The sequence below is a fragment of the Methylobacterium sp. 1030 genome, assembly GCF_040544715.1.
GTDB lineage: Bacteria > Pseudomonadota > Alphaproteobacteria > Rhizobiales > Beijerinckiaceae > Methylobacterium.
Genome location: NZ_JBEPKM010000001.1, coordinates 329,694 through 387,364, shown reverse-complemented (window position 1 = coordinate 387,364; position 57,671 = coordinate 329,694). Strand labels below are relative to the sequence as shown.

General features: G+C 71.2%; 46 protein-coding genes and 1 pseudogene (2 of these 47 cut by a window edge). 24 read left to right on the top strand and 23 right to left on the bottom strand.

The genetic code is table 11. From position 1 onward, the window contains the following. Positions 1-643 carry the 5' portion of an efflux RND transporter periplasmic adaptor subunit gene (locus tag ABIC30_RS01865; RefSeq protein WP_354453753.1) on the bottom strand. The gene continues 572 nt to the left of window position 1, outside the view, so 643 of the gene's 1,215 nt are visible here — the first part of the coding sequence; the start codon lies at positions 641-643; its stop codon lies off the left edge, out of view. Positions 644-818: 175 nt separating this feature from the next. Further along, positions 819-1,016 (bottom strand): polyhydroxyalkanoate synthesis regulator DNA-binding domain-containing protein, encoded by a 198-nt coding sequence (locus ABIC30_RS01860; protein ID WP_056526371.1) that lies wholly within the window; start codon positions 1,014-1,016, stop codon positions 819-821. A gap of 246 nt (positions 1,017-1,262) precedes the next feature. Here ABIC30_RS01860 and ABIC30_RS01855 point away from each other — a divergent pair, with 246 nt between their 5' ends. Beyond that, complete coding sequence (locus ABIC30_RS01855; RefSeq protein WP_020091096.1) at positions 1,263-1,940, top strand: response regulator transcription factor; 678 nt, start codon at positions 1,263-1,265, stop codon at positions 1,938-1,940. Then, positions 1,933-3,351 (top strand): HAMP domain-containing sensor histidine kinase, encoded by a 1,419-nt coding sequence (locus ABIC30_RS01850; protein ID WP_354453751.1) that lies wholly within the window; start codon positions 1,933-1,935, stop codon positions 3,349-3,351. The genes ABIC30_RS01855 and ABIC30_RS01850 overlap by 8 nt, the downstream gene beginning before the upstream one ends. Before the next feature lie 516 nt (positions 3,352-3,867). On the opposite strand, the gene ABIC30_RS01845 is transcribed toward ABIC30_RS01850, so the two are convergent. Continuing rightward, positions 3,868-5,484, bottom strand: coding sequence for an FAD-dependent oxidoreductase (locus ABIC30_RS01845; protein ID WP_354453749.1), 1,617 nt, complete (start codon positions 5,482-5,484; stop codon positions 3,868-3,870). Between the two features lie 127 nt (positions 5,485-5,611). Between ABIC30_RS01845 and ABIC30_RS01840 the strand changes: the two are divergent. Beyond that, positions 5,612-6,046, top strand: a pseudogene (locus ABIC30_RS01840) (transposase family protein); the annotation flags it as partial. Between the two features lie 460 nt (positions 6,047-6,506). Here the strand turns inward: ABIC30_RS01840 and ABIC30_RS01835 are convergent. Continuing rightward, positions 6,507-6,680: a hypothetical protein gene (locus ABIC30_RS01835; protein ID WP_165923179.1), complete on the bottom strand. Its 174-nt coding sequence runs from the start codon at positions 6,678-6,680 to the stop codon at positions 6,507-6,509. A 75-nt stretch (positions 6,681-6,755) separates the two neighbouring features. Further along, positions 6,756-7,022: a hypothetical protein gene (locus tag ABIC30_RS01830; RefSeq protein ID WP_020091092.1), complete on the bottom strand. Its 267-nt coding sequence runs from the start codon at positions 7,020-7,022 to the stop codon at positions 6,756-6,758. Between the two features lie 977 nt (positions 7,023-7,999). Here ABIC30_RS01830 and ABIC30_RS01825 point away from each other — a divergent pair. Continuing rightward, on the top strand, positions 8,000-8,224 hold the full coding sequence (locus tag ABIC30_RS01825; protein ID WP_020091090.1) for a hypothetical protein: 225 nt from the start codon (positions 8,000-8,002) through the stop codon (positions 8,222-8,224). A gap of 499 nt (positions 8,225-8,723) precedes the next feature. On the opposite strand, the gene ABIC30_RS01820 is transcribed toward ABIC30_RS01825, so the two are convergent. The 3 genes from ABIC30_RS01820 to ABIC30_RS01810 form a co-directional block, all read right to left on the bottom strand. Continuing rightward, complete coding sequence (locus tag ABIC30_RS01820) at positions 8,724-10,052, bottom strand: HlyD family type I secretion periplasmic adaptor subunit (protein ID WP_132368515.1); 1,329 nt, start codon at positions 10,050-10,052, stop codon at positions 8,724-8,726. Further along, complete coding sequence (locus ABIC30_RS01815) at positions 10,049-11,773, bottom strand: type I secretion system permease/ATPase (protein WP_100251533.1); 1,725 nt, start codon at positions 11,771-11,773, stop codon at positions 10,049-10,051. Before ABIC30_RS01815 ends, ABIC30_RS01820 begins: the two co-directional genes overlap by 4 nt. A gap of 105 nt (positions 11,774-11,878) precedes the next feature. Then, positions 11,879-14,422, bottom strand: a complete 2,544-nt coding sequence (locus ABIC30_RS01810; protein WP_234081790.1) for a hypothetical protein — start codon at positions 14,420-14,422, stop codon at positions 11,879-11,881. 482 nt (positions 14,423-14,904) lie between these two features. Here ABIC30_RS01810 and ABIC30_RS01805 point away from each other — a divergent pair, with 482 nt between their 5' ends. Beyond that, positions 14,905-16,185 (top strand): family 16 glycosylhydrolase, encoded by a 1,281-nt coding sequence (locus tag ABIC30_RS01805; protein WP_020091085.1) that lies wholly within the window; start codon positions 14,905-14,907, stop codon positions 16,183-16,185. 202 nt (positions 16,186-16,387) lie between these two features. Here ABIC30_RS01805 and ABIC30_RS01800 read toward each other — a convergent pair whose 3' ends face one another. The 7 genes from ABIC30_RS01800 to ABIC30_RS01770 all read right to left on the bottom strand — a co-directional run bounded on the left by ABIC30_RS01800 (position 16,388) and on the right by ABIC30_RS01770 (position 26,024). Beyond that, a complete protein-coding gene (locus tag ABIC30_RS01800; RefSeq protein ID WP_234081791.1) occupies positions 16,388-17,335 on the bottom strand; it encodes a DUF6662 family protein in 948 nt (315 codons plus the stop codon). Between the two features lie 190 nt (positions 17,336-17,525). After that, on the bottom strand, positions 17,526-20,714 hold the full coding sequence (locus ABIC30_RS01795) for an efflux RND transporter permease subunit (RefSeq protein WP_020091083.1): 3,189 nt from the start codon (positions 20,712-20,714) through the stop codon (positions 17,526-17,528). Positions 20,715-20,845: 131 nt separating this feature from the next. Further along, on the bottom strand, positions 20,846-22,018 hold the full coding sequence (locus ABIC30_RS01790; RefSeq protein ID WP_042672342.1) for an efflux RND transporter periplasmic adaptor subunit: 1,173 nt from the start codon (positions 22,016-22,018) through the stop codon (positions 20,846-20,848). A gap of 65 nt (positions 22,019-22,083) precedes the next feature. After that, positions 22,084-22,401: a hypothetical protein gene (locus ABIC30_RS01785; protein WP_246757419.1), complete on the bottom strand. Its 318-nt coding sequence runs from the start codon at positions 22,399-22,401 to the stop codon at positions 22,084-22,086. 528 nt (positions 22,402-22,929) lie between these two features. After that, complete coding sequence (locus ABIC30_RS01780; protein ID WP_020091080.1) at positions 22,930-23,205, bottom strand: CsbD family protein; 276 nt, start codon at positions 23,203-23,205, stop codon at positions 22,930-22,932. Between the two features lie 175 nt (positions 23,206-23,380). After that, a complete protein-coding gene (locus ABIC30_RS01775) occupies positions 23,381-23,896 on the bottom strand; it encodes a hypothetical protein (RefSeq protein WP_020091079.1) in 516 nt (171 codons plus the stop codon). Between the two features lie 7 nt (positions 23,897-23,903). After that, a complete protein-coding gene (locus tag ABIC30_RS01770) occupies positions 23,904-26,024 on the bottom strand; it encodes a M48 family metalloprotease (RefSeq protein WP_354453743.1) in 2,121 nt (706 codons plus the stop codon). Between the two features lie 465 nt (positions 26,025-26,489). On the opposite strand from ABIC30_RS01770, the gene ABIC30_RS01765 reads away from it, so the two are divergent. Further along, the gene (locus tag ABIC30_RS01765) at positions 26,490-27,584 is read left to right on the top strand and encodes a DUF4272 domain-containing protein (RefSeq protein WP_354453741.1); all 1,095 of its coding nucleotides are present in this window, start codon (positions 26,490-26,492) and stop codon (positions 27,582-27,584) included. Between the two features lie 12 nt (positions 27,585-27,596). Here ABIC30_RS01765 and ABIC30_RS01760 read toward each other — a convergent pair whose 3' ends face one another. Further along, positions 27,597-28,985 carry an FAD-binding oxidoreductase gene (locus tag ABIC30_RS01760; protein ID WP_354453740.1) on the bottom strand — a complete coding sequence of 463 codons (1,389 nt, stop codon included), beginning with the start codon at positions 28,983-28,985 and terminating at the stop codon, positions 27,597-27,599. A gap of 88 nt (positions 28,986-29,073) precedes the next feature. Then, entirely contained in the window at positions 29,074-29,556 is a 483-nt protein-coding gene (locus tag ABIC30_RS01755) for a nucleoside deaminase (RefSeq protein ID WP_056529845.1), read from the bottom strand. 1,137 nt (positions 29,557-30,693) lie between these two features. Here ABIC30_RS01755 and ABIC30_RS01750 point away from each other — a divergent pair. Both ABIC30_RS01750 and ABIC30_RS01745 read left to right on the top strand, forming a co-directional pair. Beyond that, positions 30,694-31,650, top strand: coding sequence for an antibiotic biosynthesis monooxygenase (locus ABIC30_RS01750; protein WP_354453738.1), 957 nt, complete (start codon positions 30,694-30,696; stop codon positions 31,648-31,650). A 77-nt stretch (positions 31,651-31,727) separates the two neighbouring features. Continuing rightward, entirely contained in the window at positions 31,728-32,852 is a 1,125-nt protein-coding gene (locus ABIC30_RS01745) for a hypothetical protein (RefSeq protein ID WP_354453736.1), read from the top strand. A 64-nt stretch (positions 32,853-32,916) separates the two neighbouring features. On the opposite strand, the gene ABIC30_RS01740 is transcribed toward ABIC30_RS01745, so the two are convergent. Next, positions 32,917-33,282: a response regulator gene (locus ABIC30_RS01740; protein ID WP_020091072.1), complete on the bottom strand. Its 366-nt coding sequence runs from the start codon at positions 33,280-33,282 to the stop codon at positions 32,917-32,919. A 33-nt stretch (positions 33,283-33,315) separates the two neighbouring features. Next, positions 33,316-33,597, bottom strand: a complete 282-nt coding sequence (locus tag ABIC30_RS01735) for an STAS domain-containing protein (protein ID WP_103984592.1) — start codon at positions 33,595-33,597, stop codon at positions 33,316-33,318. A gap of 318 nt (positions 33,598-33,915) precedes the next feature. Here ABIC30_RS01735 and ABIC30_RS01730 point away from each other — a divergent pair, with 318 nt between their 5' ends. The 8 genes from ABIC30_RS01730 (at position 33,916) to ABIC30_RS01695 (ending at position 43,673) form a co-directional block, all read left to right on the top strand. After that, the gene (locus ABIC30_RS01730; protein WP_354453733.1) at positions 33,916-35,151 is read left to right on the top strand and encodes a methyl-accepting chemotaxis protein; all 1,236 of its coding nucleotides are present in this window, start codon (positions 33,916-33,918) and stop codon (positions 35,149-35,151) included. Between the two features lie 620 nt (positions 35,152-35,771). After that, positions 35,772-37,883, top strand: coding sequence for a chemotaxis protein CheA (locus ABIC30_RS01725; RefSeq protein ID WP_042669782.1), 2,112 nt, complete (start codon positions 35,772-35,774; stop codon positions 37,881-37,883). Then, positions 37,883-38,392: a chemotaxis protein CheW gene (locus ABIC30_RS01720; protein ID WP_020091068.1), complete on the top strand. Its 510-nt coding sequence runs from the start codon at positions 37,883-37,885 to the stop codon at positions 38,390-38,392. Before ABIC30_RS01725 ends, ABIC30_RS01720 begins: the two co-directional genes overlap by 1 nt. Before the next feature lie 63 nt (positions 38,393-38,455). Next, positions 38,456-40,648, top strand: coding sequence for a HAMP domain-containing methyl-accepting chemotaxis protein (locus ABIC30_RS01715; protein WP_020091067.1), 2,193 nt, complete (start codon positions 38,456-38,458; stop codon positions 40,646-40,648). A 128-nt stretch (positions 40,649-40,776) separates the two neighbouring features. Beyond that, positions 40,777-41,250, top strand: a complete 474-nt coding sequence (locus tag ABIC30_RS01710) for a chemotaxis protein CheW (protein ID WP_026604606.1) — start codon at positions 40,777-40,779, stop codon at positions 41,248-41,250. A 13-nt stretch (positions 41,251-41,263) separates the two neighbouring features. Beyond that, on the top strand, positions 41,264-42,112 hold the full coding sequence (locus ABIC30_RS01705) for a CheR family methyltransferase (protein WP_354453730.1): 849 nt from the start codon (positions 41,264-41,266) through the stop codon (positions 42,110-42,112). After that, entirely contained in the window at positions 42,109-43,194 is a 1,086-nt protein-coding gene (locus tag ABIC30_RS01700) for a protein-glutamate methylesterase/protein-glutamine glutaminase (protein WP_020091064.1), read from the top strand. Before ABIC30_RS01705 ends, ABIC30_RS01700 begins: the two co-directional genes overlap by 4 nt. 41 nt (positions 43,195-43,235) lie before the next feature. Continuing rightward, positions 43,236-43,673: a hypothetical protein gene (locus ABIC30_RS01695; RefSeq protein ID WP_158684185.1), complete on the top strand. Its 438-nt coding sequence runs from the start codon at positions 43,236-43,238 to the stop codon at positions 43,671-43,673. A gap of 226 nt (positions 43,674-43,899) precedes the next feature. Here ABIC30_RS01695 and ABIC30_RS01690 read toward each other — a convergent pair whose 3' ends face one another. Next, a complete protein-coding gene (locus ABIC30_RS01690; protein WP_020091062.1) occupies positions 43,900-45,159 on the bottom strand; it encodes a D-amino acid dehydrogenase in 1,260 nt (419 codons plus the stop codon). A gap of 8 nt (positions 45,160-45,167) precedes the next feature. Next, complete coding sequence (gene alr / locus ABIC30_RS01685; protein WP_026604605.1) at positions 45,168-46,295, bottom strand: alanine racemase; 1,128 nt, start codon at positions 46,293-46,295, stop codon at positions 45,168-45,170. Between the two features lie 153 nt (positions 46,296-46,448). Between alr and ABIC30_RS01680 the strand changes: the two genes are divergently transcribed. From ABIC30_RS01680 to ABIC30_RS01650, 7 genes are all read left to right on the top strand, one after another. Then, positions 46,449-46,898, top strand: a complete 450-nt coding sequence (locus tag ABIC30_RS01680) for an Lrp/AsnC family transcriptional regulator (RefSeq protein ID WP_020091060.1) — start codon at positions 46,449-46,451, stop codon at positions 46,896-46,898. A gap of 13 nt (positions 46,899-46,911) precedes the next feature. Next, a complete protein-coding gene (locus ABIC30_RS01675) occupies positions 46,912-48,153 on the top strand; it encodes an amidohydrolase (RefSeq protein WP_020091059.1) in 1,242 nt (413 codons plus the stop codon). Continuing rightward, entirely contained in the window at positions 48,150-49,061 is a 912-nt protein-coding gene (locus ABIC30_RS01670; RefSeq protein ID WP_020091058.1) for a LysR family transcriptional regulator, read from the top strand. The genes ABIC30_RS01675 and ABIC30_RS01670 overlap by 4 nt, the downstream gene beginning before the upstream one ends. Positions 49,062-49,162: 101 nt before the next feature. Beyond that, entirely contained in the window at positions 49,163-50,047 is an 885-nt protein-coding gene (locus tag ABIC30_RS01665) for an NAD(P)-dependent oxidoreductase (protein ID WP_020091057.1), read from the top strand. Next, positions 50,047-51,585, top strand: a complete 1,539-nt coding sequence (locus ABIC30_RS01660) for an aldehyde dehydrogenase family protein (protein ID WP_354453725.1) — start codon at positions 50,047-50,049, stop codon at positions 51,583-51,585. Before ABIC30_RS01665 ends, ABIC30_RS01660 begins: the two co-directional genes overlap by 1 nt. Before the next feature lie 107 nt (positions 51,586-51,692). Further along, positions 51,693-53,063, top strand: a complete 1,371-nt coding sequence (locus tag ABIC30_RS01655; RefSeq protein WP_354453723.1) for a DUF3100 domain-containing protein — start codon at positions 51,693-51,695, stop codon at positions 53,061-53,063. Between the two features lie 78 nt (positions 53,064-53,141). Next, on the top strand, positions 53,142-54,296 hold the full coding sequence (locus ABIC30_RS01650; protein WP_020091054.1) for a M20 aminoacylase family protein: 1,155 nt from the start codon (positions 53,142-53,144) through the stop codon (positions 54,294-54,296). Between the two features lie 61 nt (positions 54,297-54,357). Here ABIC30_RS01650 and katG read toward each other — a convergent pair whose 3' ends face one another. Next, a complete protein-coding gene (katG, locus tag ABIC30_RS01645) occupies positions 54,358-56,676 on the bottom strand; it encodes a catalase/peroxidase HPI (protein ID WP_020091053.1) in 2,319 nt (772 codons plus the stop codon). Positions 56,677-57,074: 398 nt separating this feature from the next. Beyond that, positions 57,075-57,254 carry a hypothetical protein gene (locus tag ABIC30_RS01640; protein ID WP_234081819.1) on the bottom strand — a complete coding sequence of 60 codons (180 nt, stop codon included), beginning with the start codon at positions 57,252-57,254 and terminating at the stop codon, positions 57,075-57,077. Between the two features lie 223 nt (positions 57,255-57,477). On the opposite strand from ABIC30_RS01640, the gene ABIC30_RS01635 reads away from it, so the two are divergent. After that, positions 57,478-57,671, top strand: the start of a protein-coding gene (locus ABIC30_RS01635) for a GntR family transcriptional regulator (RefSeq protein WP_020091051.1). Its footprint extends 547 nt past the window's final position; 194 of the gene's 741 nt are visible here — the first part of the coding sequence; it begins with the start codon at positions 57,478-57,480; its stop codon lies beyond the right edge, outside the window.

Here is a 57,671-nt window from a genome sequence, read left to right as displayed (position 1 = left end):
CGGCGCTGGTGCCCGGCGCGGCGCCCTCGGCCGGGGCGAGGCGCTGGTACTGCGCCCGGTACATCTCCGCGTTCGCCTGCGCAGATTTCACCGCCGCCTGTGCCTTGGCGAGATCGACCTGCCGCCGCTCGACCTCGGCTTGCGCCACGCCCCCGAATTTCAGCTGCTCCAGCCCACGCTTCACCTGGAGCGCCGCCACCGCCTCGGAGGCCCGCGCCTCGCCGAGGGCGGCTTCAGCCGCCTGAAGCCCGTTGCGGGCGTCGAGGAGGCCGGCGGCATCGAGGGTCGCGAGCGTCTGCCCCGCCGTCACCCGGTCCCCGGGCTGGACGGCGAGGCTCAGTACACGTCCCTGCGTGCGCGGCTTGAGATGCGTCACCCGCCGCTCGTCGAAGGCGACGGTGCCCGGCGCCCGCACCGGGAGCACGATCCGGCGGGTCTCCGCCGTGCCGAAGGCCAAGCCGATCCGCGTCTGCCCCGCCCCGTCGAGGGTGACGAGATCGGGGTTCGCCGGGGTGTCGTCGGAACGGTCCGCCTTCGCCTCGGGGACCGCGGGCGGGGCGAGGCCAAGGCCGGCGAGGAGTGGGCCGCGATAGGTCCAGCCCGCGAAGGCCACGGCGGCCAGCACCGCCAGGATGAGCAGCACTCGCGGCGCGCGGCTCCGGCTCACAATCGGAGTCGGCGCGGAGGCATCCCCGCGCCCGAAGCCATCGGTCTCGGATGCCTCCGAGACCTCCGCGGGGCGCGCGGACGCTTCGGTGTTCAGCGACATGGACAGGCAGCTTGCCGACCGGTCGGGCCGGACGCTCCGCGGATGAGGTTCATGCGTCGAAGCCGGTGGGGAGCACCTCGTCGCTGACGAAGCGCCCGGTCTCGACCTCGCGGATCACAACCTCGAAGCCCTCGCCGCGCCATTCCCGCAGTTGCTCGACGGAGACATAGGTGCGGGTCTCGACGTCGTAGAGCCGGCTCTGGGCGTAACGGTTGATGAGGCGGCGGGGCCGCCGCTTCCGGGGCATGTGTGGACTCCCTCAGCGGTGGGGGATCGCGGCGGATGCGGGGAAGCGGCGTAGCAGGAACAACATCGGAGGAGCCCGCTGAGGATCGCGCCCAGCCGAACAGGGCCCGAGGTGCGCGCTAGAGTCATTCTAATAAATTGGACGAAGCCGATGGGGCGCCACTAAATTCTGGTTCACAGTCGCTTCCTCGCGCAGACCGCAGGGCCGACATGCGACACACTGGCAACGCGGGAGGACCGGGTTCACGTGGCGAGGCTGCTGCTGATCGAGGACGACGGGGACACGGCCGGGGACGTGCGCGACGACCTGCGCGGGCGCGGCCACGAGGTCGCCTGGGCCGCGACCGGGCCGGACGGCGCTCGCTCGGCGCGGCAGGGCGGCTGGGACGCGATCATCCTCGACCGGATGCTGCCCGGCCAGGACGGGCTCGGCGTGCTGCAGGACCTGCGCCGGGACGGGGACCGGACACCGGCCCTCGTCCTCAGCGCGCTCGGCGACGTCGACGAGCGCATCCGCGGCCTCCGGGCTGGTGGCGACGACTACCTCGCCAAGCCCTTCGCGCTCGGCGAACTCGCCGCACGGATCGAGGCGTTGCTCCGCCGCCCGGTCGACACCCGCGAGACGCTGCTGCGGGTCGGAAGCCTGGAGATCGACCTGATCGCCGGGACGGGCCGGCGCGGCGCGCGCGACCTCGACCTCCTGCCTCGGGAACTCAAGCTCCTCGCCTATCTGATGCGCGCGCCCGGTCGGATCGTCACACGGGCGATGCTGTTCGAGGAGGTCTGGAACTACCGCTTTACCCCGAAATCGAACCTCATCGACGTCCATCTCGGCCGCCTGCGCCGCAAGCTTGAGGCGGCCGGGGAGGCGCCCCTGATCCAGAACGTCCGCGGCGTCGGTTTCACCCTCACGCCCGATGACTGACCTCCTGCGCTCGACCACCCTGCGGTGGGCGGTGGGGATCGCCCTGTGGTCGGTGCTTCTCGCCCTGACGATGTTCGCCTTCATCTACTGGCAGACGGCCTCCTACCTGCGGGAGGAACTCGCCGAGACCCTGCGGCTGGAAGTCCGCGCGGCCGCGGCCGACCCCGCCGCCACGGCGTTGCGGGTCGACACCTGGACCGCCATGGACCCGCATGCCCGGCACTATGGCGGCTACTTCGCTCCGGACGGCGTCCGGCGCGCGGGTAACCTCGATGCGATGCCGAAGGGGCTGCCGCGGGACGGGGATGCCTACCGGGTGAACGCCACGGTGGAGGTCGGGGGCCGCAGCCTCGCCGACGAGATCTGGGCCGCGGCCCTGGCGCTGCCCGGCGGCGGCACGGTGGTGATCGCCCACGACACCGACGACATCGACCGGGTGCGGGTCACGACGCTGCGGGCGCTCGGCCTCGGGCTACTGCCGATGCTGGCGCTCTCCGGGATCGGCGGCCTCGTCCTCGCCCGCCGGGGCCGCAGGCGGTTCGCCGCCACCGAGGTGGCGCTCGCCGAGGTGATGCGCGGCAACCTCGGCAAGCGCCTGCCGGTCGGAGGCCGGGGCGATGAGTTCGACCGCCTTGCCGCCAACGTGAACCGCATGCTCGACGAGATCGAGCAACTGATGGGCGAAGTCCGCAGCGTCGGCGATGCCGTCGCCCACGACCTGCGGACGCCGTTGACCCGCCTGCGGGCCCGGCTGGAACGCAGCCGGGCGCAGGCGCGAACGGTGGCGGAATTGCACGAGGCGATCGATCAGGGCCTCGCCTGGATCGACCAGACACTCGCGATGGTGACGGCCGTGCTTCGGATCGGCGCGATGGAGGAGGGCCGCCGGACCGCCTTCGCGCCGGTCGACCTCGGGGAGGTCGCCGCTGCGGCGGTCGACTTCTTCGAGCCCGAGGCTGAAGAGAGGGGCGTCCGGCTCGTCCTGTCGGCGGTGGGGCCTTTCACCGTCCACGGCGACCGGGACCTCTGCTTCGAGGCCCTGTCGAACCTCATCGACAACGCCGTGAAGTTCACGCCCCCCAGAGGGACCGTCCGGGTCGGGGTCGCCTGGACCGGCCAAGCGATCGAGGTGGCCGTGGAAGATACCGGCCCAGGCCTGCCGGCGAGCGAGCACGAGAAGGTCTTCCGCCGCTTCTACCGCGCCGAGATGTCCCGCCAGACCCCCGGCAACGGCCTTGGCCTCAGCCTGGTCGCCGCCATCGCCAAGATTCACGCCGCAAGCGTGAGTGTTCGCACGTCGGAAAAGGGTGGTTGCCGTTTCGCGATGACGTTCCCGAATTTGACCATCGAAGACCGCACGTCTTCTGCTTATTGGACGGCTTCGAGAAAAGGTCCGCTTGTCAATTTTTGAATGAATTTCTGGCCCTGCCCGCTAAATGATCTGCCAATGGGCTCGCGTATCAAGAAGCGTCGCGGCACGTCTGCTTCCATGTCTATGCCAGTCGAAAGCGGGCCGTTTCAGATCCACCCATCTTGGACGTTCAGAAGAGCGCGTCGTGGTGGTGACCTGGCCGGTCACTAGGTCGAGCGGGGCGCGTTCGTGCCGGTCCTGCAGAGCTTCGCCACTGAGCGCTCTGTGTTCACGGCGCTGTGGCCGGAGAGCCGACGCGGCGATCCAAACGTGAAGGCTTTCCCGGCATTCCTCGGTGGTATGCTCCCATCCCCGACACCTTGGGACAAGCTGTTCGAAGGTGCGGCGAGGGCGTGAGCGGTCCCCGTGGAGATGTCCGCTTCGGGACATCCGCCGGTCGGAAGCAGGCGGGCAGGAAGCCACCCGAAACAGTCTGGCAGATAGTCAGCAGAGCTTCCCAGAAACGGCCGTTCGTCGATCCGGCGCTCCGATCGTGTGCGTCCCGGGCGGCGAACTCTACGACCGAACGTGCTCCCACACCTTGGAGATGACGACCGATCCCTCGCCGACCGAGGCTGCGACCCGCTTGACGGAGCTGGCGCGGACGTCGCCGACCGCGAAGATTCCCGGATGCGACGTCGCGTAAGGCGAATGCGCGCCGATCGCGTCTCCGGTCAGGACGAAGCCGTGGTTATCAAGCTCGACGAGCCCCGAGAGCCAGCCGGTATTGGGGGCGGCGCCCACCATGACGAACACGGCGCAGGTCGAGATCCTGCGCGTCGCTCCGTCGGCGACGGTGCGGATCGTGACCGCGTCGAGATGGTCATCGCCGTGCAGATCGGTGACTTCGGCCCCGTACTCGATCGTGATCGCCGGGTCTGCCTCGAGCCGGCTCGACAGGTACCTCGACATGGAGGTGGCGAGCGATTGCCCGCGCACCAGGAGGCGAACGTGCCGCGCTGAGCGGCTGAGATACATCGCAGCTTGGCCCGCCGAGTTGCCGCCGCCAATAATGATTGCCTCGGCATTCCGGCAGTAGCGCGCCTCGATCTCCGTCGCAGCGTAGTAGATGCCGGCGCCCTCGAACGCTTCGAGGCGGTCGATCGGCAACCTTCGGTACTGGACGCCGGTCGCGACGACGACGGCCTGTCCCCGAACGCGCCGGCCGTTGTCAAACGTCGCACAGAACGATCCGTCCTCGAGCCGCTCCAACTTCGCCACCCGTCGCGGCATCGCGAAGCGAGTGCCAAACTTCATCGCCTGGATCTCGCCGCGCCAGACGAGATCGGCGCCCGAGATCCCGGTCGGGAAGCCCATGTAGTTCTCGATCCGGCTCGATGTGCCGGCCTGACCGCCGATCGCCACATCCTCGATAACCAACGCGCGCAGCCCCTCCGCACCCGCATAGACGCCCGCTGCCACCCCGGCCGGCCCGCCGCCCACGATGAGGACGTCGAAGGCCTCGTCGTCGACGAGGTTGTAGTCGAGGCCGAGCAGCCGCGCGACCTTGGCGGGCGTCGGCTCGGTCACGACCACGTCCCGGCCGAAGATGACCGCCGGTCGGTTTGCCGAGATCGAGCAGGCCGTTGCGACGCTTGCCGCCTCCGGGCTGCCCAACGGATAGGTCCTGTAGGGAAGCCGGTTGCGGCTCGCGAACTCGGCGATCCGCCGTACGCTCCGGTCGTCGTCCTCGCCGATGAGCACGAGCGTGCCGTCGTGCGAGTCGAGCTGCCGCCGCCGCCGTGCGGCGAGGACTGTGATGATGATGTCCGACATCTCCGGGATCTCGGACATCAGTCGCAGCATCTCGGGGCGCGGCACCTCGGTGACGACCGTATCTGCGCTCGCCCGCATGGGCATCGACCAAACGCCGCCGTTCAGGAACGAGATTTCGCCCATGAACTGGGTCGGACCGAGGGTGGATGGGAGATGGCGCTCGTCCGTGAAGGGATTCACGACTTCGATCTCGCCGGCCTCGACATACACGAAGCGATCGGCTGGCTCACCGGCACGGACGAGAAAGGCGCCTGCGGAGTAGTGCTTCTCGGCCCCGATCGCCCGCAATGCGGCGACATGCGATGCAGCGAGGGGTATGCGCTGCATCTCCCGCAGGTCACGGCCGATCGTTTCCAAGGGTCGCTCCCGTCGTAGGCCATCCGCTGCGGCGCAGCATCGATGGCTCGGCCGCTACAGGCAAGACCCTCGATGTTTGATCCCGCGGTGTGGTGGTACGGTCGACCGTCATGCTGCGAGGGATGCCCCGCCGACAGTCCAGAAGTGGCGAACGCGGCAGACGACAGGTGATGCCGCTATGGGGCCGAAGCAGCCCCGTTCGACGGTTCTGACCCCAGCGGAGGAGGTCATCATCGTCGCCTTCCGCCGGCATACCCTGCTGCCGCTGGACGACTGCCTCTACGGCCTACAGCCCACGATCCCGCACCTGACCCGCTCGTCGCTGCACCGCTGCCTGGAGCGGCACGGCACCGGGCGCCTACCGGACGGAAGGCGACAAGCCCAAGAAGAAGCGCTTCGCCGATCATCCCACGGCTACATGCACATCGATATCGCCGAGGTCAGGACAGAAGAAGGCAAACTCGACCTGTTTGTGGCCATCGACCGAACCTCGAAGCTGGCTTTCGCCAAGCTGGAAGCAGAGGCGAACCGCTACACGGCATCGGACGTCCTGCGCGCACTGACGAGACGGAGGGACTGGGTTGCCGCTGCGAAAGCGCAGCGATCCTGCTACCCTGCGCACAGCCGTCGCCGCTCGGTGGCGCACCTCAGCGCGAGGCAAGTCGATCATGCATAGCGCGGCGATCAGGTGGCTCGTTGTCGCGCTCGCGGGTTTCGTGAGCACCGAAGCTGTCGCGCGGCGTTCTCGAGCGAGCAGCCCCGCCCCGCGCGGCGCGACTGCGTTCTCCCCCTTCGCTTTCCCGCGGCCGCCCAATACCGCGCCGCGTCCCGCCGGCGACGGGATCATCCACTGGAACACGCCGAACAAGGACGGCAACCTCGGCGGACCCGGAACAGGGGGAGGGGGCGGCGGTGGAGGCTGACCCCGCTCAGCTTCGCCATCGGGCGCCCGTGGTCCCGCACCCCGTCGCGGAAGGGGCGGCTCGGAAGCAGTGGCGGCAACCCTCAGGCAGGGACGCCTGTCAGACTGCACTCAGGCCCATCAGCACGACGGCCATTTGCCAGCCGACCACCAGCATCGCGGCGATCCACACCACCGTCGCCACGCCGCCTGCGACCATGATCATCGTGAGGAAGCGATCCATCCAGGGACGCATGGATTGATCCTGAACCGACACTGTCTCGATGTGAGCCATGATTCACCGTCGCATCAGCCTACCGAGGCGATGTCCGCAAGCTTGGTTCCTGCGGTGGAGCACATAGCCCGCCAGTCAGGCATACAGGAGGTAGAGCACGGTCGCCGGAGCGATCACGACATTGGCTGCGCCGAGGCACACGAGAATCATCACGGCTGTCGCATGGAGGTTCGGCCTGTTCTTGAACATCCATTCCGCAGGAAATGCGAGTACTGTGATCGGCAGCATGCAGAGGACGATCGAGATCCACAGCAGTGCACCCGGCACGAAAATCAGGAGACCGAGCCGGCTTCTGGGCAACCACTCCGTCCGTTGATCGCGTGCAAGGATGGCTTCCGACATCTGACGCGCCGCCCCCTCTTCCAGATGGCTAATGCAACTAAAAGTGGTATATGTCGGATTAGCGTCACCTCAACGGGAAATCCCCCGGCGCCTCGGGTTCGGATTACGCAGAACCTGAGCAGCACCCGCCGTTGCGTTGCCCACCTGCCGATGGGCCTGTGAACACAGCAGGATGGCGGCGGCCGACAGGGTGACCGGTAACGCGTTCCAGCCTCAGCGGCGGCGTGCGACCCTCGCCGCGACCCAAGGTGAGGCTGGCGCGGGTCTCAGCAGCGCATCGCCGGCCTCGAACCTCGCCACCTCATGGTCCGTGCCGCCCCCGGACCTGCTCTGAAGCGGGCTGTGGACCTCCTCAACATGGAGAACGCCCGATACCCGAAGACACGGAAGACCCGCGGAAGCTGCGTACGCTGCTGGGCGCGAGGCCCGCTTCGGTGCTGAGCGGCAGACCGCTCCTTCCGCCGGCTCCGGATGCGGCAGGGCTTGGCTGACGTCCCGGCGGTCGGCCTCTCGCGAAGGACCGCGATGAGGGCGATGTCGCGAAGCGGGAGACCGGAATTTGAGCGCGCCGGCTGGCGCAGGTCGATCCTGCCAGCCTCATGCAACAATCGGAGCAATCCTGGCGACATCCAGCTTGACCATAAGGCCGCCTCGGAACAGCCGAGCTGACGGGGCCACGATGACCAAGCCGATCACCCTGACGAACCGTCTCGTCGACGCCGTCGTGACGGCCGCCATGGCGTTCAGTCTCGTCGTGCACGCCCAGGTCATGATCCTGCCGCCGCACTTCGTGTGACGGACGATCGAACGTGGAGGATGCCGAATTGTCTCACCCGCTGTCGCGCGCGTGAGAAGGGGCCGTCGGCCCCGGCTCGGCAGTGCCGAGCAGCTGATCCCTCGCGAACCCAGCAGTTTGCCACATTGAACCATCACCGTTTCATGCACGTATGCGTTGTATATGGAGCTTGGAGGTTGTGATGCAGGCATCCGAATGCTGCATCATCCGGGTATCTATCGCCGCGAGCCTCGGCTGGCTCATCGCGATTACCCTGATGTGGAAGCATGGCGTGCTGGCCGCGCTGATCGTCAGCCCCTTGTTCGGGACCGCGGCGGCGATCGCCGCCATGACCCTGTTCTGGTTCGTGAGCCTGTTCGTCTCCTGCGAACCCATCGGGCCGCGGGCGTCTGACACCAACCGGTAGCAGGATCGGAGAAGGTCGCAGCGCCGAGCCATGTGCACCGGGATCGGCACGGCGCCGGCCGGCGCCCGATCGGAGCCGGGCGCGTCGGGGCGTGTCAGGTCCGCATCCTGCGAGGAGCAGGCGCAGCTGCTAAGACGTGGCCATGAAGCGGAGACCGCCTGACCGACTCGCGACGATCGCGATCCTCGCGGTCACCGCCGCGCTCGCAGCCGTGCTCGTTGTGAGGCTTCGTGACCCCACGCCACCGCACCGTGGCCCCCTGCCCAGTGCGTCCGCCGCCAGGCGATGAAGCTCCACAGCCCGCGTTGAACAAATGCAGCGGGTGGAAGCGGAATGGCTTCTCGCATGCGCGCCGCCCGCGAAGGCGGACGTGCGTTGGCCGGTGCTTCCCCGTGCTCGGACCGGCGTTTCGCCGAGCGCGACACAGTCGGTCCTGTAGGGATCGGCTCCGCGATCTCCGCAGGTTCCGTGACCGTCCATGCGGGCGACCGGGCGGATCTCACTTCTCCCGGAACGCCCGCCGGGCTTGATCGACGAGCGGCTTGGTGAGGTAGGAAAGTACCGTTCGGTCAGCCGTGCGGATGAAGGCCTCCACGGGCATGCCGGGCATCAACTTGGCCCCGTCCAGTCGCTTCATCTCCTCCTTCGTCACGCCCAGGCGAACGAGGTAGTAGAAGCTGCCGGTCCGCTTGTCCTCGCTCACATCGGCCGCGATCCGGGTCACGCGCGCGTTGAGTTCGGGTGTCGTCCGCTGGTCGAAGCTCGGGAAGCGCAACCCCGCGGCCTGACCGGTCTGCAACCGGTCGATGTCCTGCGGCGCCACACGTACCTCCGCGACGAGGGAATCCGCGGTCGGCACGATCAGCATGATCGGCTCGCCCGGGGAGATCACACCGCCGCGGGTGTGGACCGCGAGTTCGTGCACGTAGCCGGTCTGCGGCGCGCGGATCTCGATGCGCTGCAGCTGGTCGAAGGCCGTGATCCGCTGCTCGGTCAGCGTCGCCGCCTTGGCGCGGTTCTCGGCGAGCTCCTTCGCGACGTCGCTGCGGAGATTCTGCTCGAGCTGGATGATCTGCAGCTCGGTCTCCGAGACCTTGCCCTTGGTCTGCGCGATGTTGGCGACGAGGACGCCGCGCTCGCCTTTCAGGCGGGACATGTCGCGCTGGAGGCTCGTGAGCCGGGTCAGCTGGATGAGGTTCTTCCGCCAGAGATCCTCGACGCCCTCGTACTCCCGCCCGATGATCGCGGTCTCCTGCTCCTTCGCGGCGGCCTGCTCGGACAGGCCTTTGATCTCCTCGTTCAGCTGCCCGACCCGCTCGCGGAGCTGCGCCTTCTGGCCCTGGAGCGCGTCCTGTCGGAAGCGGAACAGCTTGCGCTCGCCGTCGACGATCCGGGCCACATCCGGTCCGGCTCCCTCGAGTTCGGGGGCGATGGCGAGGCTCGCGCGGCCGTCGCGTTCGGCCTCCAGCCGGGCATTGCGCGCCGCGATCTCCCACAGGCTCTTGGTGACGCTGTCGTAGGTGGCCTTGGCGGTGGTCGCGTCCAGGCGGACCAGCAGGTCGCCCGCCTGGACGCGCGCGCCCTCCTGAACCGACAGTTCGGCGACGACGCCGCCGGTCGGATGCTGGACCTTCTTGATGTTGCTCTCGACCACCAGCGAGCCCGTGGCGATGATGGCGCCGGACAATTCCGTCGCCGCCGTCCAGGCCCCCGCGCCCGTGGCGACCACGATCACGGCGGCGACGCCGGCGACGTGCCGCCGCAAGGAGCGGCGCGTCTCGTATGTCGGATCCGTAGCCGGCCCGTCAGGCGTGCGATCCGTCGTCATGCGACCCTCGTGGGCGTCTGCCGCGTCAGGGCGTTCAGCTTCGACAGAACTTCGTCGCGCGGGCCGTGCAGCTGCACGCGCCCGTCCCCGAGGACCAGGATGCGATCGACCGCCGCCAGCGCGCTCGGCCGGTGCGCGATCACCACGACGATGCCGCCGCGGGCGCGCACGCCCTGCACGGCGGCGGACAGGGCGCGATCGCCGTCGACGTCGAGATTCGAGTTCGGCTCGTCGAGGACCACGAGGAACGGATCGCCGTACAGCGCCCGCGCGAGCGCGATCCGCTGCCGCTGACCCCCGGAGAGGCCCAGGCCGCCGGTACCGACGCGGGCGTCGTAGCCGCCCGGCAGCCGGAGCACGACCTCGTGCACGCCGGCGGCCCGGGCAGCCGCCAGCAGGGCCTCGGGGTTGGGCTCGGGATCGAAGCGCGTGATGTTCTCGGTGATCGTGCCGTCGAACATCTCGATGTCCTGCGGCAGGTAGCCGACCGCGCGCCCGAGGGCATCGGGATCCCACTGATCGATCGCCGCGCCGTCGAGGCGGATCACGCCGCGGTTCGGGCGCGCCAGCCCGACGAGGGCACGGGCGAAGGTGGATTTGCCGGAGCCGCTGGCTCCGATCACCCCGAGGGCGCTTCCGGGCGCGAGGGCGACGTTGACGTCGTGGAGCACCAGGGTGTCGGTCCCGGGCGCCGCGATCGACAGGGCCGTCACGCGCACGCTCTCCCGCGGCGCCGGGAGCGGCGTGAGGGCGGCGGGCTCCCGCCGGGGCAGGAACGCGACGAGGCGGCCCCAGGCCTGCCGGGCGCCCGAGAACGACTTCCAGTTGGCGATCGCCAGGTCGACCGGCGCGAGGGCGCGCGCGGACAGGATCGTGGCGGCCAGCATAACGCCGGCCGTCGCCTCCTCGCGGACCACGAGGAAGGCGCCCAGGCCGAGGATGCCGGATTGCAGCACCGTGCGCAGCAGGCGCGCCGTCGTGCCGAAGCCGATGGCCAGGTCGTTCCCGTACGCCGCGACGTCGAGGTTCCGCCGGGCCCGGACCTGCCAGAGCTCCGCGATGCGGGACCGCATCCCGAGCGCCGAGAGCAGCGGTGCCGTCCGGTGCGCCATGTCGGTGAAGGACCGGCGCTCACCGGCCGTTCGGACGGCCTCCTGGGTGGACGCGGACGAGGCCCAGTCCGTGAGGATCGTCAGCACGCACAGGAACAGGGCGCCCCCGGCCACCGCCGCGCCGAGCCAGGGATGGAACAGGAAGCAGACCGCGACGTAGAGCGGCACCCAGGGCAGGTCGAAGAAGGCGCTGACCGCCATGCTCGACACGAAGCCGCGGACGGTGTCGAGATCGCGCAGGGCCTGGGGCCCGTCATCGCTGCGCGGCATCTCGGCGCCGCGGACCAGCAGGGTCCGGAAGATCCGCGGACCGAGGCGCTCGTCGACGAGGCGCGCGAAGCGCGCCAGGATCCGGGCACGGAAGATCTCGAAGACGCTCTGGATCACGAGCAGCATCAGCGTGATGCCGGCGAGACCGACGAGCGTCGCGATGCTCCGGCTCGGCAGCACCCGGTCGTAGACCTGCAGCATGAAGATCGGGGCCGTGAGCATCAGCAGATTGATCAGACCGCTGACGATCATCACGGTGATCAGGCACGTGCGCCCGGCCCTGACGGCGGACCAGAACTCGCGCCGCTTCGCGACACGCAACACGCGTTCATCGGTCACAGGTCGATCCCTCGGCTTGGCACGTCAGCGGAGCGGTTCGGGCCGAAGCGGGTCGGGCCCCGGCGTCGCGGAAGCCCCCGCCGCGTCGGCGGCGGGGGCCGCGTTTCACAGGCCGAGCAGGTGCAGGCCGCTCGTGGCCGTGTGGGGAGTCGGGTCCGTGTGCTGGACTTCGGTGTGGCCGCCGAGATCGATCGTGGCGACGCCGAGATCGACGCTCACGCCCTGGGAGGCGCCCGCCTCGGCCGGCGCGGCGGAGGTCCCCGACACCGCGTCCACGAGGTGGCCGACGAGGGAGTCGGCACCGCCGCCCGTCTGCGGCAGGTGGATGCTGTCGCCGCTGAGCAGGTTCGCCGTGGCAAGACTCGGCTGATCGGCGCTCACCGCGACCGCGCTCACGTCGACGGTGTGGGCCGGATCGGCGGCGGGCGTGAGCACGGCGACGTCCGCCACCGGCGTCGAGGTCGTCGGGCCCGCCGACACGTCGATCAACGGGTGGGTCTCGGCTCCCGGCTCGCCCGACGTGCCGCCGGTGAGCGTGCCGAGCAGGTTTCCGACGGCGCTCCCTGCCCCACCGGTCTCGCCCCCGCCCAGGACCGTGGTCACGGTCCCGACGACGCCGTCGACCGGGGAGCCCGCCTGGTGGCCGTCCCCGCCGGCCGCGGGAAGGATCCCCGCCACCGAGCCCACGACGCCGCCGGCCGCCTCCGTCACGGACCCGAGATCGCTCGCGACCTGCGTCACCGCGGGGCCTCCGTCGCCGTTCAGGACCGCGCCCGGCAGATTGACGACATCGGTCACGAGGTTGCTCGACCCGCCGAGCTCCCCCAGGCCGACCGTGGTTCCGAGGTTGATCACGGCGTGGAGCGGGTCGTTCAGGACCGGCACATCGTGGCCGACCTGTTCCAGGGCCGCATGGACGCCGTCGATCAGCGTATTGGCGACGTCTCCGACCGGCTGCAGCGGCGCGTTCGTCCCGAGCAGCGCGCCGGCCGCGCCGGAACCCGGGCCTCCGTTCAGGCCGCCCAGGAGACCGTCGAGGGCTCCGGCACCCTGGTCCCCCGTCAAGCCGCCGAGGGCGGAGGTGACCGGTGCCAGGAGACCGCCGCCCGGCAGGCCGGATCCGAGACCGCCGCCGGCCGAGTCGAGGAGGCCGGTCGCGGAGCCGACGACGCCGCCCAGCGCGCCCGCCACGTGCCCGAGGTCGTCGACGACCTGCGCCACGCCTCCGGGCGCGTTCCCGGTCAGGATCGCGCCGGGCAGGTTGATGGTGTCGGTGAGCAGGTTGTGGCTGTCGCCGAGTTCCCTCAGTCCGACCGTGTTGCCCAGCGCGATCACCGCGTGGAGCGGGTCGTTGAGGAGCGGCACGTCGTGTCCGACCTGCTCCAGCGCCCCGTGGACGGTGTCGATCAGCGTGTTGGCGACAGCGCCCACCGGCTGCAGCGGCGCGTTCGGCCCGAGCAGGGTGCCGGTTCCGTCCGGAGCGCCGCCGGTCACGGTGCCGAGCAGGCCATCCACCGCGGCGGTGACGCCGCCGAGCAGTCCGCCGGCCGCACCGGCCACCGCGCCGACATCGCCGAGGATCGGGGACAATGCGCCGAGCCCCTGGCCGCCCAGCAGGGCACCGGGCAGGGCCGCGGCGTCGGTCAGCAGGTTTCCGCCCTCGCCCAGATGGCCGAGTCCGAGGGTCTCGCCGAGATTGGTCAGGCCGTGGACAGCGCCGTTCAGCAGCGGGACCTCGTGCCCGAGATTCTCGAGGGTCATGTGGACGTCGAGGACGGCGGTGTTCGCGAGGTTCGCGACCGGGGCGAGAAGGCCGCCCGACGCGAGCAGCCCGCCGGCCGTCGCGGCCCCGGTGACGGAGGTGATCAGCGTGTCGGTCGCTCCGAGGATGGAACCGAGATCCGCGAGGACCGGCGTGGCCGAGCCGAGGCCGCCGCCAGTGAGGAGCGATCCCGGCACGGCGAGCGTGTCGGTCAGGAGATTGCCCGCCTCGCCGATGCGACCGAGGCCGACCGTCTCGCCGAGGCCCGTGAGGGCGTGGATCGGCGCGTTGAGCACCGGGACCTGATGGCCGACATCCTCCAGCGTCGTGTGCAGGTCGAGGACGGCTTGGTTGAGAATCCCCACCGCCGGCGCGAGCGTGCCGCCGGAGCCGACAAGGCCGTTGCCGGCCACGGGCAATGCTGTGACGGTATTCAGCAAGGTTCCGGCAGCCTCGGCGACCTGCCCGGCATCGTTCAACACCGGGACGACGCTGCCGGCATCGGTCGGGTTGGCGACGGCGCCGGTCAGGTCCGTGATCAGGTTGCCGGCCTCGCCGATATGACCGAGCCCGACCGTCTCGCCGAGATTGGTCAGACCGTGGAGCGGGCCGTTCAGCGCCGCGACCTGATGACCCGCGTTCTCGAGCTGCGCATGGGTGTCGAGGACGATCTGGTTCGCGGTATCGGCCAGCGCGCCGGGAAGCAGTGATCCGCCCTCGTCCGCCGCACCGACGTCGACGGCACTCTCGATGAGCGAGGTAATCGGACCGAGACTCGTCAATTGGCCGGTCGACAGTGCGGTGGAAGACAGTAGCGCGCTGGACCCGACCAGCCACTCAAGCGAGCGTGACGACGGGTTGAGCGCGGCGAGAGGGGACGACGACATGGGCACCTCCGGTTTTGATGCGTAACCGGCAGTACAATTATGGGTTGCGGACCCGAGCGTCGGTAAAGAATACCGAGCCTGCGGCCTGCCGTTGCTGCGTGCGGCCGGTCACGACACCGCCGAGGGAGGAGGTCCAACCGCGTCGCGCTTCGGTCGCGGACAGCAATATGCGTCGCAGAAATGACGTGCTCGACTATCATTTGTATTAGTATTTTGTATATAAAATCAGCCAGAATGGCAATGCTCGTTGTAATCCTAAAATCTCGGAGGATTACGGGATATACTTTCAAATATTCGCTGTCGATCGGCTCCTCCGTATCGATCTGCTCGGATCGACGGCGGCATCCCGCGCGTCGTGCCATCGACCAGACCGTGCCCGGCAATCATCGTCGGAACCCAGGCGCCCTGTTTTCCGATGCAGCTTATGATTGTATCGTGCGGCGCGGCCACTTCAGTGCGTGGCACGAATGGGCAGGTGATCCGTGGCCATTGATCCGAGGAATCTCGCCCAGACGGCGACACTCACCTACAGCCAGGACTTCAACACGCTGCCGCTCTGGGACGGCACTTCGGGTCTCGACACGTCCGGCGGCCCGCAGTGGAGCATCCACGTCACGTCGACCGGGACGCGGCCCTTCAATCAGGAGCAGCAATGGTATGTCCGCGCCGATCAACCCGACGGCAGCGCGCTCCCGAACCCGTTCCGCGTCCACGACGGCATCCTCACCATCACAGCCGCGCCGTCGGATCCGTCTCTGATCCAGGACCTGGGGGATCAGCCCTACACGTCGGGAATGGTCAATACCTTCCACAGTTTCAGCCAGACCTACGGCTATTTCGAGATGCGGGCCGAACTGCCCGCCGGTCAGGGCTTCTGGCCGGCGTTCTGGCTGCTCCCGGCGGACGGTTCCTGGCCGCCCGAGATCGACGTGATGGAGATGCTCGGGCACGATCCCGGCACGCTCTACACCACGGTGCACAGCCTGGCGCCCGGCCAGACACCCGGCAACCACACGATGAGCCAGGGGATCTCCGCAGTCGCCGACATGAGCGGCGGCTACCACACCTACGGCGTTGACTGGCAACCGGACACGCTGACCTTCTACTTCGACGGACAGGAGATCTATCGTACGCCGACGCCGGCCGGTCTGGACAAGCCCATGTACATGATCGCGAATCTCGCCGTCGGCGGCTCTTGGCCGGGCGACGCCGACGCGTCGACGCCATTTCCCGCGCAGATGAATATTGACTACATGCGGGCTTATCAGGCCAGTCCGGGCGCCGCGGCGCTTGAGCCGGTTTTTCACTTCTACGACGCCGCCTCAGGACGGCATTTCTACACGGCAAGCGCTGCAGAACGCGCGCAGCTTGAGAGCACCCCGTCGGGCTACGCCTATCAGGGCGTCGGCTGGGCCGCGCCAGTGTCATCGTCTGCCACGGCTGACGTCTTTCGATTCACCAACCCGACGACCGGCGACCACTTCTACACGACCAGCACCGCGGAGCGCGACGGGCTTCTCTCGGACGGTTCCGGCTACAACTATGACGGTGTTGCGTTCGACGCCTACGCGAGTTCGACCGCCGCGGGATCGCATGCGTTGACCGTCGAGCGGTTCGTCAACACCGAGAGCGGACGGCACTACTACGCTTCCAGCGCCGATGAGATCAGCTACATCGAGCAAGGTCACGCCGGAAGCGGCTGGATTGATGAGGGTCATGCCTTCACGTTGCATGCTCCGACTGCGAACATGTTCGGCATGTAATAGTCCTTCCGGAAGACCGGCTCCGGGGCAGCCAGTCCCACTTCTCGTCGCGACCGGGCCGCTTCAGCCGACATCCACGGCAGGCTCACCGCCCGTCGGCACGGGCGGTTCGGTCCCTCGACTGCTCCACCAGGGTCGCGTTCTCGGCGCCTGTCCGCCCACCCTGAGGCTCGCAGGCCGCGGTGCGGCGACAGGGCCGCGATCAGAAGCTGTACCCGACGCGCAACCGCATCTGATGGCGGTCGAAGCTCGACAGGTCGAGCGGGCCGGGCTCGCCCGTCGCCTGCCCGGCGACCTGGAAGCTCCAGGTGAACGAGGCCCAGGCCTGGGGTGACAGGGTCATGTAGGCGGTCGGTCCGAGATACACGGCCTCGCCCGCGAACCGGTCGAGCGCCAAGCCGTCGTAGGTCCGGGCATAGCGTGCCTCGCCGCCGAGGAAGAGGCCGGGCCGGACGCAGTAGGCCAGCGCCCCCGCCACCTCGATCCCCGATCCGCGCACGGGCGCGTCCATCACGGTCAGCCGCGTCGTCGAGAGCGCGAAGCCGACATTGACGGCGGCGATCAGCTTGCCGGGGATGATCTCGCGATCCGCCAGCAGGCCGATCTCGGTGGCGAAGCTGCGCGCCGGCACGCCCGTCCCGCTGTCGACGGTTCCGTAGCCCGGCACGATGTTGAGGGTCAGGCCGAGGGGGGCCGTCCGGCGATCCATCAGGCGCACCCGGGTCTCGAGGAAGCCGCCGTTGAAGCCGCCCGTGGTCCGGGCCGGGGTGCCCGGCGCGCCGATGTCGTAGGCGTTGAAGGTGACGCCCGGGGCCAGGCGGAAATCGTTGGTCAGCGGCACCTTCAGGGCCAGGGAACTGTCCACGGTCAGGAAGCGGGCGACGCGCCGGCCGAGTCGCCCGCTCGTCTCCCATTCCAGCTCCGCCTCCCCGGGAACGCCGAGGTCGCTCCCCTCGGTGAAGCCGAACAGATGCTCGCTGTCGAGGTCGCCCGGCGTCAGGTTCTCGGCGGCTGTGGGCAGGGACTGGGCCAGTGCCGGCCCGAGCGCTGCGGCCATCCAGAGCCCCGCGGCCAACCCGAGCGCCGCGGCGAGGCCGCACAGGACCGATCCTAGAGCCGAGAGGCGACGCGGAGCGCCGGTGTGCGTCATAGCCCTGACCCATCATTATAGCTAATGCTATATCTAATAGGGTGGGCGATGTAAGGCCGTCAACGGTCGAGCATGCCGGACGCGTGGTCTCCGGAGGTCCGGTCGCGGATCCGGCGCCGCGCGTCGGAGGGAACGGCGTCGCGCGGTGACGGCGGCGCGGGGCGGAACCGCGCCGCGTCCGCGCTCCGGCTCACGCCGGTCCGGTCTCGGGGGTTGTCCCGGCCGGGGGCGGGGACGCGACAGGCCCGGGCTGCCCCCGGCGCGCGCGGCGCTCCTCGATCCGCTGCAGGATCACGTAGAAGGACGGCACGAACAGCACCGCCAGGCAGGTCGAGGCGAGCATGCCGCTGAACACCGTGATGCCGATCGACTTGCGCGCCGCGGCCCCGGCCCCGGAGGCGGTGACGAGCGGCAGCACGCCGAGGATGAAGGCGAACGAGGTCATCAGGATCGGGCGGAAGCGCAGCCGCGCCGCCTCCACGGCGGCGGCCGCGATGTCGAGTCCGGCCTGCCGCTTCTCGCGGGCGACCTCGACGATCAGGATGGCGTTCTTGCTCGCCAGCGCGATCAGCAGGATCAGGCCGATCTGCGTGTAGAGGTTGTTGGCGACGCCGAGCAGCAGCAGCGCCCCGACCGTGCCCAGCAGCGCCAGCGGCACGCCGAGCAGGACCGCCAGCGGCAGGATCCAGCTCTCGTACTGGCCGGCCAGGACCAGGTAGACGAGGAGGATGGCCAGCGCGAACACGAGGTAGATCTGCGCGCCGACCGCCTTCTCCTGGTACGACATCGCCGTCCAGTCGTAGCCCGTGCCCGGCGGCAGCACCTTGGCGGCGATCTGCTGCATCAGGTCCAGCGCCTGCCCGGAGCTGAAGCCCGGCGCCGCCCCGCCCACGATCGTCGCCGTCGGGTAGAGGTTGTACAGGCTGATCAGGGACGGGCCCTGCACGGACTTGATCTCCACGACGGTGCCGAGCGGCACCATCACGCCGTTGCCGGCGCGCACCTTCAGGTTCTCGACGTCCTCGGGGCGGAGCCGGTAATCGGGCGCGGCCTGCACGTAGACCTGGAAGGTCCGGCCGAACTTGTTGAACTGCGTGACGTAGGACGACCCGACGTAGCTCGAGAGGGTCGAGAAGACCTGCCCGACCGTCACGCCGAGGGCCTCGGCCTTGACCCGGTCCACCGCGATCGCGATCTGCGGCACGCCGGCCCGGAACGAGGTGTTGAGCTTCCGCAGCCCGGATTGCGAGTTCCCGTCGGCGACGACCGTCCGGGCGAGGCTCTCCAGCAGGGGGTAGTCGAAGTCGCCGTTGCGCAGCTCGATCTGCATGGTGAAGCCGCTGGCGTTGCCGATGCCCTGGATCGGCGGCGGGATCAGCACGAAGGTCTCGGCGTCCTCGACGCCCGCCAGCATCGTGTTGAAGCGCTCGTAGAGGCTGCGCAGATCCTGGCCCCTCTCCTTGGCCCGGACATCCCAGTTCTTGAGAACCACGTAGGCGACGCCGGCATTGGGCAGGCTGGCGCTCGAATCGAGGACCGAGATCCCGCTGATCGAGAGCACGTTGTCGACGCCCGGCGTCGCCTTCGCCTGGACGCTGATCCGCTGCATCACCGCGTCGGTGCGCTCCTTCGAGGCCCCGTCCGGCAGCTGTGCGCCGATCAGGACGTAGCCCTGGTCCTCGGTGGGCAGGAAGGCGGTCGGCAGGCGGGTCAGCCCCCATCCGGCGAGCCCGATCAGCAGGAGCGCCACGGCGACCATGAGGCGGCTGCGCCGGACCATGGTGGCGATCAGCCGGGCGTACCAGCCCTCGAGGACCCCGTAGACGCGGTTGAAGCCGCGGTAGAACACGTTCCGCTTCTCCGGCGGCACCGGCTTGCGCAGCCACAGGGCGCACTGGGTCGGCTTCAGGGTGGCGGCATTGATCGCGCTGATCAGCGCAGTGGCGGCGATCACCAGGGCGAACTGCTTGTAGAGCTGCCCGGTCAGGCCGGGCAGGAACGCGGCCGGCACGAACACCGACATGAGCACCAGGGTGATGCCGATGATCGGGCCGAACAGCTCCTCCATCGCCTTCTCGGCCGCCGCCCGGGGCGAGAGGCCCTCGTCGATGTGGTGGGAGACCCCCTCGACGATCACGATGGCGTCGTCCACCACGATGCCGATGGCCAGCACGATCGCGAACAGCGTCGAGAGGTTCACGCTGAAGCCCATCGCCGCCATGGCGGCGAAGGCGCCGATGATCGTCACCGGCACCGTCGTCGCCGGCACCAGCATGGCGCGCCAGTCCTGGACGAAGACCAGGATGACGATCAGGACCAGGACGGCCGCCTCGAACAGCGTCATGTAGACCTCGTGGATCGAGGCCTGCACGAACTCCGTCGTGTCGAACGGGATGGCGTAGACGAGGCCCGACGGGAAGGTCTTCGCGAGCTCGGCCATCCGAGTGCGGACCGCGTTCGCCACCGTCAACGCGTTCGCCTCGGGCAGCTGGTAGATGCCGATGCCGGCGGCGGGCTGCCCGTTCAGCGTGAACGACTGGCTGTAGGTCTGCGCGCCGAGCTCGACGCGGCCGACGTCGCGCAAGCGGGTGATGCGGCCGCCGTCCTGCGCGTCCGCCTTGACGACGATGTTCTCGAAGTCCGGGGCGCTGTTGAGCCGCCCGTTGACGTTGAGCGTGTACTGGAAGTCCTGGCCGGCCGGGACCGGCGGCATCCCCACGGCGCCCGCGGTGACCTCCTGGCTCTGCTGCTGCACGATGTTGATGATGGCGTCGGGGGTGAGGCCCCGGGCCTGCACAAGGTCGGGATCCAGCCAGATCCGCATCGCGTACTGGCCGGCGCCGAAGACCGTGACGTTGCCGACGCCGGGCAGCCGGGCCAGCTCGTTCTGCACGTTGATGACGCCGTAATTCGACAGGAACAGGCTGTCGAACTTCCCGTCGCTGGCCGACAGTGTGACGAATTGCAGGACCGCGGTGGATTTCTTCTGGGTCGTGACGCCCTGGACCTGGACCGCCTGCGGCAGCGACGACATCGCGATCGCGACCCGGTTCTGCACCAGCACCTGGGCCTGATCGCCGTCCGTCCCGATCGCGAAGGTGACCGTGAGGGTGTAGGTGCCGTCGCTCGCGCTGGTCGACTGCATGTAGAGCATGCCCTCGACGCCGTTGACCTGCTGCTCGATCGGGAGCGCCACCGTGTCGACCACCGTGCGGGCGCTCGCACCCGGGTAGCGGGTGGTGACCTGGACCGTCGGCGGCACGACGTTGGGATACTGCGACACCGGCAGGTTGAAGAGCGACACCGCGCCGATCAGCACCATGACCAGGGCCAGCACGTTGGCCAGGACCGGCCGCTCGATGAAGAAGCGCGAGATCATGCCGTTGGCCCTCGGTGCCGGCGTCTCAGGGGCGGCCCGCCGCCAGGGCGGGACGCGGGGTGGCGGAGATCACTGTCCGATCGTCGGGCGTGTCGGCCTCGTCGGCAGCGCCGGGACTTCCGGACGACGGCTCACCGCGGGAGTGGCGCCGGGTCGGGCAAGGCTTCGGCCACCGCCACCTTCTGGGGCGCGACCTTCGCCCCTGGGATTGCCCGCTGGATGCCGTCCGTGACGACCCAGTCGCCGGGTGCGAGCCCGGTCTCGATCACCCGGTAGCGCCCGTCCCGGGGCCCGAGCGTCACCACCCGCTGCGAGACCGTGTCGTCGGCGCCGACCGTGAGCACGTAGCTGCCCTGCTGGTTCGTCCCGATGGCGTCGTCGCGCACCAGCAGGGCCTTGTCCTGGCGCCCGACCGGGACCCGGACCCGAACGAACAGGCCCGGGAGGAGCGCGTGGTCGCCGTTCTCGATGAGCGCCCGCGCCATCAGCGTGCCGGTGGACGGGTCGACCTGCGGCGCGAGGTAGTCGAGCTTGCCCGCATGCGGATAGCCGGTCTCGGTCTGCAGGCCGATCTCCACCGGGATCCTGGATAGGTCGCCCAGCGTCCGGTGCGTGGCGAGCAGGTGCTCCTTGACCAGCAGCACCTGCTGCTCGCTGATGTTGAAGTAGACGTAGAGCGGATCGATGCGCACGAGCTGCGCCAGCTTGGTCGGTCCGCTGATGCCGACGAGCGCCCCGACATCCGCGAGGTGGTTGGTGACCACGCCGTCGAACGGTGCGGAGACCTGCGTGTAGCCGAGATTGATGGCGGCGATGTCGAGGTTGGCCTGCGCCTCCATGACGGCGGCGCTGGCTTGGTCCTGCTTGGTCTTCGCGTCCTCGACGCGCGCCTGCGAGGCGAATTCCTGCCGGCCCAGCGTGGACTGGCGCTGATACTCGGACTGGGCATTCGCTAGGGCGGCCTGCTGCGCCGCCAGGGCGCCCTGCGCCTGCTTGAGCTGCGCCTCGTAGGTGTTGCGTTGGATCGAGAAGAGCGGCGTGCCCTTCTTCACGACGGCGCCGTCCTTGTAGGTGATCGCCTCTAGGAAGCCCTGGACCCGTGCCTCGAGCTCGACGGCCGCGAACGCCTTGGTGTTGCCGGTGAGTTCGAAGTAGCGCGTGACCGTGCGCACGAGCGGTTGCGCGACCGAGACCGTCGGCGGCGGTGGGGGAACGTACTGGTTCGCATCGCGGCAACCGGCGGCGAGGCCCGCGATGGCCGCCAAGGCGAGGAGACGGAGGGATCCGGGAAGCTGCAGCACGATCGGCACGGTCGACCCTCAACCTGAGAGCGTTACGGGACGGTCTTCGGTCTCGGTCCTGACGCGCACTACTGATCGTCCTCGGCCTTGGCTTCCCGGGCGAGGGTCAGGCACTCCAGCAGATCGACGTAGCTGGGCAGGCCGTCGAGCTGGGCCTCCGCCGCGCAGCGCGTCCGATCGACCGCCGGGAAGCTGGACCACTTCTTCGCCACCTCGGCACGGGCCGACCCCTCGTCCTGGAGGCAGAGCTTCTGCCGAACGGGATCGAGGGTCATCGCCGTCGTCGCCGCTCGGCAGCTGCCGTGAACGTCGAAGACCGGCATCTTGTCCGAGACCGGCGTCGTCAACGCCAGCTCCAACAGCAAGGCGGGGACAGCAAACATCATGATCGGCACACCCGCGCGTCGCGTCGACCGGACGGTCCGGTCGATCCTTGTTCTGGCGGCCCCACACGGTTGCCGTGCCCTGCAGCAATACAGGTTCGATACTCAAGACCGGCCCGATTCGGTCGCCTATCCTGTATCGATAGCATATGTCGCGGTTAAGTTGTTGCAGCAAAAATCGTTATCAACCACGGCGCACTACCTAAAGCGGTGGCGTCCGGCAGAGCGGCCGTATGATTTCTGTGATGTCTGCCAAGTGAGTAAGATAGAATGAAAAATTGGAACGTTTGCTAAAATAATGAGAGCTTTCCCGCGTAATAGGTCGATTGGGCGAGTACGCAGGGCAACTGTACGATCGCTCGGGCCGCGGGCACCGGCGCCAGCCTGGCGCTGTCCGTCGCGCCCGGCGCGGCCAGTGGCTCCGGCTCCGGGACAGGCCGAGGCGTCGACGGTGTCCGTCATGCCGGCCGGCGAGGCCGTTTCGATCGGTGCGCCGGGTCCCGGCCATGGCGCGGCCGGGACCCGGTCCGCCTACTTGTCGAGGGCGTTCTCGACGGCGTCCTTGGCCTTGCCGCGCTCCTGCTGGGCCTGGCCCCGGAGCTTCTGGTCGCGTCCCTCGGCCTTCAGCGCCTCGTCGTCCGTCAGGTTGCCGACGCCGCGCTTGGCGCCGCCGACCGCCTCGTTGGCGAGGCCCTTGAGCCGGTCGACCGCGCCCGCCGTCGTCGGCGTGTCGTCGGCCAGCGCCGGGCCTGCGAGGGCGAGGCCGAGGAGGGCGCCACGAAGCGCCGTCTTGCGGGTGCTGCTCATCCGGTTCTCCCGAGAGGTTCGAGGGAGCGCGGTCTGACCGACCGTCCGCGCCGGCGCAATGACACACACGTACCGGATCGCCGGACCGGCAACCGGTACGGCACCGGTCCGCCGGTTCGGGCGTGTCCCGTGGCGCGGACGGCCCTGCGCGGCCGAGATCCCGGCGCGGGGCCGGTCAGGCGGCGGACCGGAACGCCGCGCGCCCGTTGCGGAGGATCGAGATCAGCGCACCGACGAGGCCGGCCAGGATCACCCCGTCGATCGCCAGGAGGGTGATCGCCCGGTTCCACAGCCGGTCGAGGCCGAGATCGGTGGTGACGGACTCGGGATGCGCCGGGTCGGCCATCACGCCGATCGTGTAGTCGCCCGTGTGCAGGCCGGTGAACACGTAGTTCACCCGGCGGGTCACGCTGCCCTGGGGCGTCCGCAGCGAGAGCGTCGCGTCGCAGATGTGGAACACGAGCTTGGTGCTGCACTTGCCGTCGCTCACGCGGGCGTTCGGGACGGGCCGGGCGGCCTCGCGGACCTGCCAGTCCGAGATCAGCACGGGCGCCGTGTAGACGGCGCTGGCTGCCAGGAGGCCGCCGAACAGCACGAAGCCGAACAGCACGCCCAGGATGACGGTCCAGCTCGCGCGGTCGGGCGGCAGGCGCAGGGTCTCGGCGGTCTCGGGCTTGGCGGGCGATCCCATGCGATCCTCAAGCAGGCAGGGCTTCGGGAGAGGGGGTGTGGGCGGCGACGGTCGCGCTCGCGGCGCGCTCGGCCAGGGCGCGGCGGGCGTGGTGCGCGGCCTGGTAGCGGGCGATCAGGTCGGCGAAATCCTGCGGCTTCATCCGGCGCGGCAGTCCGACCGTGAGCGTCACGATGCGGCGCTTCGGGTCGAGCTTCACGGGGTGTCGCCCCGGGGCCCGCTCCGGCCAGTCCGCGCCCGGCGGCAGCAGCAGGCGGGTGACGATGCCGCCGCGGCTCAGCGACATGTCGAGATCGGCGACGGCCTCCCAGGGGATCACCCTGTCGAGACCGGGCGCCGTCAGCCCCGCGGGGCTCAGGATCAGGGCGATCGGCTCGCCCCGCGACAGGACGAAGGCGCCCGCCGCGCCGAAGGCGGCCGCGAGGGTCAGCGCCACGGCCGACACGATCCGGGCCTCGTAGGGCGACAGCCCCGGGACGCGGAGCAGCACGAGCGCGAGCGCGGCGGCGGCGAAGAGGCCGGCGCTGGCGGACAGCGCGAGGCCGCGAGCGCGGTGGCTGGCGCGCAGCACCCGTTCCTCGGTTCCGACGTCCGCGGCGGTCGCCTCCAGATGCGCGCGGGCGGCGGCCTCCCGCGCGCGGACCGCGCCGAGGAAGTCCCGCGTCGCGGCCCGGCACAGGCCGTCGGGGTCGGCGAAGTAGGCGGCGAGCTGGTCGCGGGCCCGGGCCGGCGGCGCGGTTCCGGCCGCGGCGAGCAAGTCGGCGTCCACCGCCAGTCCGAGGGCCGCGACGCGGTCGCGGGTCGGCGGGTGGGTGTCGGTCGGGTGGGCCTGCTCGTCCTCGAGGCGCGCCGCGGGATCCTCGAGGCCGCGCGCGATCGCGCCGTCGAACGCCGCCGCCACGAGGTCGGCGGCGGCCGTCTCCGGCGCGTCGGCCGCCGCGTCCAGGGTCTCGACGACGCGCGGGCGCGCGGCGCCGTAGCGCAGGAGCGCCCGGGCCGAGGCGTCGGGGGAGGTCACGGCGGCGCCGGCCGCGTCGGCCGCGAACTCGCGCACCCGGCTCCAGTGGCGCACGGCGAGGTGGAACTGCTCCATCACGAACAGGCCGAGGCGGATCGACGGCCCGAGCACGCCGAGCGCGCCGCGTTCGCGCTCGGCCATCGCGTCGAGGGAGCGCCCGACGCCCGCGTAGATCGGCAGGAAGCGCTGGCTGTAGGCGGTGTCCCCGCCGGCGTAGTGGGCGAGTTCGTGCCCGAGGATCGCCGCCGTCTCGTCGACGCGCAGCAGGGCGAGATAGGGCAGGGGCACGTAGAGGATCCGGCCGTCGAGCCGCGCGCCGCCGGGCTCGAGCACGGCCGGGCCGGCGCTGACGAAGAAGCCCTCGGTGAGGCCGACGACCAGGGCCTCGGGCTTGAGCGCGCCCATCCGGTCGGCGAGCGCCTCGACGAGGCGCCAGAGACCCGGCGCCTCGGCCGGCGCGATCCGCCGCCCGAGGATCGGCAGCGGGTCGGGCGCGAAGGCGACGAGGGCCCGGCGCAGGCCGATCAGGGCGCCGCACGCGGCGAGGATCGTGGCGCCGACCGCGCCGGCCGCGATCGCCAGGAGCTTCACGCCGCCGCCGCTGAGGCCGCCGTCGACGAGCAGCCCGGCCTCGAACAGGACCACCGCGACGAGGCCGGCGGTCGCCGCCACGATCTGGGCGGCGAGGGCGGGCGGAAGCAGCCGCCGCACCAGCGAGAAGCCGCGGACCAGGGCGTCGCGCGACCCGCGTCCCAGGTGCCCGAGCAGGCCACCGACGAGCAGAACGAGCACGGAGAGCGCCGCCGCGATTCCGCCGCCCGCGACCGCGACCGCCGGCAGCCTGCGCCGCCAGTCCATCACGGCGGCGAGGGTCCCCGCGTGGTCGCGGATCTCGCGGGCCTTCACCGCGGCGTAGGGGCCGCCGTAGAGGCGGCCGTCGTGCCGGAACTGCAGGCTGAAATCGGGGCGCCCGTCCCGCGGAGACCGCGCCTCCAGATCCGCCACGACCGCGCCGAGGCGGTCGCGCTCGGCCGCGAAGGCCCGCCAGTCGTCGAGGCCGCGCTGGCCCTGCCAGAGCCCGATCAGCAGGATCGCGAGCGGCAGCAGCACGGTCGCTGCCAGGAGCCCGGCGAGGGCGCGCGGACGCGAGCGGTCGCGCGGGGGCGCTGCTTCGGCGATGGTCGGCTCCTGATGGCGAGACGCGGGCGCGGCAGGGCGGGCGCGGCAGGATTGCGGTCGGGTCGGCGTCCCGGTATCGAGCCGGCGCAGCGAACAGTCTCGGTCCAGGAGGCTATAGATGCGGTCGAGCTACAGCTTCCGAGCGACAAAGATTGGGTGCAACCGGATCGATAACCGATTCGACGGCCGGTTTTCTAACCGGCCGAACGGCCACGTCAACCGAATGCTGCGGTCCGGCCTCCGAGGGCTCCGGGCGCGGCGCGCCTTGCCCGGCCGGTGCGCCCGCCCCACTCTGGGCGCGCCCGCTTCCGCGCTCGCGCGCCCGGCGCGACCGGGCCCGGTGCGGATGCCAGCCTCGGAGGCGCCGCTCCGCGGGAAGACCGGAAGGGAGAGACCATGAATCTGCTGAAGCGGTTGTTCGGACGCGCCGATGCGGCACCGGCGGAGGCGGCGCCGGAGGAACCGCTTCTCGTCAACGCCTACGCGACCGTGCGCGACCTGCCCGCGCTCCCCTTCGACCACGCGCTGAACGGCCGGCGGGACCTGTCCGACCCCGAATTGCAGCCGCATCTCGACGGGTTCATCGGCTACGTCATGGGACGGGGCGACGGGCAGATGACCGCCCTCCGCTACCATCTCTGGCGCCACCTGCAGCGCGTCCGCAACCACGTCAGCTTCGCGGTCGCCGCGTCCGACCTGCCGCGCGTGGAGACCTGGGCGCTCGCGGCGAACGCCGTCCTCTTCCTGCCCGACGGCTCCGTGCGGGCGCCCGACATGGCGCTCCTCCTGTCGGCCGCGGGCGAGACGGATCCGGCCGCGCGTCTGCCTTACCCGCCCGACGCCGTCGCGCGCCGCGCCCGGACCCTGGAGCGCCTGGAGGATCTGGACCCGAAGCCGCCCGCCGGCATGCCCCCCGCGCTCGGCGAGGCGGAACTCGCGCTGCGACCGCCGGCGGAGGTGCTCCGGCGGGCTCTGGCCCTGCTCTACATCGCGGCCTGGGGGCAGGCCTTCGGCGCCGGCACGACGCTGCGCGAGCCGGGGCAGAGGACGCTGAATCCCACCGGCTTCGCGGCCCTGTCGCCGGCCGAGCGCGCCCAGATCGAGGCGGCGGACCCGAAGGACGCCGCGGCGGCGTCCTGGCGCTACGAGGCCGCGAACACCCTGCTGTGGGCGCTCGGCGTGCGCGCGGCCCGGATCGCCGACAGCGACGCCACGGTCGACGTCGACGCGCTCTGGCGGGCGGTCGCGCCGCTCGCCCGGGACGCGGGCGCGGCCGACGCCGCGCGGCTGCGGCCGCCCGGCGAGATCCTGGAGGCGCTGGACCGCGCGTGGCGGGCGCACTGGGTCGTCCGGCAGGCGCGGCAGAAGGGGACAGCCCCCGCGGGGCTCAACGGCGACGTCGTGGCGGAGCGCCACGTCGCGCTGAACTGGCTGACCGGATTCCAGAACGACCGCGACACGCCCTGGGACGCGACCGACACGCCGACGTGAGCGCGCCGCGGCTCAGCGCAGACCGTCGAAATAGTCGAAGAACACGCGGTCCGGATCGTGCTCGTCGCGCAGCGCGCACAGCCTCTGCCACTTCTCGGGCGTGAACGCCTGGGCGACGATCTCGGGCTGCTCGACCGTGTTGGTCTCGCCGATGTAGTAGCCGATGTTGAGCGGCTTCAGCGCGGCGGTCACCGCCCGATGCCAGGCGGCGTTGGCCTGATCGTCGTCCGCCTCGTGCCACATGGTCCAGGGGCCGCCATAGACCTTCGAGGTCATGGAGCGGGCCATGTTCCGCTGCGGCCCCGGGACGTCGGGTCCGCAGAAGATCGTCGACAGGAACACCGAGGTCGCCGAAGGCGCCCGCTGCCACAGGGGCAGGATGGCCGCCATCACCGCGCCGGGGCTGTGATTGGAGAAGGTGGCCTCGACCCGGGATCGCACGCCCTCCGGGAAGAGCGCGCCGGACGCGTCGAACAGCTGCTCGAAGTCGAGGGGCGTCACCCGCGCGCTCGACAGGGGCGCGACCGGTGCGTCATCGAGCGGCGCCAGCACGCGCCGGGCCGCCTCCGGGGTGTCCTCGAAGGCGGTGGCGGTGACCATGCAGACCCAGCCGTTCCGGTCCGCCGCCGCCTCGGCCAGCGCGGGCGGCGCCTTCACGAGGAACTGGGTCAGCTCGACGCTCGGCGCGATCGTGGGCGCCGCCTCGCCGAGCCACGTGCCGACGGCCGGCGCATCCTCGAGGCGATAGAAATACTCGCTCCCGTGAATGGCCTTCGGCAGCGCGTGGAGCTTGAGGAAATACTTCGTGACGATCCCGAAGAAGCCCGGGCCGGCGCCGCGCGCGGCCCAGAAGAAGTCCGGGTTCTCGGTCTCGCTGGCCCGGATCCGCTCGCCCTGGGCGGTGACGAGCTCGATCGCCTCGAGGCTCTCGGTGCCGTAGCCCCAGACCGTGGGGTTCCAGGCCATGCCGCCGCCGAGGAAGTAGCCGCTCGCCTTGACCTGGGGGCAGTGGCCGGTCGGGAAGGCGAGTCCGTGGGCGTTGAGCGCCTTCTGGATGTCGCGGTTGCTGACGATCGGCTGGATGACGGCCCGGCGCTGCGCGACATCGATCGCCAGGATCCTGTCGAGGCTCCCGAGGTCGATCAGGATCCCGCCGTTGCGCAGGGTCGGCTGGCACCAGTTGTGGCCTCCGCCGCGGACGACGACCTTGAGGCCGTGCGCGCGGGCGAACTTCACGGTGGCGACGATGTCGTCCTCGTCGGCGGCCCTGACGATCATCTGCGGCGCCCGGTCGGGGATCAGCCTGTTCCACAGGTTCCCGTGAAGCGCCTCCCGGAACTGCGGGTCGCCCGCGTCGATGACCGGGCCCTTGCAGGCCGTCCTCAAGGTCTCAGCATTCATGACTGGGCACTGCGCGGGCGTGGAGGCCCGCTCGGGCGACGGCGGCCTGAGCGGGCGGAGCAGGACGGCCGGTCTCGCGATCCGGCCCTCAGTAGGGGACGCGGTCCGCCTTCTGGGCGTACTTCTTCCAGACCTCGACGGCCTCCGCGCGCATGATCTGCTGGGTCGGGATGGAGCGCTCGCCGACATCCTTCTTGAGCTCGGCGTAGATCATGCTGTCGTCGAAGCCGCCGTATTCCAGCGCGTCCTCGACCTGCGCCGCGTAGTAGACGTTCTTGACGCCGGCCCAGTAGGCGGCCGCCATGCACATCGGGCAGGGTTCGGCGCTGGTGTAGAGCGTCGCGTTCCGGAGCTTGAAGCTGCCCTGCGCCTTGCAGGCCTTCCGGATCGCCTCGATCTCGCCGTGCCAGGTCGGGTCGTTCTCGGCGACGACGCGGTTGGCGCCCTCGGCGATGATCTCGCCGTCCTGGACGATCACGCAGCCGAACACGCCGCCGGCACTGTCGACCAGCGACGTCTTCTCCGACAGGGCGATCGCCCGGGCCATGAACTTTTCGTGGTTGTCAGACATTGGAACCTCTGTCGTCGCGAAACGGGTCGGTTGGTCGGGACTATGAACCGCGGAGATTTCTTAATCGAGGGGCGGTCCGGATTGTTGTGTCGGACCGCACTAGACTTCGCGCGGCGTGCTTAACAACTCCGGGTCGGCCGACCGGCATTGGCTTCGGGTTGAGCGATGTCGCCGCGCGGTCCGGCCGAGCGGTGCGGGGTGTCACGGAGCGCGACCGCCGTCGAGCCGCGCGGGCAGGATCGGCGACGGGGCCGCGCGCGGATCGGGACGTTCCGCTGAAACCGTGCGTCCTGCGAACGCATGTTCGTCAGCCAGTAACGAGCGGCTACCCGCGGCTTGGCGACAGAATAGACAGGGGCGGAAGTGCCGCGTCAACGCTGGCCCGCGATCGTCGGCAGTCGAATTGTAAATATAGGGAAATGCAATAAAACGACCGTGAAGAGATGATCGATCAGGCTCTCCGGCCCGATCCGAGCAGCACATATGGCGCGTCGCGGTCGCGGCGGCGGCTCCTGATCGGGACGGCGCCGCCCCGCCTGAGACGGACGGACAAGAAATAATCCGTCCCGTCATGGCAGGGCGCCCCGACCCTGCGCCACACCCGGCGCCACACCCTCCGCCGCGCCCGGCGACGATCGTCTCCGCCCCGTCTTTTCATTGTCGCTCCGTCCCAGCTCGGCGGGGCTCGGGCGGAGCGGGCGCCGAAAAAGTCCGGCATTCCGGGCCGCGCGCGCGGAAGATAAATATCGTGCAAGCGTTTCCGCTTAAAAGACGATCGCCGTAGAGAACGTGCTGTATTTACAATTAAAATATTCGACCTCCGCGCCGAGGTCTTGACTCCGGTCGAAGATTGACCGCTGATACAGGCATGCAGAGCAGTGCTGCCAATGGAGTGGCGGGCGCTCGATGCAAGATCAATTTTCGGTTGTTTATCCTCGTGTTCCGCGGCGCGGCAGATCCCTGCGGGTCCGCCGCCGCCTCGGTGCCGCGGTCCACGGACCGGCCGTCCGGGTCGCCGGAGGTGGCGCCTCTCGGCACCGCCCCGGACCCGCCGGGCGGTGACCGGGCGCGGCGCCGGGGGCCGCGCGAAGCCAACGCGCGAGTGCAGGCAGCCGTGCAACGGAAGCGCGTCGGTTCATGAGCGGTGCCACATCGTCCGTCAGCATCGTGACGCAGACGACCATCCGGCCGGAGAGCGCGGACGCCTTCGCCCGCTGGCAGGTCGACACCAGCGCCGTCGTCGCGGCCTTCCCGGGCTTCATCGAGCAGCAGCTGATCCCGCCGCGCCCGCCGCTGCAGGTGGACTGGGTGATCGTGCAGCGGTTCCACAGCCTGGAGCAGGCCAAGACCTGGATGGCCTCCCCCGAGCGGCAGGCCCGCATCCAGGGCGCCACGCCGATGCTCGTCGGCCGCGACGACGTCCACATCGTCAAGGACGACGCCGGCGCGGCCCGGACCTCGCCGGTCAGCGCGGTGATCAGCACCCGCGTGAAGCCCGGCATGGAGGCCGCCTACCTCCGGTGGGAGCAGAAGATCGCGGCCGCGCAGTCGCGGGCGCCCGGCATGCAGGGCTACCGGTTCGAGCCGGCCGTGCCGGGGGTGCAGGAGGACTACGTCGCGATCCTGCGCTTCGACAGCGAGGCGAACCTGCGCACCTGGATGGCCTCGCCCGAGCGGCGGGCCCTGGTCGCCGAGGCGGCGCCGATGACCGCGGAATTCCACACGCGGACGGTGCAGAGCGGCTTCGAGCAGTGGTTCCGCAACGTCGCGCCGCCCGGAGAGGGCGCGCCCGCGGCGTGGAAGATGAACATGATCGTCGTGCTGACCCTCTACCCGACCGTGTTCCTGTGGGGCGTCCTGGTCGGCGCGCCGATCCTGGCCGGCATGCTGAAGGTGGATTTCCCGGTCGCCCTGTTCATCGGCAACGTGTTCAGCGTGCTGCTCACCTCGCTGATGGTGCCCTGGACGGCCAAGCGGCTGGGCTGGTGGCTGACGCCGGATCCGGCGCGGCGGACCCGGGTCAACCTGCAGGGCGCCGCGCTGCTGATCGCCGCCTACGGGCTCATGATCCTCGTGTTCTGGAAGCTGTTTTGACCGGCGGCGCGCCCGGGCGGTCGCGGCCCGCGCGGCGCCGTCGCGGGCAGGGGCCGGGCGCGGGGACAGGGCGCGCGATGCTCCGGTCGGTGTCCCGGGCGAGCCCGCGCCCGGCGGCCGGCCTGCTGATCCTGGCCTGCGGGGTCGGTCTGGCCGGGCCCGCCCGCGCCGAGCCTGCGCCCGCTCCGGCCACGGCCGCGGCCAATTCGTCGGCCACGTCGGGGACGGGTGCGGCCGACGGGACGCCCGTCGCGGCCGCGGCCCGCGCGCGGCGCCAGGAGGCCGCCCTTGCCGTCGCGGCCGCCACCGTGATGGCGGCGCCGCCGCCGTCCTTCTTCAACTTCTCCGACACTGTGGTGAGCTATCGCTTCCAGGGACCCTCGGCGGAGCCCGGCCTCCGGGTCCAGCGTCCCGACGGCCAGTTCGTGGGGCGCGAGGTCCCCAAGACCGTCATCAACCTGTTCCACGCCAACGCGTGGGCCTACGGCACCAACCTGCTCTCCCTCGACATCCTCCGGTCCGGATCCCAGGATCCGGCCGGCAATCAGGTTGGCCGGTTCGAGGGCGTCGGCGCCACCGAGTTCTACCTGATCTACCGGGGCGTCCTGAGCCTCAACAAGGTCTTCGACACGCAGGCCCTGGCCATCCCCGGCTTCGTGAAGGATGTCGGCCTGTCGTTCGGGGCCGACGTCAACACCAAGGACACGACCTTCGATTCCGAGAAGCGCGCCGGGACCTTCGGGCTGAGCTTCGCCTTCGACGTGCCGGCCGGGTTCGTGAACCTGAAGGTCCAGGGCTACAAGGAGTTCTCCCGCAACGGCTTCGCCGGATACGGGCCGGTGCCGGGCTTCGACTACGCGCACTTCCGCAGCGTCGAGTTCAAGATGACGCCGGAATTCGAGATCACCTACACGATCCCGCTGCCGTTCACCGGGCTGCCGCTGTCGCTCGCCGGCTTCAACACGATCGTGCTGCCCAAGGGGCGCTACGGTCGATTCAACGAGAACGACACCCAGCTGGAATTCGTCTCCCAGACCAATCTCGTGCTCGATGTCGGGCAGCTCGTCGCCGGCACGCCCAACCGGGTCGAGGTCTTCGCCGGGTTCCAGTACTGGCACAACAAGTTCGGGGGCGACCCGCGGCGCACGCTCAACACCGAGGAGAAGGCGCTGATCGCCGGGGTGGCCTACCACCTGAAATGAGCCCGCCGGATCGGCGCGGTCGGGGACATGACGGGCCCTGCGAAGCGGGGCCTCGGTCGCGGCCTCAGGCGCGGACGAGCTTGCCCACGACCGCGAGCAGCTGCTCGGGCTTGAACGGCTTGGTGATCCAGCCGGTCGCCCCGGCCGCCTTCGCCTGCTGCTTGATCGCCTCGTCGGATTCCGTGCTCAGGAAGAGGATCGGCACGCCCGTGCAGCTCGGCAGCGTCCGCAGCTGCTTGATCATCTCCAGCCCGTTCATCACCGGCATGTTGAGATCGGTGATGACGAGGTTGACGCTCTCGCTCCTGGCCTTCGCGAGGCCTTCGGCGCCGTCGCCGGCCTCGATCACCGTGTGGCCGGCCGGGCCGAGCACCACCTTGATCATCTGCCGGATGCTAGGCGAATCGTCGACGGCGAGGACAGTGGCCATGACACGGATTCCGTTCTTGTGCCTGACGCGCGCCTAGAGGAGCGGCGCGCTGGGGTGTTCGATCGCGGCGCGCCGGAACGCGCCCTCGACCGCCGGGGGGACGTTGACCAGCGCGATCCCGGCGGCCCGACCCCGCGCCGTCCGGTCGGCCGCGAGCACGATCTGGACGAAGGTGACGTCCGCGCGCTCGACCGCCGCGCAGTCGAGGGTGAGGCGCGCCCCGCCGGCGAGCGCCGCCGCCAGCGTGTCCTGCAGGGCCCGGACGGTCCGGATGGTGCAGTCGGGACCGAGCGTGAGGACGGGAGCCTCGGACATGCGGGTTCGTGACCTCGACGACGGACTTGCGGGGCGACGCGCCGCCGCGCCCGAGTCAACACCGCGGCGGGTAAATTCTTCCTGAAGGTTCGGCCAATCGCGGACGGCCGACGCGGCCGCGGGCCCAGCACAGGAGGGAGGTCTGCCCGGCCTGGAACAGTGTTGATTGGCTAATACTGTGATCTGTGCCGGCCGTTGCGGCCATCGGCCGGGCGATAACGCTTTCTTCAACGGCGATCCTTACCCTCGGTCGGGTACCGACCGTGGGATTGTTCATGACCCGCGCGCGTCGGACGATGCCGAGAGACCCGCCCGCCGATGGCCTTCCAAGTCGCCCACGACATCCTCAGGCAGGTCCCGGCCCGGTTCCGCCGGCCCGAGATGCGGTTCGAGGCGGGGTCCGATGACCGGCGCGGATCGGGCGCGGCGATCCCGGCCGCCCCGCTCCCGGAGGCGGCCGCGTCGTCCAGCGAGCCCGCGCCGCCGCCCGCCGCGATCGTGGCCGAGCCGGCGCCCGCCGCGCAGGCGGCCGACCTGCTCCAGGCCTGGCTCGGCCTCTCGGCGCAGCAGCGGACGCTGCTCGACGCCCTCGTCGCCGAGCTCGGGATCGTCTCCACCGACGTGGAGGCCAACGTCCACGGCCTGTCCAACCGCTTCCAGAGCATCGCCGCCACGACCTGCGAGCAGTCGGAGATCGTCCGCGGGCTCGTCGCCTCGGTCCAGACCGTCCGGATCGACGACCGGACCCTGCAGCTCGGCGACGTCGCTGCCGGCCTCGGCGAGACGCTCACCGCCCTGATCGAGCGGATCACCCTGATGTCGTCCCGCGGGTCGACCCTCGCGCAGGGTCTGGCCGGGGTGCTCGAGGGCCTGTCGTCGGTCGAGGGGAGCGTCGCGCAGATCGAGCGGATCAACCGCCAGACCAACCTGCTCGCCCTGAACGCCAAGATCGAGGCGGCCCGGGCCGGCGCCAGCGGCGCGGCCTTCGCGGTGGTCGCCGACGAGGTGCGCGGCCTCGCCACGACGATCAACGCCCTGTCGGACGTGATCAAGCAGCAGATCGGCACCATGGCGGCCGGCCTGCGCGGCAGCCATGCCCTGCTGGGCGACATCGCGGCGATCGACATGTCCGAGGAGAGCCGGACCGCCGAGACGCGCGTCCGCATGGTGATGCGGGCGCTGGTCGAGCAGAACGCGCAGGTCGCGGGCATCCTGCAGCAGACCGCCGAGACCACGCAGGCCATCACGCAGGACGTGTCGGCGGCGATCGTGGCGATGCAGTTCCAGGACCGGGCCAAGCAGCGCATCCAGAACGTCGAGGGCCTGCTGCGCTCGGCCGGCGCGGAGCTCGGGCGGCTCGCCGACCACAGCGCGGACCGCGTCGCGGCGCCGGATGCCGCGGCCGATCCGGCCTGGATCGCGGCGGCGATCGCCGGCTGCACCCTGGGGGAGGTTCGCGCGCGCCTGACCGAGCGCCTGCTCGGGGGGGCTCCGGCCTCCGAGACGCCGGCCGACGCCGCCGCCGACGATCTGGACGGCATCGACCTGTTCTGAGCGCGCCGGCGCGCGCCGAGGGCAGCCCGTTCGGGCCCGGTCGGCGGTCGCGCCGCGGCCGGGCCTTCCCGCGCCGGACCGGCCGCGACCGGCCCCGTTCCCGGTTCCAGTCCCATCGCGATCCGCGCGCCGCCCGCAGGGACCTGCCGCGGCCCGCATCCGCGCGGCTGCGCGCCGGTGGACGTCGATGTTCGTCCACGCCCGTCCACGCCCGTCCGCGTCCGTCCACGTCCGACTGAGTCCATCGACGTTCGTCGACGCGCCGTGATGGCCGGAGCCGTGCCGCACCGCGCGCCCGAGATCCTGTGATCCGCGTCTCACACGATCGCAGTATCCGACAATCAAATTCTTCGAAACCGATGTGGATATACTTCCTGTTCAGGATTCAAATCTGTTCGTTAACCGAAAATTTCTGGTCCGATTATATACAACCCACGAAGTCAGGCGGCGGCTTCGCGTCGTGTCCCGTCACCGCGCGGTCGCCGCGCGCCGGGACAGTCTGTTCGACTGCTTGATCGCGAAAGACGCGGCCGGTCTCCGGTATCGGCGCGTCCGTTCGCGCTCAGGATCGGGCGGTTGGTTCTGTATCTGCGTTCTGTGTCCGGGGGTCCGTTCGTCCCATGACTGCTCTCGATCCCGCGGAGATCTTCCGCGCCGAGGCCGCCGAGCTGCTCGCCCGCCTGGAGACGACGCTGCTCGACCTCGGCGACCGGCCCGAGGACCGGGCCCTGATCGACACGGCCTTCCGGGCCCTGCACACCATCAAGGGCTCGGGCGCCATGTTCGGCTTCGAGCAGGTCGCCGCCTTCACCCACGATTTCGAGACCGCCTTCGACCGCGTCCGGCGCGGCGAGGTCCCGGTCGGCCGCGACCTCGTCAACGTCTCCCTCTCGGCCAAGGACTACATCCGCGGCCTCATCGAGGAGCCCGAGGCGAGCGCCCCGATCATCGGCGAGGCCATCCTGGCCGAACTCGAGCAGCTGCTCGGCGCCGCGTCCCGCCCGGCCGCCCCGTCCGCGCTCCTCCCGGAGCCGGCCGCCGAGCGCGCTGCGGCGGGGGAGGGCGGCTGGCAGATCGGCATCGCGTTCGCGCCCGAGATCCTCCGCAACGGGACCAATCCCCTGGCGCTCCTCGACGAGCTGCGCGACCTCGGCGCCTGCACGATCGTGCCGCGCCTCGACGCGCTGCCCGAGCTGCCGGCCCTCGACCCCGAGAGCCTCGCCATCGGCTGGGACGTCACGCTGCGCGCGGCCGTGCCCCGCGAGGCGATCGAGGACGTCTTCCTGTTCGTCCGGGACGAGATGACCCTGACGCTCGTCCCGGTCTCGGCCGCGCCACCGGACGCGGCGCCCGAGCCGGCCGAGGCCGCACCGTCGCCGTCGGGGCCGCCGTCGAGGCCGCCGTCGAGGCCGCCGTCGGGGCTGCCGTCCGGCGCGGTTCCGGCCGCCGATCTCGCCGGCCGCGGGTCCGGCGAGACCGGACCGGCCGGGCCGGGGGCGGTCGAGCCCGCGGGCCGGGCCGCCGAGCGCGTCCCGGCCCGGCGGGCCGAGGAGCGGCCGGCCAGCAGCGTCCGGGTCGAGGCCGAGCGGCTCGACGAGCTGATGGACCGGGTCGGCGAGCTGGTCATCGCCCAGGCGCGGCTCAGCCAGCTCGCCGGCCTGCATGCCGATCCCGGCCTCAAGGCCATCGCCGAGGAGATCGAGCGCCTGTCCGCGCGGCTGCGCGACACCACGATGAGCATCCGCATGGTCGCCATCGGCGCCCTGTTCGGCCGCTTCCGCCGCCTCGTCCACGACCTCTCGCGCGATCTCGGCAAGCCGGTCGAGTTCGTCACCGCCGGCGAGGAGACCGAGCTCGACAAGACCGTGATCGAGCGCCTGGCCGACCCGCTCGTCCACCTGATCCGCAACGCGATCGACCACGGCATCGAGGCGCCCGAGCGCCGCGCGGCCGGCGGCAAGGCCGCCACCGGGCGGATCACGCTCACCGCCGAGCATGTCGGCGCGCAGGTGCTGGTGAGCGTGCGCGACGACGGCGCCGGGCTCGACGCGGCCCGCATCCGCGCCAAGGCCGAGGAGAAGGGCCTGTGCGCGCCGGGCGCGGTGCTCACCGACCAGCAGATCTACCAGTTCCTGTTCGCGCCGGGCTTCTCGACCGCGCAGGAGATCTCGGCCCTGTCGGGGCGCGGGGTCGGCATGGACGTCGTCAAGAAGACGATCGAGAGCCTGCGCGGCACGATCGACATCGCGACCGAGCCGGGCGGCGGCACCTGCGTGGCGCTGCGCCTGCCGCTGACGCTGGCGATCATCGAGGGGCTGCTGATCCGGGTGGGGGAGGGACGCTACGTCATCCCGCTGGCCGCGGTGGAGGAATGCGTCGAGCTGCCCGCCAGCGAGCGCGGCGGCCGCGGGCGGGACTTCCTCAACATCCGCGGCGCGCTGGTGCCGTTCCTGCGGCTGCGCAGCCTGTTCGGGGCCGCGGGCGAGCCGGACCTGCACCAGAAGGTGATCGTGGTGGCCGCCGGTGAGGCGCGGGTCGGCCTGGTGGCGGACCAGATCATCGGCAACCACCAGACCGTCATCAAGTCGCTGTCGAAGCTGCACGCGGACGTGGCGACCTTCTCCGGGGCGACGATCCTGGGTGACGGCACGGCCGCGCTGATCATCGATGTCGGCCGCCTCGTGAGCGGCGGGCGCGCCGAGGGCGTGCGCGAGTACCAGGAGGTGGCGTGATGAGCGGCGGCGTGGCGCGCGGAGTCGTCGAGCCCGGCCCGCAGGCGGCCGCCGACGGCGGCCAGCGGGACGGTCGGCAGGGCGGCCAGCAGGTGGTGATGTTCCGGATCGGCTCGGAGAGCTTCGCGCTGGAGGCCGGGATGGTGCGCGAGATCATCGATCCGATCCCGGCGACGCGGGTGGCGGGGGCGCGCCCGCATATCGATCGGATCGTGAACGTGCGCGGCAACGTCGTGCCTCTGGCCGACATCCGCGAGCGGTTCGGGATGCCGGCGGCGTCGGCGAGCCCGGACACGCGCTTCCTCGTCCTGGAGGTGCCGGTAGCGGGCGACCCCGTGGTCGTCGCGCTGGTGGCCGACAAGGTGTTCGCGGTCACGGAGGTCGATCCGGCGCAGTGCGAGGCGGTGCCGCCCGTCGGCACGACCTGGCGCCCGGAGTACATCCGCTCGATCGTCAAGGCGGGGGACGAATTCATCATCGTCCCCGAGCTCGAGCAGATCCTCGACTGAAGTCTTTCCGAAGTCTTTCTGAAGTCCTGTCAGAATCTCGTGTTTGCGTAGGGGTAAAGGGCGATGCGTTTCTCGATCAAGGCCAAGCTCGGGGTGGGCTTCGGCGCGATCCTCGTTCTCCTGGGGACGGCCAGCGGGGTCGGCTACCAGAGGCTCACGGCCGCCGACGCGACGATGAAGTACGTCCTGAGCCGCGCCGAGATCCAGAAGCAGGTTCTCGAGGGCAAGGCGCACGCCATCCGCAGCGCGTTCAACGTCCGCGGAGCCCTGATCAGCCCGGACGAGACGCAGATGACGGAGTTCGCCAAGCGCTCGGCGACCAACCACGGTGACGCCATGGCGTCCCTGGCCAAGGTGAAGACTCTGCTCATGACCGACGAGGGCAGGAGGCTCTACGAGGACCTGTCGGCCAAGTACGAGAAGCAGAACGCGCTGGGGAACCGGGCTCTGGAGCTGACCCGCGACAATTCCAACGGGAAGACCTGGGCCGAGATCAATGCGGCGGGTCGCCCGGCGCTGGCCGCCCTGCGCACGGACCTCGACGCCCTGATCAACACGGCGACCGACGCCCAGAGCCCCGCCGGAGAGCGGCTCGCCCGGGTCGCCGCGGTGTTCAAGAGCCGGGTCGAGCGGGCCTGGGGGCAGCTGACCTCGGCCACCGGGACCACGAGCGTCGAGGCGCTCCAGCAGCGCGTGGCCCTCGCCAAGCAGTCGCGCGAGGAGATTAACCGGTCGGTGGACGAGCTCGCGGCGGCGTCCCAGGCGGCGGGAATCGCCGTGACGGCTGTCCGCGAGCGGTTCGGAACCTGGGCGTCCTCCTTCCAGCGGGCGCTCGCCCTTGTCGAGATCGGCAGCTCGGTGAAGGCGGCAGAAGTCGCCTCGGGCGAGTACGCCACGGTGAGCACGACCGCGATCAACGCGTTCGAGGCGCTGGCGGATCGGCAGAAGCGGTTCATGGACGACGCCGCGGCCCAGGCCACCGCGGAATCCGCCCAGGGTCAGACGATCCTGCTGAGCGTGGCGGCGGCCGCGCTCCTCATGGGCCTCGGCATCGCGACCTGGCTCGCGCTGTCGATCTCCCGCGGCCTCGGCCGTGCCGTCTCGCTCGCCGACGCGGTGTCGATGGGCGACCTGAGCCAGACCGCGACGGTCACGACCAACGACGAGCTCGGCGACCTCGTCGGCGCCATGGGCCGCATGACCGAGAACCTGAACGCGACCGCGGCGCTCGCCAACGCGATCGCCCAGGGCGACCTCACCGTGGAGGCCCGGCCGCTCTCCGACAAGGACACGATGGGCCTCGCCCTGCAGACCATGCTGTCGAAGCTGCGCACCGTCGTGGCCGAGGCGACCGCGGCGGCCGGCAACGTCTCGGCGGGGTCCCAGGAGCTCTCGGCCTCGGCCGAGCAGCTGTCGCAGGGTTCGACCGAGCAGGCCTCGTCGACCGAGGAAGCCTCGGCCTCCATGGAGGAGATGGCCGCCAACGTGAAGCAGAACGCCGAGAACGCCAGCCAGACCGAGACGATCGCCCGGCAATCGGCCCAGGACGCCGAGGCGAGCGGAATCGCCGTCGGCCGCGCCGTCGAGGCCATGCAGACTATCGCCCAGAAGATCACCATCGTGCAGGAGATCGCCCGCCAGACCGACCTGCTGGCGCTCAACGCCGCCGTGGAGGCGGCCCGGGCCGGTGAGCACGGTCGCGGGTTCGCGGTGGTCGCCAGCGAGGTGCGCAAGCTCGCCGAGCGCAGCCAGGCGGCCGCGGCCGAGATCGGCACGCTCTCGTCCGACACCGTCAAGGCCGCCCAGCAGGCCGGCGACATGCTCGGCAAGCTCGTGCCCGACATCAAGAAGACCGCCAGCCTGGTCGAGGAGATCACCGCCGCCTGCCGCGAGCAGGATGTCGGCTCGGGCCAGATCAACCAGGCGATCCAGCAGCTCGACAAGGTGACCCAGCAGAACGCCAGCGCCTCCGAGCAGGTCTCGGCCACCTCCGAGGAGCTGGCCACCCAGGCCGAGAAGCTGCAGGCGACGATCGCCTACTTCCGGATCACCGAAGCGGCCGCGCCGGTGGCCGGTGTCGACCAGGCGGTGACGCGGCTGCGCGCGACCGCGGCGCGGATGGGCACGCCCTCGGCGGCGATCCGCTCCCCGAGCCCGAAGCGGGCGGGCGCGCGCGGCCCGGCCGGGGGCGGCGGCTTCGCCCTCGACATGGGCGAGGGCGACGCGCAGGACGCCGCCTTCACCCGGGTCGCCTGACACCTCGCCCGAGGCCCGGATCCGCGCGGTGCCCGTGCCCGCGCGGATCCCGCCGCCGTCGTCAGCCGCCGTCGTCAGCCGTCGTCGCGAGCCGCCGTCGCGCGCCGCGCTCCAGCCGGAGACCCTGCATGTCCAGTGTGTGGCAGTACCTGACCCTCGGCCTCGGCGCCGAGACCTTCGGGATCGACGTCGAGCACGTCCACGAGATCCTCGACTACCGGGTCCCGGCCGCGCTGCCGCAGGCGCCGGCCTTCCTGCTCGGCATGATCGACGTGCGCGGGCAGAGCTACCCGGTGGTGGACCTGCGGACCAAGCTCGGCCTGCCGCCGGTGGCGCGCACGCCGGCCACCCGGATCATCCTGCTCAACGTGCCGATGCCCGGCCGGGCGCTGCGGGTCGGGTTCGTGGCCGACCGGGTGATCGAGGTGACCGAGCTCGACCGGGCCGAGATGGAGGCGGCGCCCGAGGTCGGCGGGCGCTGGAACGCCCGCTACATCGCGGGGATCGGCCGCCGGGGCGAGGCCTTCGTGGTGGTGTTCGACCTCGTCGCGCTCATGGACGGCGACGGCCCGGCCCTGGTCGCGACCCCGCAGGCCGCCTGAAGGATCCGCCACCATGGAGGCCGATCCGGGTCACCTGAGCGACCGGCATTTCCGCTCGGTCGCCGACCTCGTCCAGCAGCATGCCGGCATCCAGCTCCCGCCGGCCAAGCGCACCATGGTCGAGGGGCGGCTGCGCAAGCGCATGCGCGCCCTCGATCTCCCGACCCTGGAGGCCTACGGCCGCCACCTGTTCGAGGCCGGCCACCTCGCGGACGAGTTCCCGCACCTCGTCGACTGCGTGACGACGAACAAGACCGACTTCTTCCGCGAGCCCGCGCATTTCGACCTGCTGCGCGAGACGATCGTGCCGCGGCTGGCGGCGCGGGGCGACCGGCCGCTGCTCAAGGTCTGGAGCGCGGCGGCCTCGACCGGTGCCGAGGCCTACACGCTGGCGATGGTCCTGCACGACATGGCCGCCGACCGGTTCCGCTACGCCATCCTCGGGACCGACATCTCCTCGGAGGTCCTCGACCGTGCCCGGACGGCGATCTACCCGGCCGAGATGCTGGACGCCGTGCCGGCGGACCTGCGCCGCCGCTACGTGATGGTCGCGCGCGATCCGGCCCGGCGCGAGGGGCGGATCGTGCCGGAGCTGCGCGCCCGGGTGCGGTTCCAGCGGCTCAACCTGATGGACGAGACCTACCCGATCGACCGGGACGTCGACCTCATCTTCTGCCGCAACGTGCTGATCTACTTCGACAAGCCGACCCAGAGGGCGGTGGTCGCGCGCCTGGCCGGGCACCTGCGCCCCGGCGGCTACCTGATCGTCGGCCATTCCGAATCCATGGCGGGCGTCGGCGTGGCCGGCCTCGACCAGATCTCCTCGACCGTCTTCGGCAAGCTGCGGGATTCCGGCCGGTGAGCGCGTCCAGACCGATCCGCGTCCTGATCGTCGACGACTCGGCCTCCGTCCGCCAGACGCTGTGCAGCATCCTGGGGACGGCGCCCGACATCGAGATCCTGGGCACCGCCGCCGATCCGTTCATCGCGGCGCGCCGCATCCAGGAGGAGATCCCGGACGTCATCATCCTCGATCTCGAGATGCCGCGCATGGACGGCCTGACGTTCCTGCGCAAGATCATGGCGCAGAAGCCGCTCCCGGTGATCGTCTGCTCGACCCTGACCGAGGCCGGGTCCCGGATCCTGTTCGAGGTGCTGGAGGCGGGCGCCGTCGACGTGCTGCCGAAACCGCGCGTCGACACCCGCCAGTTCCTGCTCGAGTCCACGGTCCGGGTCTGCGACGCGGTCCGGGCCGCCGCCCGGGCCAAGCTGCGCGGGAGCCGGCCGTCCCGGCCGCTGGTGGAGGCGAAGCTCTCGGCCGACGTCGTCCTGCCGCCGCCCGTGCCCGGGCGCGTCGTGGCCGGGACCGACCGGATCGTCTGCATCGGCGCGTCGACGGGCGGCACGGAGGCGCTGCGCGACGTGCTCGAGGTGCTGCCCGCCGAGTCCCCTGGTCTCGTCATCGTGCAGCACATGCCGGAGCATTTCACGGCGGCGTTCGCCAAGCGCCTGAACGGCCTCTGCGCGATCGCCGTCAAGGAGGCGGAGGACGGCGATCCCGTGGTGCGGGGCCGTGCCCTGATCGCCCCGGGCGGGCGGCACCTCATGGTCGAGCGCCGGGGCGGCAGCTACGCGGTGTCGGTGAAGGACGGTCCCCTCGTCGCGCGCCACCGCCCGTCGGTCGACGTCCTGTTCCGGTCGGCCGCCCGGGCCGCGGCCGCGAACGCGCTCGGCATCCTGCTGACCGGCATGGGCGACGACGGCGCCAACGGCCTGCTGGAGATGCGCCGCGCCGGGGCGCAGACGGTCGCCCAGGACGAGGCGAGCTGCGTCGTGTTCGGGATGCCCAAGGAGGCGATCGACCGCGGTGCGGCCGCCAAGATCCTGCCGCTGGAGCAGATGCACCTGGAGATCCGGCGCTTCGGCCTGCCCGCGGCGCGCTGAGGCCGGGGCGAGCGCCGGGGCCGGGTTCAGGACTGGTCGCGTTGCCCGGGCTGCGCCTCGGCCTTCGCCCGGCGTCCGCGCGCGCGGCTGGATGGTTGCGCCGCGCCGCGCCGCGTCCCGCGGGGGCCAGCCTTTACCGGCCTGGCTCCGGGAAGCCCCACGCTCCCGCCCCGCCGCGCGCCGCGCTGGGCGACCTGACCGGGACGGTCACCCTCGTCCCGGGGTCCAGAATCCAGCAGGTCCTGAACACCGGGCGGATGCTCGGGCACGCGGAACAGGCGGGCCAGCCCGTCGGCGACGCCCCGGAGAACGGCATCGGCCTGCTCGTGATCGTCCTGGCCCTGTACGACGATGAAACTCATCTGCGCACCCGGATGGTTCGTTCAGGTCCTCAACTCGACACGTTGCGAAGGGTTGCCTGGGCCTGTCGGAAGTCATCCGACGATTATGCGAATCCGCACGTCATGAACGTCATGTAATCAACCGGTGGTCGTATATAGGTGAATAATGAATGATTGTGCCCGGTGGTGACGGCGACTCGCCACGATTCCCGGAGTCTTGCTCAACGCACGGTCGGATCGCGTTCGGGGCGATACCGGGCAGAGTTGTGCTGGTGCGCCACGGCACGCGCTGCGCAGCGCGACGGCGGTTCAGTGACCGGGCGACGGGGAGTCGGACCGGTCAGGGCCGATCCGGCCGGCCGGCTCACGCGGCGTAGCGGTCGAGGGCCAGATCGTCGCTCGCGATCTCCGGCGCCCGTCCGGACACGAGGTCGGCGAGCAGGCGGCCCGATCCGCAGGCCATCGTCCAGCCCAGCGTGCCGTGACCGGTGTTGGTGAACAGGTTCCCGACCCGCGTGCCCCCGACGATCGGCGTGCCGTCCGGCGTCATCGGCCGCAGGCCGGTCCAGAACGCGGCTCGGTCGAGGTCGCCGCCGGCCGGGAACAGGTCCTGCACCGAGCGCGCGAGGGTCTCGCGGCGCGGCAGGCGCAGGGCGCTGCTGAACCCGGCGAGCTCGGCGGTGCCGCCGACGCGGATGCGGTCGCCGAGCCGGGTGATCGCGACCTTGTAGGTCTCGTCCATCACCGTCGAGACCGGCGCGGCCGCCGGATCGGTGATGGGGAGCGTGAGCGAGTAGCCCTTCACCGGGTAGACCGGCAGGGCGATCCCGAGGGGGCGCAGCAGGGCCGGCGTGTAGCTGCCCAGCGCCGCCACGTAGGCATCCGCCCGCAGGAGGTCGCCGTCGGCGGTCTCGACCGCCGTCACCCGGTCCCCGGCGTGATGCAGGCGCGCGATCGCCGTGCGGTAGCGGAAGGTGACGCCGAGGCCCTCGCAGATCGCGGCGAGGCGCTGCGTGAACAGGTGCGCGTCGCCGGTCTCGTCGCCCGGCAGCCGCAGGCCGCCGACGAAGACGCCGCGCATGGCGGCGAGCGCCGGCTCGGCACTGACGCAGCCGGCCGGGTCCAGCACCGTGTAGGGCACGCCGTAGGCGTCGAGGACGCGGGTGTCGTCGCCGACATGGTCGAGCTGCTTCTGCGTCCGGAAGAGCTGGAGCGTGCCCTTCTCCCGGTGGTCGTAGGCGATGCCGGTCTCGGTGCGCAGGTCGCGCAGCGCGTCGCGGCTGTACTCGGCGAGCCGGACCATGCGGCCCTTGTTCCGCTGGTAGGCCTCCTCGGTGCAGTTCGCGAGCATGCGCGTGAGCCACGCGTAGAGGCGGGGCTCGAGCCGCGGCCACAGCACCAGGGGGCGGTGCCGCATCATCAGCCACTTGAGCGCCTTCACGGGGATCCCGGGCGCCGCCCAGGGGGCCGAGTAGCCGGGCGAGACCTGCCCGGCATTGGCGAAACTGGTCTCCAGGCCGGAGCCCGGCTGGCGCTCCAGCACGGTGACCTGATGGCCGGCCCGGGCGAGGTAGTAGGCCGAGGTGACGCCGACGACGCCGCCGCCGAGGATGAGGACGTGCATGGCGGGCCTCAGGCTCCGAGATAGACGCGGTGGAAGCGGTGGCCGAGGCTGGTCAGGACCTCGTAGCCGATCGTGCCGGCCGCCGCGGCGACGGCGTCGACGTCGCGCTCCGGCCCGACGATGTCGACGAGCGCCCCCGGCCCGAGGGTGCCGGGCGCCACGTCGGTGACGTCGAGGACGAGGCTGTCCATCGAGACGCGCCCGACCACGGGCAGCCGGGCGCCGCCGAACCACGCCGCGCCGCCCGCCGTGCTGCGGAAGAACCCGTCCGCGTAGCCGATCGCGACCGTGGCGAGGCGGCTGTCCCTGTCGACTCGGGCCGCGTGGCCGTACCCGACCGGCGTCCCCGCCGGGACGCCGCGCGTCTGCATCACCCGGGCCCGCAGCCCGATCACCGGCCGCATCGGGTTCTCCGCACCCTCCTGCGGGGCGATCCCGTAGAGGGCGGCGCCGGGGCGCACGAGGTCGAAGTGGAAGTCCGGACCGAGGAAGATCCCCGACGAGGCCGCGAGGCTCGCCGGCACCGTCGGCAGGCGCCGCCGGACCGCCCGGAAGACGGAGAGCTGCGCCGCGTTGACCGGGCTGTCCGGCTCGCCCGCGCAGGCGAGGTGGCTCATCACCAGCCGCAGGTCGAGGCCCGCGAGGGCGTCCGGCCGGTCGAGGAGCGCGCCGACCTCGTCCGGAGCGAGGCCGAAGCGGGCCATGCCGGTATCGACCTGGAGGATCGCCGGCAGGCGCCGCGCGCGCCGCCGGGCCAGGCCCTGCCAGCCGCTGAGCTGGGACAGGTCGTTGAGGACGGGCACGAGGTCGTGGTCCGCGCAGGTCGCCTCGCTGCCCGGGGCGGCGCCGTTGAGCACGGCGATCGCCGCCCCGGGCCCGAGGATGGACCGGAGGGCGACGCCCTCGCCGACCTGGGCGACGAAGAAGTGCCGGCAGCCCGCGGCGGCCAGGACCGGCGCGACCCGGTCGGCGCCGAGGCCGTAGGCGTCCGCCTTGACGACGGCCGCGCAGGCGGCCGTCCCGGCTCGCGCGGCGAGCAGGCGGTAATTCTCCGCGATGGCCGCGAGATCGATCGTGAGGAGGGCGGAGGCCGTCCCGGCCGGGCCCGCATCGGGCCGGAGCTCGCGGTCGATCATGCTCATGGCGGCCCTCGGAGCGGCGCTCGGATGCAGTGCCAAAAGGCTACACGAAGGATCGTCGAACGAGCGTGCATCCTGTCGAAGAGATTTGAATTTCGAGCTTGGCCGTGGAAATATCTGCGGCCAGTTCGAAGATCCTGCGAGGCGCGCGTGGACGCGATCGACCGCCGCATCATCCAGGCCCTGCGCGGCGACGGCCGGATCAGCAACGCGGATCTCGCCGCGGCGGTCGGCCTGTCGGCGTCCGCCTGCCATCGCCGCGTGCGGCTGCTGGAGGAATCCGGAATCATCCGGGGCTACACCGCGCTGATCGGCGGCGCGGTCGACGGGCCGGGCCTCGTGGTCCTCACGCAGTTCACCCTGGACCGCCAGACCGAGGACTATCTCAACCGGTTCGAGGCGGCCGTCCGGCGCTGTCCCGAGGTGCAGGACTGCTATCTGATGACCGGGACGGCCGATTACCTCGTGAAGCTCAAGGTGATCGACGCGGCCGACTACGAGCGGCTGCACAAGGATGTCCTGTCGCGGCTGCCGGGGGTCGCCCGGCTGCAGTCGAGCTTCGCGATCCGGACCGTCGTGGCCGCCGGCCGGCCGCTCTGAAGGAAGCCCCGCCATGACGCCGAGCACCGAACCGCGCTGGGACGCCTCCTGCGACCTGCGCCTCCACGACGCCGCGCTCGCCGAGGGAAGCCGGGCGACGATCGACATCCGGGGCGACCGCGTGGCGGCGCTGCGGGATCCCGGCGCGCCGCTCCCGCCCGCCGGCCGCACGATCGATCTCGGCGGCGCCCTGGTGCTGCCGGGCCTGTCGGACGGGCACGTCCACCTCGACAAGTGCCTGCTCGGCCTGCCGTGGCGCCCGCACGCGGCGGCGGGGTCCGTCCGCGCGATCATCGACGACGAGAAGGCGTTCCGCCGCGCCACGCGGATCCCGCTCGCCGAGCAGGGCGCCGAGGCGCTGCTCGAACGCCTGCTCCGCGGCGGCACGACGAGCCTGCGGACCCATGTCGACGTCGACGACGTCACGCGGCTCGACCACCTCGCCCAGATCCTCGACCTGCGGGCGCGCTGGGCCGACCGCCTGCAGATCCAGATCGTCGCCTTCCCGCAGAGCGGGATCCTGGGCTGCCCGCCGGTCGCCGACGACCTGGACGCGGCCCTGCGGATGGGCGCGGACCTCGTCGGCGGCCTCGATCCCGTCGGCATCGACGGAGACCGCGACGGTCACCTCGACATCGTCTTCGCCCTGGCCGAGCGGCACGGGCGGGGCATCGACATCCATCTCCACGAGGGCGGCGCGGCCGGACTCGCCACGATCGCGGCGATCGCGGCCCGGACAGCGGCGGCCGGGCTCGGCGGGCAGGTCACGATCAGCCACGCCTTCGCCCTCGCGGAGGCCGACGACCTGGAACTCGGCCGGATCGCCGAGGCCCTGAACCGGGCCGGCGTCGCGATCCTCAGCAGCGTGCCGGGCGGGGCCCGATGCCCGCCGATCCCGCGGCTGCGCGAACTCGGCGTCCCGGTCTGCCTCGGCACCGACAACGTCCGCGACTGCTGGAACCCCGCCACGGTCACCGGCATGGTCGCCCGCGCCCAGCTCGCCGCCTACCGGTTCGACCTGCGCACCGACGCGGACCTCGCGGCGTTGCTGGCGCCGATCACCGCCGTCCCGGCGCGGGTGCTGGGCCTCGGTCCGGGCGCGGTGGCGCCCGGCGCGCGGGCCGACCTGATCGCCTTCGCGGCCGGCGGCGTGCCGCAGGTGATCGTGGAGCGCCAGGAGCCCGTGCTGGTCGTGGCGCGGGGCGCCGTCGCGGTCGACCGGCGCGGCGCGGCCGCCGGGGACCCGCCGCCGTGAACGACCGCGCGCTGCGCTACCTGCTGGCCGTCGTGCGCGCGGGCTCGGTCCGGGCGGCCGCCGATGTCCTGAACGTCGCCGCCTCGGCGGTGAGCCGGCAGATCATCGAGCTGGAGGCGCAGGTCGGCGAGACCCTGCTCGAGCGCCTGCCCCGGGGCGTGGTCCCCACCGAGGCCGGCCGCCTCGTCGCCGAGCACGCGCAGCGGCAGGCCGACGAGGCGGCCCTGCTGGAGGACCAGCTGAAGCGCCTGCGCGGGGTGCAGCGGGGCACGGTCAGCCTGCGCTGCGGCGCCGGCTTCCTGATCGACCTCCTCGACAACGCCCTGGCCGGCTTCGCCCAGGACCATCCGGGCATCGCCTATCAGGTCGAGATCGGCACGACCGACGGGATCCTGGCGGCGATCGCCCGGGGGGACGCGGATATCGGCCTCGTCTACAACCCGCCCGCGCACCCGGACGTCCGCGGGATCGTCTCCGCCCGGCAGCCGCTCCTCGCCGTCCTGCCGATGGGGCATCCCCTCGCCGACGGGGCGGCGCCGGTCCCGCTGCGCAGCTTCGCCACCGAGCCCGCCGCCCTCCTGCCCCCCGACCACGGGGTCCGGCAGCTGATCGGCCGCGTCGAGGCCGACGGCGGATTCCGGCTGGTGCCGCGGCTGGAGACGGCGTCCTTCGAGTTGCACCGCCGCTTCGTGATGGCCGCCATGGGCGTCGCGTTCCTGCCCCGCTTCGTGGTCGCGGCCGAGCTGCGCGACGGCCTCCTCGCGGCTTTGCCGCTGCGCGACGCCATCCTGTCGGAGGCGAGCGCCCACCTCGTCGTCCGCGCGGGGCGGCGCCTGCCGGAGGGCGCGGCGCGGCTGCTCGGCTGGCTGGCCGACCACATGGTGGCGTTCCGGCCGCCGCCGGCGTGACGCGAGCGTGCGGATTTTCCGCACGCTTCGTGCAGAAATCGGTTGTTGTCGCAACGCTCGTTTGCCGGAACTATCGTGCCGCTTCGTGAGGACGGATCGGCATGACCATCGCAACGGTAGGCGTCGTCGGGCTCGGCAACATGGGTTTGGGCATGGCCGCGACCCTGGCCCGCAAGGGCTTCGCGGTCCTGGGCTACGACCTCAGTCCGGCCCGGCGCCCCGCCGCCGAGGCGGCCGGCGTCACCGTCCTCGACGCCCTCAACGACGTGCTCGGCCGGGCCGACGCCCTGGTGTTCTCGCTGCCGCTGGCGCGGGACGTGGAGGCGGTGGTCACCGCGGAGGGCGGGTTCCTGTCCCGGACCGACCGGAAGGTGGTGGTGATCGACACCTCGACCTCGGATCCCGGCACGACCCGCCGCCTCGCCGAGCGCCTCGCCGCGGCCGGTCACGCCCTCCTCGACGCCCCGGTGAGCGGCGGCCCGTCCGGCGCCGCCGAGGGCACCCTGACCATGATGATCGGCGGCGCCGCGGCGGATTACGAGCTGGCCCGCCCGGTCTTGGAGGCCATGTCGGCCCGCGCGCCGCATGTCGGGCCATCGGGCGCCGGCAACATCGTCAAGCTCGTCAACAACCTGCTGGTGGCGGCCCATCTGGTGACCACCGGCGAGGCCCTGCGCCTCTCCGAGGCGGCGGGCCTCTCGGCCGAGGAGGCCGTCAAGGTCGTCAACACCGCGACCGGCCGCAGCGCGATCAGCGAGGTCATGATCCCGCGCTGGGTCCAGTCCGGCACCTTCGACAGCGGCTTCTCGGCCGGTCTGATGCGCAAGGACGTGCGCCTCGCCCTCGAACTCGCCGCCGAATGCGGGATCGACCTGCCGCTCTCCGCCGAGGTGAAGCGGATCTGGCAGGCGACGCAACCCGCCATCCCCGACACGGCCGACTTCACCCGCATGGCCGATTACCGCGATCCCAAGGGAGCCCACTGATGTCCGGCACGCCGCACTCGCCCGCCGCCGACCGGGTCGCCGCCCTCCTGGCCGACCTGCTGCCGGGCGGCCGCATCGGCAGCGTCGTGGCCGGCGAGATCCTCGCCGGGACCGGCGCCGCCCTCGATCTCACCAACCCCGCCGACGGCGGCGTGCTCGCGACCTTCGCCGATGCCGGCCCGTCGGTCGTCGAGGCCGCCATGGCGGCGGCTCGCGACGCCCAGCGCGCGTGGTGGGGGATGACCGCTGCCGCCCGCGGTCGCGCGCTGTGGGCGGTCGCCGCCCTGGTCCGGCAGCACGCCGGCGCGCTCGCCGAGCTGGAGACCCTCTCGGCCGGCAAGCCGATCCGCGACACCCGCGGCGAGGTCGCCAAGGTCGCCGAGATGTTCGAGTACTACGCCGGCTGGTGCGACAAGCTGCACGGCGACGTCATTCCGGTCCCGACCTCGCACCTGAACTACACCCGCCACGAGCCCTTCGGCACCGTCGTGCAGATCACGCCCTGGAACGCGCCGATCTTCACCGCGGGCTGGCAGATCGCGCCGGCAATCTGCGCCGGCAACGCCGTGGTGCTGAAGCCCTCCGAGCTGACGCCGCTAACCTCGCTGGCGCTGGGCCTGCTCTGCGACCGCGCCGAGGGGATGCCCCGCGGCCTCGTCTCGGTGCTGGCCGGTGCCGGCCCGACCACCGGCGCCGCCGCGGTCGCCCATCCCGAGACGCGGCTCGTCGTGTTCGTCGGCTCGGCCGAGGCGGGCGCGCAGATCGCCGCCGCGGCGGCCCGCGCCATCGTGCCGAGCGTGCTGGAGCTCGGCGGCAAGTCGGCCAACATCGTGTTCGCCGACGCCGACCTCGACCGGGCGCTGATCGGCGCGCAGGCCGCGATCTTCGGCGGCGCCGGCCAGAGCTGCGTGGCGGGCTCCCGGCTCCTCGTGCACCGCTCGATCCACGCGTCCTTCGTCGAGCGCCTGTCCCGCGCCGCCGCGCGCATCCCGGTGGGCGCGCCGACCGACCCGGAGACGCAGATCGGCCCGATCAACAACCGGCGCCAGCGGGACAAGATCGCCGACATGGTCGAGGCCGCCGCCGCGGCGGGCGCCACGATCGCGACCGGCGGGGCCTGCCCCGCCGCCTTACGCGACACGGGCGGCTTCTACTACGGCCCGACCATCGTGGACGGCGTCGCGCCGGACGCGGCGATCGCCCGGGAGGAGGTGTTCGGCCCGGTCCTGGCGGTCCTGCCGTTCGACGGCGAGGACGAGGCGATCGCGCTGGCCAACGGCACGCCCTACGGCCTCGCCGGCGCGGTCTGGACCGGCGACGGCGGGCGCGGCCACCGGGTCGCGGCGGCTCTGCGGGCCGGCACCGTCTGGGTGAACGGCTACAAGACCATCAACGTGGCCTCGCCGTTCGGCGGCTTCGGCCGCTCGGGTTTCGGCCGCTCCTCCGGCCGCGAGGCGCTGATGGCCTACACCCAGACCAAGAGCGTCTGGGTCGAGACCGCCGCCGCGCCGGCCGTCACCTTCGGCTACGTGGGCTGAGCCCGACGCCACGGGCGCAATGACCGAGACGATCTAACGCCAAGCCGGCGATCAAGACCGGCAGGCGGAGCAACGGGCAGCCCCGAGGGGGGCCAAGGAGGATGACGATGGCGGGGGAACTGTTTGCGACGAACACGCGGCCGGTCGCGCCGCCCGTCTCGGGCGGGGGTAAGCTGACGCTGTTCCTGCTCGCCCTCGTCATCGTCGTCATCGCGGAGGCGATCGGCAACGTCAGCATCCCGGTGGGCGCCGGCAAGATCGTGCTGCTCCCGCTGCTCTGGGCCCTGCTGCTGGGCGGCGCGCTGGGGCTAATGAGCCCGCGCCTGCCCGGGCCGCTGCGGCTGTCGACCGCCCTGCAGAACGCGGCCGGCGCCTACCTGCAGCCGGCGCTCCTGATCTTCATCGCCAAGCTCGGCCTGCTCGTCGGCGGGTCGCTGCCGAAGATCCTCGCCTCGGGCTGGGCCCTGGCCTTCCAGGAATTCGGCCACTTCTTCGGCACGATGGTGTTCGGCCTGCCGGTCGCGCTCCTGCTCGGCATCAAGCGCGAGGCGATCGGCGCGACCTTCTCGGTCGGTCGCGAGCCCAGCCTCGCCATCATCGGCGAGCGCTACGGCATGGACTCGCCGGAGGGGCGCGGCGTGCTGGCCGAGTACCTGACCGGCACGGTGTTCGGCGCGGTGTTCATCGCCCTGCTGGCCGGGCTGATCACCAGCCTCGGCATCTTCAACCCGCTGGCGCTGGCGATGGGGGCCGGGGTCGGCTCCGGCAGCATGATGGCCGCGGCCTCGGGGGCGATCGCGGCCCAGCAGACGCCCGAGGTCGCCAAGGACGTCGCCACCTTCGCGGCCGCCAGCAACCTCGTGACCACCACGATCGGCACGTACTTCACCCTGTTCCTGTCGCTGCCCTTCACGATCTGGGCCTACGGCAAGCTGGAGCCGATCCTCGGCCGCAACCGGCCGGACGCCGCCCGCCCGGCGGCCGCCGACCCGCAGGCGCCGGCCCATCAGCCGGCCCACGGGGAGGTGCGGATCGGCCTCGGCGAGACCGTGCTCGCCTGGATCCTGATCGGCGCCTACGGGCTGATCGGCAACTGGCTGACCTACGGAATCGTCCCCGACGCGAGCGTCGTGGCCGGGATGGCGATCATCATCGGCACCGTGCTCGCCGGCTGGGGCCTCTACCTGCTCCTCGGCCGGCGCCTGCCCGCCGTCCTCTGGGTGTCGATCATCGGCATGGCGCTGACCTATCCCGGGACGCCCTACGCCGCCGAGATCGCCGCCCTGACCGGCAAGCTCAACTTCCTGGCGCTCGCCACGCCGATCCTGACCTTCGCGGGGCTCTCGGTCGCCAAGGACGTGCCCGCCTTCCGCCGCCTCGGCTGGCGGATCGTCGTGGTCTCGTTCATGGCCAATGCCGGGACCTTCCTCGGCGCGGCCCTCATCGCGCAGTTCTTCATGCACCCACCGCTGGGGTGAACCGCCGCGCCGATCGGCGTAGGGTCCGGGCGGGGGATCGAGGCGCTTCGGCAGCCTCCCGTATCTGAGAGAGATCGCATGCGCATCGAGGCGGAGACCGTGGAGCGGATGGTCGCGTGGCGGCGCGACCTGCACGCCCATCCCGAGCTGGCCTTCCAGGAGGTCCGCACGGCGGATCTCGTCGCCCGGGAACTGGCCGCCTGCGGCCTGTCGGTGAAGACCGGGCTCGGTCGCACCGGCGTGGTCGGGACCCTGAGCCGGGGCGACGGCCCGACCATCGGCCTGCGCGCCGACATGGACGCCCTGCCGATCCAGGAGGCGACGGGCGCTGCTCACGCCTCCCGGACGCCCGGCGTGATGCATGCCTGCGGCCATGACGGCCACGTGGCGATGCTGCTCGGCGCGGCCCGGCACCTCGCGTCGCGCACCGACCTGTCCGGGACGGTCCACTTCATCTTCCAGCCGGCGGAAGAGTGCGAGGGCGGCGGGCGCGCCATGGTCGAGGACGGCCTGTTCCGGCTGTTCCCGTGCGATTCCGTCTACGGCCTGCACAACTGGCCGGGTTTGCCGCTGGGGACCTTCGCGACCCGGGTCGGCGCCATCATGGCCTCCCTCGACACGTTCGAGATCGCGGTCGCCGGGTTCGGCACCCACGCGGCCATGCCGGAGCGCGGCACCGACACGCTGGTGGTCGCCTCCGAAATCGTCCTCGCTCTGCAGACCATCGTGAGCCGCCGGATCGCCCCCACGGACCCGGTCGTCCTCAGCGTCACGCAGATCCACGGCGGCGACGCCTACAACGTCATCCCCGAGCGCGCGGTCATCCGCGGCACGGTCCGCTGCCTGGACGAGGCCGTGCGCAAGCGCGTGGCCGAACTCGTCGAGGCGATCGCGGGCGGGACGGCCGCCACGCACGGCGCCCGCGCGGAGGTGGACTACCGGTTCGGATACCCCGCCACCGTCAACACCGCCGACGCCGTCGGCACCGCCCTGGAGGCGGCCGGGGCCGTCCCGGACATCACCGCGCGCCGGGGCGAGGTCGGCCCCTCCATGGCGTCGGAGGATTTCGCCTACATGCTGGAGGCCTGCCCCGGCGCCTACGCGTGGATCGGGACCGACGGGACGCGCAAGAGCCTGCCGCTCCACAATCCGGGCTACGATTTCAACGACGAGGCCCTGCCGGTCGGCGCCGCCTACTGGGCCGCGCTGGGGGCGCACAGCCTCAGGCCGTGACGCGGCGCGCACCCTGAGAGATCGCCCGCGCCGGAGGCGCGGGCGATCTCGTTGGCGGCCATCAGGCCGCCATCGGCCCGTAACGCCGGTGACCCTTCACGTCGAAGCGGTCGAGCATCATGACCTTGTCCCAGGCCTTGACGAAGTCCGCCACGAAGCGCCGCTGGCCGTCGCTGCCCGCGTAGGCGTCGGCGATGGACCGGAGCTGCGCGTTCGACCCGAAGACGAGGTCGCTGCGGGTCGCCTCGAACTTCGTCTGCCCGCTCGCGCGGTCCTTGAGCGTGAAGGTCATCCCCTCCGCATCCGCCTTCTCCCAGACCAGATCGACGTCGGTCAGGTTGCGGAAGAAGTCGGTCGTCAGCGCCCCGACCCGGTCGGTCAGGACGCCCCGGCTCGACCCGTCGTGGTTGGCGTTGAGCGCGCGCAGGCCGCCGGTCAGGACGGTCCATTCCGGGGCCGTCAGCGTCAGCAGGTTCGCCTTGTCGAGGAACATCTCCTCCGGCGAGACGCTGCGCGTCATCTGCCCGAAGCCGTCGTCGACGTAGTTGCGGAACCCGTCCACCACCGGCTTCAGCCACTCGAACATCTCGAGGTCCGTGAGCGCCTGGGTCGTGTCCACCCGGCCCGGCGTGAACGGGACCGGCGTCTCGACCCCGGCATCGCGGGCCGCCTTCTCCACGGCGACGCAGCCGCCCAGCACGATCAGGTCCGCCAGCGAGATCTTCTTGCCGTCGCTGCGGCCGCCGTTGAAGGTCGCCATCACGCCGCGCAGGGCCTCGACCACGGGCGCGGCCCGCCGGTTGACGGCCCAGTCCTTCTGCGGCGCGAGGGCGAGGCGGCCACCGTTGGCCCCGCCGCGCTTATCGCTGTCGCGGTAGGTCGAGGCCGCCGAGAAGGCCGTGAAGGCGAGATCCGAGACCGACAGGCCCGTGCCGGAGATCGCCTGTTTCAGCGCGGCGATCTCCGCCTCGCCGACGAGGTCGTAGTCCCGCTCGGGCAGCGGGTCCTGCCACAGGAGCCCGTCCTCGATCACGACCTCCGGGCCGAGGTAGCGGTGCTTCGGACCCATGTCGCGGTGGGTAAGCTTGTACCACGCCTTGGAGAAGGCCTGGGTGAAGGCGTCGAAGTCGTTGAGGAACTTCTCGCAGACCTTGCGGTAGTCGGGATCGACCTTCAGGGCGATGTCGGACGTCATCATCATCAGCGGGTGCATCTGGCCGGCGACGTGGGCGTCCGGCGTCCTCGGCGCGGCGGGATCCTTCGGCGTCCACTGCAGGGCGCCCGCCGGGCTCTTGGTCTGCTCCCACTCGAACTTGAAGAGGTTCTCCAGGTAGGCGTTGTCCCACTGCGTCGGATCGGGCGTCCAGCTGCCCTCGATGCCGTTGGTCATCGTGTCCTTGCCGGAGCCCGCACCCTTCGGGTTGTGCCAGCCCAGCCCCATCGCCTCCATCGGCGCCATCTCGGGCGGCGGCCCGATCTCCTTGGCCGGCACCATGCCGTGGCTCTTGCCGAAGGCGTGGCCGCCCGCGATCAGCGCCACGGTCTCCTCGTCGTTCATCGCCATGCGGGTGAAGGTGATCCGGATGTCGCGCGCGGAGGCCAGCGGATCGCCGCTGGCGTAGGGGCCCTCCGGGTTCACGTAGATCAGCGCCTGGTGCGAGGCGGCCAGCGGGTTCTCGAGGTCGTAGTCTGCGTCGCCGTTCTTGCCCCGCCAGCGCTTGTCGCGGTTGACCATGTCGTCGAAGCTCGAGACCGAGCCCATCTCGACGACCTCCGGTCCCCAGTAGGTCGCGTCGTCCGCCTCCCAGGCGTCGAGGCGGCCGGCGGCGAAGCCGTAGGTCGGCAGGCCCATGATCTCGAGGGCGCAGTTGCCGGTGAGCACCATGAGGTCGGCCCACGACAGGGCGTTGCCGTACTTGTGCTTGATCGGCTGCAGGAGGCGCCGCGATTTGTCGGTGTTGCCGTTGTCCCACCAGCTCGAGATCGGGGCGAAGCGCTGCATGCCGGTGCCGGCGCCGCCGCGCCCGTCGGCGATCCGGTAGGTGCCGGCCGAGTGCCAGGCCATGCGGATCATCTGCGGGCCGTAATTGCCGTAGTCGGACGGCCACCACTCCACCGACGAGGTCAGGAACTGCTTGATGTCGTGCTTGAGCGCGTCGAAGTCGATCTTGGCAAACTCGGCCGCGTAGTCGAAATCCGGGCCCAGGGGATCGGCCGCCAGCCCGTTCTGGTGGAGCACTTCCACCCGCAGGCGGTGGGGATACCAGTTCTCCAGTGTCGGCCGGTTGCCGTGGGCGCCGCCGATCCGGTCGCCGCCGAACGGACACTGGCCTGCCATGTGAAACGACGTCGTGTCCGTCTTGTCGATCGTCTCGCTCATCGGGTGGTCCCCCTTGGTGTTGCGCGACGGCCGGGCGTGCGGGGCCCGGACGTCGAAGGCGGTGGGCGGTGCAGGCGGTCCGAACCCTCAGGCGATTCCCGTCGCGCTCGAGACTCGTGACGAAATGAGGCGGTCTCCGGCTGGATCAAGCGCGGGGCGTCGAAGTCTTGCCGGGCTTGCGGTGGAGGCTCCCGCAGAGACCGCGATGACGTTGTCGCGATCTGCCCTGTCGCCGCCGTCGCGGAGAGCCGGCATCGACTCGACGTCGACAACGGCCCGCGCCCGGGCATTGCCCTTCGTCTTGGAGCTGTGGGCCGACCGTCATGATGGTCGTCTCGCGGGGGGAGGTCCTGTCCCCGCGCGGACCGATCGAAACGGCCGGCGCCGGTCGACGTCGGTCAGGGCGTGGATCGCGTCCCGGCCGGCGGGGCGCTGATTGATCCGCTCTCGGAGCCGGTGACGACCTTGCGGGCGGCGGCCTGACTCTGGCTGGCGTAGTCGGGCGGCGCGGTCTCACCCTGCCAGATCATCAGGCCGGCCAGGGCGGCGACCATCAACCCCACACTCACGAGGAGCACGATCAGAACCGGCCTGCCGCGCCGACCCTGACGGGTCTCTCGAGACGTACGATATTCGACCATCCGCGCCTCGCTGGACCATGATCCCGGGAAATCCCGGCGGAAACCCGCGGCCCGGCGAATGGATCCTGTACTGCGACGCTGTGGACCACGGGATCAGCGCGCGCCGGCACCGCTCCGTCGCCCATTGGCGCCTGCCGGCGATAGTCATACAGTCATACACATGACCGTCGTGACCGCACCTCAGCCCGATCTCCGCTTGCCGCTCTACCAGCGCCTGCGGGACGAGATCGCCTTCCAGATCGCCCGCAACGTCTGGCGGTCGGGCGAACCGATCCCCACGGAGGCGGAACTGGCGGCGACCCACCGCGTCGCCATCGGCACCGTGCGCAAGGCGATCGACGTCCTCGTCGCCGA

Bases quoted from the DNA above. Each gene is read 5' to 3' on its own strand.
- ABIC30_RS01835 (WP_165923179.1), bottom strand. From the start codon at position 6,680: ATGGCTCACATCGAGACAGTGTCGGTTCAGGATCAATCCATGCGTCCC.
- ABIC30_RS01710 (WP_026604606.1), top strand. From the start codon at position 40,777: ATGTCCAGTGTGTGGCAGTACCTGACCCTCGGCCTCGGCGCCGAGACC.
- alr (WP_026604605.1), bottom strand. From the start codon at position 46,295: ATGATCGACCGCGAGCTCCGGCCCGATGCGGGCCCGGCCGGGACGGCC.
- ABIC30_RS01860 (WP_056526371.1), bottom strand. From the start codon at position 1,016: ATGCCCCGGAAGCGGCGGCCCCGCCGCCTCATCAACCGTTACGCCCAG.
- ABIC30_RS01730 (WP_354453733.1), top strand. From the start codon at position 33,916: ATGGCCTTCCAAGTCGCCCACGACATCCTCAGGCAGGTCCCGGCCCGG.
- ABIC30_RS01785 (WP_246757419.1), bottom strand. From the start codon at position 22,401: ATGATGTTTGCTGTCCCCGCCTTGCTGTTGGAGCTGGCGTTGACGACG.
- ABIC30_RS01765 (WP_354453741.1), top strand. From the start codon at position 26,490: ATGAATCTGCTGAAGCGGTTGTTCGGACGCGCCGATGCGGCACCGGCG.
- ABIC30_RS01775 (WP_020091079.1), bottom strand. From the start codon at position 23,896: ATGGGATCGCCCGCCAAGCCCGAGACCGCCGAGACCCTGCGCCTGCCG.
- ABIC30_RS01820 (WP_132368515.1), bottom strand. From the start codon at position 10,052: ATGACGACGGATCGCACGCCTGACGGGCCGGCTACGGATCCGACATAC.
- ABIC30_RS01715 (WP_020091067.1), top strand. From the start codon at position 38,456: ATGCGTTTCTCGATCAAGGCCAAGCTCGGGGTGGGCTTCGGCGCGATC.
- ABIC30_RS01825 (WP_020091090.1), top strand. From the start codon at position 8,000: ATGCAGGCATCCGAATGCTGCATCATCCGGGTATCTATCGCCGCGAGC.
- ABIC30_RS01665 (WP_020091057.1), top strand. From the start codon at position 49,163: ATGACCATCGCAACGGTAGGCGTCGTCGGGCTCGGCAACATGGGTTTG.
- ABIC30_RS01655 (WP_354453723.1), top strand. From the start codon at position 51,693: ATGGCGGGGGAACTGTTTGCGACGAACACGCGGCCGGTCGCGCCGCCC.
- ABIC30_RS01660 (WP_354453725.1), top strand. From the start codon at position 50,047: ATGTCCGGCACGCCGCACTCGCCCGCCGCCGACCGGGTCGCCGCCCTC.
- ABIC30_RS01740 (WP_020091072.1), bottom strand. From the start codon at position 33,282: ATGGCCACTGTCCTCGCCGTCGACGATTCGCCTAGCATCCGGCAGATG.
- ABIC30_RS01720 (WP_020091068.1), top strand. From the start codon at position 37,883: ATGAGCGGCGGCGTGGCGCGCGGAGTCGTCGAGCCCGGCCCGCAGGCG.
- ABIC30_RS01690 (WP_020091062.1), bottom strand. From the start codon at position 45,159: ATGCACGTCCTCATCCTCGGCGGCGGCGTCGTCGGCGTCACCTCGGCC.
- katG (WP_020091053.1), bottom strand. From the start codon at position 56,676: ATGAGCGAGACGATCGACAAGACGGACACGACGTCGTTTCACATGGCA.
- ABIC30_RS01745 (WP_354453736.1), top strand. From the start codon at position 31,728: ATGCTCCGGTCGGTGTCCCGGGCGAGCCCGCGCCCGGCGGCCGGCCTG.
- ABIC30_RS01675 (WP_020091059.1), top strand. From the start codon at position 46,912: ATGACGCCGAGCACCGAACCGCGCTGGGACGCCTCCTGCGACCTGCGC.
- ABIC30_RS01725 (WP_042669782.1), top strand. From the start codon at position 35,772: ATGACTGCTCTCGATCCCGCGGAGATCTTCCGCGCCGAGGCCGCCGAG.
- ABIC30_RS01650 (WP_020091054.1), top strand. From the start codon at position 53,142: ATGCGCATCGAGGCGGAGACCGTGGAGCGGATGGTCGCGTGGCGGCGC.
- ABIC30_RS01800 (WP_234081791.1), bottom strand. From the start codon at position 17,335: ATGACGCACACCGGCGCTCCGCGTCGCCTCTCGGCTCTAGGATCGGTC.
- ABIC30_RS01750 (WP_354453738.1), top strand. From the start codon at position 30,694: ATGAGCGGTGCCACATCGTCCGTCAGCATCGTGACGCAGACGACCATC.
- ABIC30_RS01735 (WP_103984592.1), bottom strand. From the start codon at position 33,597: ATGTCCGAGGCTCCCGTCCTCACGCTCGGTCCCGACTGCACCATCCGG.
- ABIC30_RS01830 (WP_020091092.1), bottom strand. From the start codon at position 7,022: ATGTCGGAAGCCATCCTTGCACGCGATCAACGGACGGAGTGGTTGCCC.
- ABIC30_RS01755 (WP_056529845.1), bottom strand. From the start codon at position 29,556: ATGTCTGACAACCACGAAAAGTTCATGGCCCGGGCGATCGCCCTGTCG.
- ABIC30_RS01850 (WP_354453751.1), top strand. From the start codon at position 1,933: ATGACTGACCTCCTGCGCTCGACCACCCTGCGGTGGGCGGTGGGGATC.
- ABIC30_RS01780 (WP_020091080.1), bottom strand. From the start codon at position 23,205: ATGAGCAGCACCCGCAAGACGGCGCTTCGTGGCGCCCTCCTCGGCCTC.
- ABIC30_RS01760 (WP_354453740.1), bottom strand. From the start codon at position 28,985: ATGAATGCTGAGACCTTGAGGACGGCCTGCAAGGGCCCGGTCATCGAC.
- ABIC30_RS01705 (WP_354453730.1), top strand. From the start codon at position 41,264: ATGGAGGCCGATCCGGGTCACCTGAGCGACCGGCATTTCCGCTCGGTC.
- ABIC30_RS01795 (WP_020091083.1), bottom strand. From the start codon at position 20,714: ATGATCTCGCGCTTCTTCATCGAGCGGCCGGTCCTGGCCAACGTGCTG.
- ABIC30_RS01810 (WP_234081790.1), bottom strand. From the start codon at position 14,422: ATGTCGTCGTCCCCTCTCGCCGCGCTCAACCCGTCGTCACGCTCGCTT.